Origin of the sequence: Pseudomonas flexibilis (assembly GCF_000802425.1) — a bacterium.
Lineage (GTDB): Bacteria > Pseudomonadota > Gammaproteobacteria > Pseudomonadales > Pseudomonadaceae > Serpens > Serpens flexibilis.
The window spans coordinates 110,040-165,480 of the sequence record NZ_JRUD01000016.1 but is presented as its reverse complement, the minus strand read 5'-3'; the positions used below and the strand labels follow the sequence as shown (position 1 = coordinate 165,480).

Annotated in this window: 53 protein-coding genes and 2 pseudogenes (1 of these 55 running past the window's edge); 18 read left to right on the top strand and 37 right to left on the bottom strand. The window is 65.9% G+C overall.

From position 1 onward, the window contains the following. The 5 genes from SF06_RS11810 to SF06_RS11790 all read right to left on the bottom strand — a co-directional run. Window positions 1-296: the start of an IS5 family transposase gene (locus tag SF06_RS11810; RefSeq protein WP_039561550.1), read on the bottom strand. Its footprint begins 685 nt before the window's first position; 296 of the gene's 981 nt are visible here — the first part of the coding sequence; the start codon lies at window positions 294-296; its stop codon lies off the left edge, out of view. Between the two features lie 230 nt (window positions 297-526). Further along, window positions 527-1,261: a pseudouridine synthase gene (locus tag SF06_RS11805; RefSeq protein ID WP_037008727.1), complete on the bottom strand. Its 735-nt coding sequence runs from the start codon at window positions 1,259-1,261 to the stop codon at window positions 527-529. Between the two features lie 51 nt (window positions 1,262-1,312). After that, on the bottom strand, window positions 1,313-2,002 hold the full coding sequence (locus SF06_RS11800; RefSeq protein WP_027590107.1) for an aspartate/glutamate racemase family protein: 690 nt from the start codon (window positions 2,000-2,002) through the stop codon (window positions 1,313-1,315). A 60-nt stretch (window positions 2,003-2,062) separates the two neighbouring features. After that, the gene (locus SF06_RS11795; protein ID WP_027590106.1) at window positions 2,063-2,557 is read right to left on the bottom strand and encodes a GNAT family N-acetyltransferase; all 495 of its coding nucleotides are present in this window, start codon (window positions 2,555-2,557) and stop codon (window positions 2,063-2,065) included. Window positions 2,558-2,716: 159 nt separating this feature from the next. After that, window positions 2,717-4,375 carry a HAMP domain-containing methyl-accepting chemotaxis protein gene (locus SF06_RS11790; protein ID WP_039561548.1) on the bottom strand — a complete coding sequence of 553 codons (1,659 nt, stop codon included), beginning with the start codon at window positions 4,373-4,375 and terminating at the stop codon, window positions 2,717-2,719. 204 nt (window positions 4,376-4,579) lie between these two features. On the opposite strand from SF06_RS11790, the gene SF06_RS11785 reads away from it, so the two are divergent. After that, a complete protein-coding gene (locus SF06_RS11785; RefSeq protein WP_027589857.1) occupies window positions 4,580-5,518 on the top strand; it encodes a DMT family transporter in 939 nt (312 codons plus the stop codon). A gap of 209 nt (window positions 5,519-5,727) precedes the next feature. Here the strand turns inward: SF06_RS11785 and SF06_RS11780 are convergent, their stop codons facing one another. Beyond that, window positions 5,728-7,116 carry a class II fumarate hydratase gene (locus SF06_RS11780; protein ID WP_039561547.1) on the bottom strand — a complete coding sequence of 463 codons (1,389 nt, stop codon included), beginning with the start codon at window positions 7,114-7,116 and terminating at the stop codon, window positions 5,728-5,730. Between the two features lie 184 nt (window positions 7,117-7,300). Here SF06_RS11780 and SF06_RS11775 point away from each other — a divergent pair, with 184 nt between their 5' ends. From SF06_RS11775 to SF06_RS11750, 6 genes are all read left to right on the top strand, one after another. Continuing rightward, complete coding sequence (locus SF06_RS11775; protein WP_027589855.1) at window positions 7,301-7,600, top strand: BolA family protein; 300 nt, start codon at window positions 7,301-7,303, stop codon at window positions 7,598-7,600. Window positions 7,601-7,684: 84 nt separating this feature from the next. Next, on the top strand, window positions 7,685-8,314 hold the full coding sequence (locus SF06_RS11770) for a DsbA family protein (RefSeq protein ID WP_027589854.1): 630 nt from the start codon (window positions 7,685-7,687) through the stop codon (window positions 8,312-8,314). Further along, entirely contained in the window at window positions 8,307-10,085 is a 1,779-nt protein-coding gene (locus tag SF06_RS11765; RefSeq protein ID WP_027589853.1) for an ABC transporter ATP-binding protein, read from the top strand. The genes SF06_RS11770 and SF06_RS11765 overlap by 8 nt, the downstream gene beginning before the upstream one ends. Window positions 10,086-10,446: 361 nt before the next feature. Continuing rightward, entirely contained in the window at window positions 10,447-11,631 is a 1,185-nt protein-coding gene (locus SF06_RS11760; RefSeq protein WP_027589852.1) for an acetate kinase, read from the top strand. A gap of 109 nt (window positions 11,632-11,740) precedes the next feature. Next, on the top strand, window positions 11,741-13,864 hold the full coding sequence (pta, locus tag SF06_RS11755; protein WP_027589851.1) for a phosphate acetyltransferase: 2,124 nt from the start codon (window positions 11,741-11,743) through the stop codon (window positions 13,862-13,864). A gap of 194 nt (window positions 13,865-14,058) precedes the next feature. Continuing rightward, complete coding sequence (locus SF06_RS11750) at window positions 14,059-14,340, top strand: hypothetical protein (RefSeq protein ID WP_139182045.1); 282 nt, start codon at window positions 14,059-14,061, stop codon at window positions 14,338-14,340. Window positions 14,341-14,361: 21 nt separating this feature from the next. On the opposite strand, the gene SF06_RS17760 is transcribed toward SF06_RS11750, so the two are convergent. The 3 genes from SF06_RS17760 to SF06_RS11735 all read right to left on the bottom strand — a co-directional run bounded on the left by SF06_RS17760 (window position 14,362) and on the right by SF06_RS11735 (window position 17,992). Further along, the gene (locus SF06_RS17760) at window positions 14,362-16,266 is read right to left on the bottom strand and encodes an acyltransferase family protein (RefSeq protein WP_051587361.1); all 1,905 of its coding nucleotides are present in this window, start codon (window positions 16,264-16,266) and stop codon (window positions 14,362-14,364) included. A gap of 17 nt (window positions 16,267-16,283) precedes the next feature. Then, window positions 16,284-17,132, bottom strand: coding sequence for a sialate O-acetylesterase (locus SF06_RS11740; RefSeq protein WP_027589849.1), 849 nt, complete (start codon window positions 17,130-17,132; stop codon window positions 16,284-16,286). 182 nt (window positions 17,133-17,314) lie between these two features. After that, window positions 17,315-17,992, bottom strand: coding sequence for a TorF family putative porin (locus tag SF06_RS11735; protein ID WP_027589848.1), 678 nt, complete (start codon window positions 17,990-17,992; stop codon window positions 17,315-17,317). 440 nt (window positions 17,993-18,432) lie between these two features. Here SF06_RS11735 and SF06_RS11730 point away from each other — a divergent pair, with 440 nt between their 5' ends. The 3 genes and pseudogenes from SF06_RS11730 (at window position 18,433) to SF06_RS19050 (ending at window position 21,978) form a co-directional block, all read left to right on the top strand. Further along, entirely contained in the window at window positions 18,433-19,833 is a 1,401-nt protein-coding gene (locus SF06_RS11730) for an amino acid permease (protein ID WP_039561544.1), read from the top strand. A gap of 192 nt (window positions 19,834-20,025) precedes the next feature. Continuing rightward, window positions 20,026-21,120 (top strand): annotated as a pseudogene (locus SF06_RS19055) (HAMP domain-containing protein); the annotation flags it as partial. After that, window positions 21,106-21,978, top strand: a complete 873-nt coding sequence (locus SF06_RS19050) for a methyl-accepting chemotaxis protein (RefSeq protein WP_413786125.1) — start codon at window positions 21,106-21,108, stop codon at window positions 21,976-21,978. The pseudogene SF06_RS19055 and the gene SF06_RS19050, both read left to right, overlap by 15 nt. Window positions 21,979-22,135: 157 nt before the next feature. Here SF06_RS19050 and SF06_RS11720 read toward each other — a convergent pair whose 3' ends face one another. After that, entirely contained in the window at window positions 22,136-23,173 is a 1,038-nt protein-coding gene (locus SF06_RS11720; protein ID WP_039561578.1) for a metal-dependent hydrolase, read from the bottom strand. 141 nt (window positions 23,174-23,314) lie between these two features. Between SF06_RS11720 and SF06_RS11715 the strand changes: the two genes are divergently transcribed. Next, the gene (locus SF06_RS11715; RefSeq protein ID WP_039561540.1) at window positions 23,315-24,640 is read left to right on the top strand and encodes a ferredoxin reductase family protein; all 1,326 of its coding nucleotides are present in this window, start codon (window positions 23,315-23,317) and stop codon (window positions 24,638-24,640) included. 1 nt (window position 24,641) lies between these two features. On the opposite strand, the gene SF06_RS11710 is transcribed toward SF06_RS11715, so the two are convergent. The 5 genes from SF06_RS11710 to SF06_RS11690 all read right to left on the bottom strand — a co-directional run bounded on the left by SF06_RS11710 (window position 24,642) and on the right by SF06_RS11690 (window position 28,219). Beyond that, entirely contained in the window at window positions 24,642-25,010 is a 369-nt protein-coding gene (locus SF06_RS11710) for a 4a-hydroxytetrahydrobiopterin dehydratase (protein WP_039561538.1), read from the bottom strand. Window positions 25,011-25,139: 129 nt separating this feature from the next. Next, window positions 25,140-26,456: a serine hydrolase domain-containing protein gene (locus tag SF06_RS11705; RefSeq protein WP_039561536.1), complete on the bottom strand. Its 1,317-nt coding sequence runs from the start codon at window positions 26,454-26,456 to the stop codon at window positions 25,140-25,142. Window positions 26,457-26,507: 51 nt separating this feature from the next. Beyond that, window positions 26,508-27,398 (bottom strand): radical SAM protein, encoded by an 891-nt coding sequence (locus SF06_RS11700; RefSeq protein ID WP_039561535.1) that lies wholly within the window; start codon window positions 27,396-27,398, stop codon window positions 26,508-26,510. Window positions 27,399-27,470: 72 nt separating this feature from the next. Then, the gene (locus SF06_RS11695) at window positions 27,471-27,938 is read right to left on the bottom strand and encodes a DUF411 domain-containing protein (protein ID WP_027589840.1); all 468 of its coding nucleotides are present in this window, start codon (window positions 27,936-27,938) and stop codon (window positions 27,471-27,473) included. A gap of 32 nt (window positions 27,939-27,970) precedes the next feature. Beyond that, a complete protein-coding gene (locus tag SF06_RS11690; RefSeq protein WP_027589839.1) occupies window positions 27,971-28,219 on the bottom strand; it encodes a heavy-metal-associated domain-containing protein in 249 nt (82 codons plus the stop codon). Here SF06_RS11690 and chrA point away from each other — a divergent pair. Both chrA and SF06_RS11680 read left to right on the top strand, forming a co-directional pair. Then, a complete protein-coding gene (gene chrA / locus SF06_RS11685) occupies window positions 28,188-29,609 on the top strand; it encodes a chromate efflux transporter (protein WP_437123620.1) in 1,422 nt (473 codons plus the stop codon). The genes SF06_RS11690 and chrA overlap by 32 nt on opposite strands. Before the next feature lie 44 nt (window positions 29,610-29,653). Next, window positions 29,654-31,168 (top strand): phospholipase D family protein, encoded by a 1,515-nt coding sequence (locus SF06_RS11680; protein WP_039561532.1) that lies wholly within the window; start codon window positions 29,654-29,656, stop codon window positions 31,166-31,168. Window positions 31,169-31,198: 30 nt separating this feature from the next. Here the strand turns inward: SF06_RS11680 and SF06_RS11675 are convergent, their stop codons facing one another. The 13 genes from SF06_RS11675 to ccoN (SF06_RS11615) all read right to left on the bottom strand — a co-directional run bounded on the left by SF06_RS11675 (window position 31,199) and on the right by ccoN (SF06_RS11615) (window position 43,287). Beyond that, window positions 31,199-31,915, bottom strand: coding sequence for a sulfite exporter TauE/SafE family protein (locus tag SF06_RS11675; protein ID WP_039561531.1), 717 nt, complete (start codon window positions 31,913-31,915; stop codon window positions 31,199-31,201). Beyond that, complete coding sequence (gene ccoS / locus SF06_RS11670; RefSeq protein ID WP_027589835.1) at window positions 31,908-32,120, bottom strand: cbb3-type cytochrome oxidase assembly protein CcoS; 213 nt, start codon at window positions 32,118-32,120, stop codon at window positions 31,908-31,910. Before ccoS ends, SF06_RS11675 begins: the two co-directional genes overlap by 8 nt. 23 nt (window positions 32,121-32,143) lie before the next feature. Continuing rightward, the gene (locus SF06_RS11665) at window positions 32,144-34,561 is read right to left on the bottom strand and encodes a heavy metal translocating P-type ATPase (protein WP_039561529.1); all 2,418 of its coding nucleotides are present in this window, start codon (window positions 34,559-34,561) and stop codon (window positions 32,144-32,146) included. A gap of 10 nt (window positions 34,562-34,571) precedes the next feature. Continuing rightward, window positions 34,572-35,069 (bottom strand): FixH family protein, encoded by a 498-nt coding sequence (locus SF06_RS11660; protein WP_027589833.1) that lies wholly within the window; start codon window positions 35,067-35,069, stop codon window positions 34,572-34,574. A 12-nt stretch (window positions 35,070-35,081) separates the two neighbouring features. Beyond that, the gene (ccoG, locus tag SF06_RS11655) at window positions 35,082-36,488 is read right to left on the bottom strand and encodes a cytochrome c oxidase accessory protein CcoG (RefSeq protein WP_027589832.1); all 1,407 of its coding nucleotides are present in this window, start codon (window positions 36,486-36,488) and stop codon (window positions 35,082-35,084) included. Window positions 36,489-36,620: 132 nt separating this feature from the next. Further along, entirely contained in the window at window positions 36,621-37,544 is a 924-nt protein-coding gene (gene ccoP, locus SF06_RS11650; protein ID WP_027589831.1) for a cytochrome-c oxidase, cbb3-type subunit III, read from the bottom strand. Then, window positions 37,541-37,729: a CcoQ/FixQ family Cbb3-type cytochrome c oxidase assembly chaperone gene (locus tag SF06_RS11645; RefSeq protein WP_027589830.1), complete on the bottom strand. Its 189-nt coding sequence runs from the start codon at window positions 37,727-37,729 to the stop codon at window positions 37,541-37,543. Before SF06_RS11645 ends, ccoP (SF06_RS11650) begins: the two co-directional genes overlap by 4 nt. 6 nt (window positions 37,730-37,735) lie before the next feature. Then, window positions 37,736-38,347 (bottom strand): cytochrome-c oxidase, cbb3-type subunit II, encoded by a 612-nt coding sequence (gene ccoO, locus SF06_RS11640; protein WP_039561526.1) that lies wholly within the window; start codon window positions 38,345-38,347, stop codon window positions 37,736-37,738. Further along, the gene (gene ccoN / locus SF06_RS11635; RefSeq protein ID WP_039561524.1) at window positions 38,347-39,786 is read right to left on the bottom strand and encodes a cytochrome-c oxidase, cbb3-type subunit I; all 1,440 of its coding nucleotides are present in this window, start codon (window positions 39,784-39,786) and stop codon (window positions 38,347-38,349) included. The genes ccoO (SF06_RS11640) and ccoN (SF06_RS11635) overlap by 1 nt, the downstream gene beginning before the upstream one ends. A 332-nt stretch (window positions 39,787-40,118) precedes the next feature. Further along, the gene (gene ccoP / locus SF06_RS11630) at window positions 40,119-41,054 is read right to left on the bottom strand and encodes a cytochrome-c oxidase, cbb3-type subunit III (RefSeq protein WP_039561523.1); all 936 of its coding nucleotides are present in this window, start codon (window positions 41,052-41,054) and stop codon (window positions 40,119-40,121) included. After that, a complete protein-coding gene (locus SF06_RS11625) occupies window positions 41,051-41,233 on the bottom strand; it encodes a CcoQ/FixQ family Cbb3-type cytochrome c oxidase assembly chaperone (RefSeq protein WP_027591501.1) in 183 nt (60 codons plus the stop codon). The genes ccoP (SF06_RS11630) and SF06_RS11625 overlap by 4 nt, the downstream gene beginning before the upstream one ends. A gap of 6 nt (window positions 41,234-41,239) precedes the next feature. Continuing rightward, window positions 41,240-41,848: a cytochrome-c oxidase, cbb3-type subunit II gene (ccoO, locus tag SF06_RS11620; RefSeq protein WP_039561521.1), complete on the bottom strand. Its 609-nt coding sequence runs from the start codon at window positions 41,846-41,848 to the stop codon at window positions 41,240-41,242. Then, window positions 41,848-43,287 (bottom strand): cytochrome-c oxidase, cbb3-type subunit I, encoded by a 1,440-nt coding sequence (gene ccoN / locus SF06_RS11615; RefSeq protein ID WP_039561520.1) that lies wholly within the window; start codon window positions 43,285-43,287, stop codon window positions 41,848-41,850. Before ccoN (SF06_RS11615) ends, ccoO (SF06_RS11620) begins: the two co-directional genes overlap by 1 nt. A 91-nt stretch (window positions 43,288-43,378) precedes the next feature. On the opposite strand from ccoN (SF06_RS11615), the gene SF06_RS11610 reads away from it, so the two are divergent. Further along, complete coding sequence (locus SF06_RS11610) at window positions 43,379-44,080, top strand: alpha/beta family hydrolase (RefSeq protein WP_139182043.1); 702 nt, start codon at window positions 43,379-43,381, stop codon at window positions 44,078-44,080. Here SF06_RS11610 and SF06_RS11605 read toward each other — a convergent pair. From SF06_RS11605 to SF06_RS18520, 4 genes and pseudogenes are all read right to left on the bottom strand, one after another. After that, on the bottom strand, window positions 44,077-45,201 hold the full coding sequence (locus SF06_RS11605; protein ID WP_437123621.1) for a methyl-accepting chemotaxis protein: 1,125 nt from the start codon (window positions 45,199-45,201) through the stop codon (window positions 44,077-44,079). The two genes, SF06_RS11610 and SF06_RS11605, sit on opposite strands and share 4 nt — an antisense overlap. Window positions 45,202-45,315: 114 nt before the next feature. Then, window positions 45,316-45,645 (bottom strand): annotated as a pseudogene (locus tag SF06_RS19045) (PAS domain-containing protein); the annotation flags it as partial. Window positions 45,646-45,781: 136 nt separating this feature from the next. Next, window positions 45,782-48,460 carry an aconitate hydratase AcnA gene (acnA, locus tag SF06_RS11600; RefSeq protein ID WP_027590103.1) on the bottom strand — a complete coding sequence of 893 codons (2,679 nt, stop codon included), beginning with the start codon at window positions 48,458-48,460 and terminating at the stop codon, window positions 45,782-45,784. A gap of 73 nt (window positions 48,461-48,533) precedes the next feature. Next, window positions 48,534-48,701 (bottom strand): hypothetical protein, encoded by a 168-nt coding sequence (locus SF06_RS18520; RefSeq protein ID WP_169745306.1) that lies wholly within the window; start codon window positions 48,699-48,701, stop codon window positions 48,534-48,536. A 68-nt stretch (window positions 48,702-48,769) separates the two neighbouring features. Here SF06_RS18520 and tusA point away from each other — a divergent pair, with 68 nt between their 5' ends. Continuing rightward, window positions 48,770-49,009, top strand: coding sequence for a sulfurtransferase TusA (tusA, locus tag SF06_RS11595; RefSeq protein ID WP_027590101.1), 240 nt, complete (start codon window positions 48,770-48,772; stop codon window positions 49,007-49,009). Between the two features lie 14 nt (window positions 49,010-49,023). Here tusA and SF06_RS11590 read toward each other — a convergent pair whose 3' ends face one another. Then, window positions 49,024-50,409, bottom strand: a complete 1,386-nt coding sequence (locus tag SF06_RS11590; RefSeq protein WP_039561513.1) for an MATE family efflux transporter — start codon at window positions 50,407-50,409, stop codon at window positions 49,024-49,026. A gap of 112 nt (window positions 50,410-50,521) precedes the next feature. On the opposite strand from SF06_RS11590, the gene pdxB reads away from it, so the two are divergent. Next, window positions 50,522-51,664 (top strand): 4-phosphoerythronate dehydrogenase PdxB, encoded by a 1,143-nt coding sequence (gene pdxB / locus SF06_RS11585; RefSeq protein ID WP_039561512.1) that lies wholly within the window; start codon window positions 50,522-50,524, stop codon window positions 51,662-51,664. A 3-nt stretch (window positions 51,665-51,667) separates the two neighbouring features. On the opposite strand, the gene SF06_RS18515 is transcribed toward pdxB, so the two are convergent. The 3 genes from SF06_RS18515 to SF06_RS11575 all read right to left on the bottom strand — a co-directional run bounded on the left by SF06_RS18515 (window position 51,668) and on the right by SF06_RS11575 (window position 52,846). Then, window positions 51,668-51,844, bottom strand: a complete 177-nt coding sequence (locus SF06_RS18515) for a PA1571 family protein (protein WP_169745305.1) — start codon at window positions 51,842-51,844, stop codon at window positions 51,668-51,670. 102 nt (window positions 51,845-51,946) lie between these two features. Further along, window positions 51,947-52,228, bottom strand: coding sequence for a pyrimidine/purine nucleoside phosphorylase (gene ppnP / locus SF06_RS11580; protein WP_027590098.1), 282 nt, complete (start codon window positions 52,226-52,228; stop codon window positions 51,947-51,949). A gap of 75 nt (window positions 52,229-52,303) precedes the next feature. Continuing rightward, a complete protein-coding gene (locus tag SF06_RS11575; RefSeq protein WP_039561511.1) occupies window positions 52,304-52,846 on the bottom strand; it encodes a 3'-5' exonuclease in 543 nt (180 codons plus the stop codon). A 158-nt stretch (window positions 52,847-53,004) separates the two neighbouring features. Between SF06_RS11575 and SF06_RS11570 the strand changes: the two genes are divergently transcribed. Then, window positions 53,005-53,256 carry a YkgJ family cysteine cluster protein gene (locus SF06_RS11570; protein ID WP_027590096.1) on the top strand — a complete coding sequence of 84 codons (252 nt, stop codon included), beginning with the start codon at window positions 53,005-53,007 and terminating at the stop codon, window positions 53,254-53,256. A gap of 28 nt (window positions 53,257-53,284) precedes the next feature. Next, window positions 53,285-53,896: an START domain-containing protein gene (locus SF06_RS11565; RefSeq protein ID WP_051587387.1), complete on the top strand. Its 612-nt coding sequence runs from the start codon at window positions 53,285-53,287 to the stop codon at window positions 53,894-53,896. A gap of 65 nt (window positions 53,897-53,961) precedes the next feature. Here SF06_RS11565 and gltA read toward each other — a convergent pair whose 3' ends face one another. After that, window positions 53,962-55,248 carry a citrate synthase gene (gltA, locus tag SF06_RS11560; protein WP_027590094.1) on the bottom strand — a complete coding sequence of 429 codons (1,287 nt, stop codon included), beginning with the start codon at window positions 55,246-55,248 and terminating at the stop codon, window positions 53,962-53,964. Between the last annotated feature and the right edge of the window lie 193 nt (window positions 55,249-55,441).

The following is a 55,441-nucleotide window of genomic DNA, read 5'->3' as shown; positions in this document are numbered from 1 at the left end:
TCGGGAATGCGCTCCAGGCTCAACCCGGCGAACTGGCGCAGGATGGTCGTCTCGTACAGCGCTTCCTCCATCGCCGGATCGCTGTAGCCAAACCAGTTCTGCATCAGGTGAATACGCAGCATGGCCAGCAGAGGATAGGCGGGCCGACCACCTTCGCCCTTGGGGTAATGCGACTCGATCAAGGCAATCAGTCCCTTCCACGGCACCACCTGATCCATCTCGATCAGGAACAGCTCTTTACGGGTCTGTTTGCGCTTGCCGGCGTACTCGGCGTCGGCGAAGGTCATCTGCTTCATGGAAGAACTCGGCTGGCGGGATTAACGGCGTATTTCACCAGATTCTGGAAGTGTTTTTCAGAGTGTCCTTATCGCTCGTTGTATTTGCCTCTGCGGCTGTCGCTCATGGCGGCGGCTGCCGGAAAGACAGCCCCCGGGACAATGCTGTCATGCGGGTTCCAAGCCATACCACTGTCATTAATCATCGGTAAACATGCACGCGCCCGGCGGCCAGGCCGTGGCTTGACCGCCTACGCAGCCGCACCTTCCTCGAATATCCCCCGCACCACCTGCTGAAAATCCTCACTCGGATCCGCCTGCAGGTGCATGGCTTCGCCCGTGACCGGGTGGGTGAAGTGCAGCTCCGTGGCGGCGAGCATCAGGCGGCTGTAGCCGAAGCGTTGGGCGAAGTAGTGGTTGTGCCGGGTGCGGCCGTAGTTGGTGTCGCCAATGATCGGGTGGCTGAGGTGCTGCATATGGCGGCGCAGCTGGTGTTTGCGGCCGGTCAGTGGGTGCAGCTGCAGCAGGCTGTAGCGGCTGGTGGGAAAGCCTTCGATCTCGACCTCCAACTGCGTGGTGGCCAGGCGGCTGTAGCGGGTCTGCGCGTCGCGCACGGGCTGGGGTTCGTCCTTGAGCCGCTTGTCCACGGCGTGTTCCTTGAGGGCGTGGTCGATCAGGCCGGACTCCGGCGGCCAGCCGCGTACCAGTGCCCGGTAGGTCTTGCGCACGGTGTTGGCCATCATGGCCTGGCCGAGCAGGCTGGCGGTGTGCGGGTCGCGGGCAAACAGCAGCAGGCCCGAAGTGGGGCGGTCCAGCCGGTGCACCGCGTAGACGTGCTCGCCGCCGTTCAGTTCGCGGGCGTATTGCAGGGCGAATTCGGTTTCGTGCTTGTCGATGGGGCTGCGGTGTACCAGCAGCCCGGCGGGCTTGTGCACCGCCAGCAGCCAGTCGTCCCGGTAAAGCTCGGTGAGCGGGTTGTCGGTCATGCGCGGGAAGTCGGCGGCGAAAGGGGCGGCGATGATACCGCCCCCTGTGCGTCAGTCCAGCGCCGCTTCTGCCGCCCGGCGCGCATGCAGGGCGGTGGTGTCGAACAGCGGCACGCGGGCATCCTCGCTGCCCACCAGCAGGGAGATTTCCGTGCAGCCGAGGATGATCGCTTCGGCGCCCTGTTCCACCAGCGCTGCCATGATGCGCCGGTACTCTTCCCGGGAGCTGCCGCGAATGTGTCCCAGGCAGAGCTCCTCGTAGATGACGCGGTGGATCACGGCGCGATCCGCCTCGTCGGGCGTCAGCACCTCGAGTCCGTGCTGCTGCAGGCGCTGGCGGTAGAAGTCCTGCTCCATGGTGAAGCGGGTGCCCAGCAGGCCGACCCTGGACAGCCCGGCGCGTTTGATGGCATCGGCGGTCGGGTCGGCGATGTGCAGCAGCGGAATGGAGACAGCCGCTTCGATATCCCCGGCGACCTTGTGCATGGTGTTGGTGCACAGCACCAGGAAATCCGCGCCGGCCCGTTCCAGCGCCCGGCCCGCATCGGCCAGCAGGGCGCCGGCCGTCGTCCAGTCGCCGGCCTGCTGCAGGCGCTCGATGTCGTGGAAATCCACGCTGTACAGCGCCAGCTTCGCCGAATGCAGCCCGCCCAGGCGCGCCTTGATGGTTTCGTTGATCTGCCGGTAGTAGGGAATCGTCGATTCCCAGCTCATGCCGCCGATAAGGCCGATGGTTTTCATGGGGGCATCCTGAACGTTGACTCAGGCTCGACTCTACCCGCTGGAGTCGGTGGCGGAGGATCAGTCGACCTGCGGCGCAATGTCGCGGGGCAGGCGCAGATGGACAAGCGCCACCGGCGCGCCGGCCTTGTCGCGGCGTTCCTCGATGGCGCTGGGCGTGAAGCCCAGCCGCGGGTAGAGCAACAGGCCGGCGGTATTGGCGTTGAAGCAGGACACCTTTACCTCGGTGGCGCGGTGCTTGTCGAAGGCCAAGGCGCACATGACCTTCATCAGGTACGAGGCCACACCACGCCGGCGCGCATCGGCGGCCACCATCACGTTGCCGATGGCGCAGATGCCGCCTTCGGCCCACTGGTAGAAGTTGGCGAAGGCCACCACCCGGCCGTCCAGTTCGACCACGGTCGAATCGCTGCGCTGCTCGATGGCGGCGCGCAGTTGCTCCGGCGTGAGGGGGAATTCGGCCCTGGGGAAGCAGTAGAACAGCTCCTCCGGCGTGCGGGGCAGGGCGCAGAGGGCGGACAGGTCGGCGTCGGTGACGGGGCGATGGGTCGGCATGCGGGTCAGACCTGAGACAGAGGAAGGGCAGACTAGCGGCCGGCCTGGACCGAGCTCAAGTGCGGTAGGGTGGTCAACGCATGCGTTGACCACCACGGCGGCCATGCCGTTGGCATGACCGCCCTACGGACTGCTGCTTTGCGGACCCGGGCTCGGCCTTTACAGCTTGAACTGCTGCACCAGGCCGTGCAGGTGCTTGGCCAGGGCGCTCAGTTCGCGGCTGGTTTCCACGTTCTGGCGCGAGGCGTCGCTGGTGTCCTCGGCGATCTCGCTGACGTTGGTGATGTTGCGGTTGATCTCCTCGGCCACCGAGCTCTGTTCCTCGGCCGCCGAGGCGATCATGGCGTTCATGTCGTTGATGGTCGCCACGGCGGCGGTGATCTGCTCCAGCACGCGACCGGCGTCGGCTACCTGCTCGCGCCCGGCCTCGGCCTTCTCGCAGCTCTTCTCCATGACCTCGACCGCACGGCGCGCGCCGCTCTGCACCTTCTCGATCATCGACTGGATCTCTTCGGTGGAGTGCTGGGTGCGCGAGGCCAGCGAGCGGACCTCGTCGGCCACCACGGCGAAGCCGCGACCCTGTTCGCCGGCGCGCGCCGCCTCGATGGCCGCGTTGAGGGCCAGCAGGTTGGTCTGGTCGGCGATACCGCGAATCACGTCCACCACCGAACTGATGGTGGCGCTGGCGTCTTCCAGCTCGCCGATCACCTTGGCGGCGTGCTCCACCTCGCGGGCCAGGCTGTCGATCACCTGGATGCTCTGGGTGACCACCTGCTGGCCATGCTCGGCTTCGCTGTCCGCCTTCTCGGCGGCGTGGGCGGCGCTGGCGGCGTTGCTGGCGACGTCCTGCACGGTGGCGGACATCTCGTGCATGGCGGTGGCCACCTGGTCGGTTTCCAGGTGCTGGCGATGGATGCCATCGCTGGTCTGGCGGCTGACCGCGGCGGTCTGCTCGGCGGCGGCGGCCAGTTGTTCCACGGCCTTGGACAGTTCCTTGAGGGTTTCCTGCACGTGGTCGGCCATCGTGTTGAAGGACGAGGCGATCTTGCCCAGCTCGTCACGGCCCCGGTAGGCGACGCGGTGCACCAGGTCGCCGTCGGCCAGACGCTTGCCGCCGCTCAGCAGGGCATCCACCGCCTGGCTGATGCCGCGCAGGGTGGCCCAGGCCAGGGCGATGACCAGCACCAGGGTGACCACCAGCACCAGGCTCAGCCAGAACAGCAGCGCCTCGAAATGGCGCTCGGCCGCGGTGTAGGCAGTCACCGCATGGATATGCAGGTTGTCGGAGAAGGCCTGCACCTTGTCGGAGGCCACCGCGAAGGTCGGTTGCAGCCTGTCCAGCAGCACGCCGTTGGCCTTCAGGTAATCACCGGCGCGCATCAGCTCCAGCACCGGCCGCACGCCTTGCTCCAGATAGAGGTTCAGGGTGCGCTGCATTTCCTGCGCCAGGGCGCGCTCCTGAGCGTCCAGGTTGTTGGCCAGCAGCGTTTGCAGCAGGGCCTGGATGTTGCGCTGGCTCTGCTCCACGGCGTTGAAGTGCATGCTCACGTCGTGGTTGTGCGCCTTCTCGTAGTCGCTTCCCGGCGCATGCTGCAGCGCCAGCAACAGTTGGGTGCGCGCATGGTGCATTTCATTGGTCATGCGGTTGAGCTGGTCGCTGGGCAGCAGGCCCTCGTAATACAGATGGGTCAGCTCGCGGTTACTGTCGCGCATGCCGGTCAGGGAGAAACCGACCATCAGCACCATCAGCAGGCAGAGCAGGGAAATCAAGGCCACCAGCCGGACCTTGAGGGAAAATTGAGTAAGCCAGGTTCGCACGTCGGGACGCCTCGATTCTTGATTAACGTTAAGTTAAGGCATTTTGCTATCCGTGACATGCTTCACGTCAAAAGGTCTAAGGCTTTGATTGCAAAAGGCGGCTAGGCGCTAGGGGGAATTTCGAAAGCGCACTAACGAATAGGGCGCCGGGTCACTAGAATGCACTCCCTCCCTTTCGTTCTCTGTTGTACGCCGAGGTCCTTCATGCACGTTTCTTCCGGTCGCTGGCTGTATGGCCTGTCCCTGGCGATGGTCACGGCCGTGCTCTGGGGTATTCTGCCGATCAAGCTCAAGCTGGTGCTGCAGACCATGGATCCGGTCACCGTCACCTGGTACCGCCTGTTCAGCTCCGGGCTGGTGCTACTGGTCTGGCTGGGCGCGCGCCGCCAGTTGCCGGCGTTTCGGCCACTGGGGCGCCGGGGCGGCATGCTGGTGGGACTCGCCATCGCCGGGCTGGTCAGCAACTACGTGCTGTACCTGATGGGGCTCAACCTGCTGAGCCCGGGTACCACGCAGCTGGTGATCCAGATCGCGCCCTTCCTGCTGCTGATCAGCAGCCTGTTCGTGTTCCGCGAGTCGTTCAGCGCCGGTCAGTTGCTCGGCCTGCTGGTGCTGCTGCTGGGCTTCGGGCTGTTCTTCAACCAGCGGCTCGGCGAGCTGCTGACTTCGCTGACCGACTACACCCTCGGCGTGCTCACCGTGCTGGCGGCGGCGGTGGTGTGGGTGGTGTATGGGCTGGCGCAGAAGCAGCTATTGAGTCAGTGGTCATCCTTCCAGGTGATGATGGTGATCTATCTGGGCTGCGCGCTGCTTCTGACGCCCTGGGCGTCGCCGGCCCAGGTGCTGGAACTGGATGCGCTGCAGTTCTGGCTGCTGGTCGCCTGCTGCCTGAACACGCTGATCGCTTACGGTGCCTTCGCCGAGGCGCTGGCCCACTGGGAAGCCTCCCGGGTCAGCGCGGCGCTGGCGCTGACGCCGCTGATCACCTTCGCTGGCGTGGCATTGGCGGCCATCTGGTGGCCCGCCCATGTCATTCCCGAACAGCTCAATCTGCTCGCCTATGGCGGCGCGCTGCTGGTGGTGGCGGGCTCGGCGGTGGCGGCGCTGGGGCACCGGCGGAGGAAGGCGCTCACAACCCCGTAGGGTGGCCAACGTTTTCCTTGTCCATCATCGCGCCGGCCCCGCGCGCCTGTGGCGCGTTGGCGGATCGGTGAAGCGCGATCCACCCTACGTCTGGGCCGCCCTGGAGGGTGGACAACGTTTTCCTTGTCCACCATCGCGCCGGGCCGGCGCGCGACTGTGGCGCGTTGTGAATCGGTGACGCGCGATCCACCCTACGTTTTCGTGTTTTCCTACTGTCCCGGCTCCAGCATCTGCTCCGGGCGCACCCAGGCGTCGAACTGTTCGTCGGTCAGGTGGCCAAGGGCGAGGGCGGCTTCGCGCAGGGTGATGCCCTCGGCGTAGGCCTTCTTGGCAATTTCCGCCGCCTTGTCGTAGCCGATGTGCGGGTTGAGGGCGGTCACCAGCATCAGTCCGCGTTCCAGGTGGGCGGCCATCTGCCGGGCATCCGGCTCCATGTCGGCCACGCATTGGCGGTTGAAGTTGCGGCAGCCATCGGCCAGCAGGCGGATGGATTGCAGCAGGCTGTGGATGATCACCGGCTTGAACACGTTCAGTTGCAGGTGCCCCTGGCTGGCGGCGAAGCCGATGGTCACGTCGTTGCCGAGTACCTGGCAGGCCAGCATCGACAGCGCCTCGCACTGGGTGGGGTTGACCTTGCCGGGCATGATCGAGCTGCCCGGCTCGTTGGCCGGCAGGCGTACCTCGGCGAAGCCGGCGCGCGGGCCGGAGCCGAGCAGGCGCAGATCGTTGGCCAGCTTCATCAGCGCCACGGCCAGGGTCTTCAGCGTGCCGGCCAGGGTCACCAGCGGCTCGTGGCCGGCCAGGGCGGCGAACTTGTTGGGGGCGCTGACGAAGGGCAGGCCGGACAGGGCCGCCAGCTCGGCGGCGATGGCGTCGGCGAAGCCCTTGGGGGCATTCAGGCCGGTGCCCACCGCGGTGCCGCCCTGGGCCAGTTCGCAGACGGCCGGCAGCGCAGCGCGAATGACCTGCTCGGCATGATCCAGCTGGGCGACGAAGGCCGACAGCTCCTGGCCGAAGGTGATCGGCGTGGCGTCCATCAGGTGCGTGCGCCCGGTCTTGACCAGTTGGGCGTGGCGCAGCGACTGCTCGGCGAGGCCGCCGCGCAGCTCGGCGATGGCCGGCAGCAGGTCCTGCTGCACGGCGCGCACGGCGGCCAGATGCATGGCGGTGGGAAAGCTGTCGTTGGAGCTCTGCGAGCGATTGACGTGGTCGTTGGGGTGCACCGGGCTCTTGCCGCCGCGCTGGCCGGTGGCGATCTCGTTGGCGCGACCGGCGATCACCTCGTTGACGTTCATATTGCTCTGCGTGCCGCTGCCGGTCTGCCAGACCACCAGCGGAAACTGGTCGTCGTGCTGGCCGTCCAGCACTTCGTCGGCGGCCTGTTCGATGAGTCGGGCGATGTCCGTGGGCAGGTCGCCAATGCGGCAGTTGACCCGTGCCGCCGCCTTCTTGATCAGCGCCAGGGCATGCACCACCGGCAGCGGCATGCGTTCCTGGCCAATGGCGAAGTTGATCAACGAGCGCTGGGTCTGCGCGCCCCAGTAGGCATCCGCCGGGACTTCCACGGCTCCCAGGCTGTCGGTTTCGGTACGGCTCATCGGGTGTCTCCCTTGTGATCATCAGGGGTTAGGCCGGCCCGGTGGGTGCGGGTTCCCCTGCGTGGCAGGTAGCCATTATGGCGTATTGGCGCAATGACCACACGGCGTGACGGGTTGAGCCGGACGGCGGCGAGGCGCAAAATCGTGCCCCGAACCCCCCGTCCCCTGTCGGCAGGTAACCCGAATGAACATGCGTGAGCGTATCCAGGCTGCGCTGGCGGCGCTGCAGCCCCAGCATCTGGAAGTCCTCGACGAGAGCCACATGCACCATCGTGGCGAGGAAAGCCACTTCAAGGTGGTGATGGTCAGTGAACAGTTCGCCGGCCTGAACGCGGTCAAGCGTCACCAGAAGGTGTACGGCGGCCTGGGCGAGCTGATGGGCCAGTTCCACGCGCTCGCATTGCACACCTACAGCCCCGACGAGTGGGCGGCTCAGGGCAGTGCGCCGGCCTCGCCGACCTGCCGGGGCGGCGGTCTGCACTAGTCACTACGCTGTCGGGGGTTGGCCCCCTTCGTTCTTTACTTTCCTCGAGCTGCCCCGGCAGCCCATCCGCGTCAGGAGACTCCAATGGCCCGGCTGGTCTATGTCATGGATCCCATGTGTTCATGGTGCTGGGGTTTCGCCCCGGTGGTGGAGGCGCTGGCCGGACAGGCTCGCCAGGCCGGCGTGGCGCTGCACCTGGTAGCGGGCGGCCTGCGCCGCGAATCCCGGGTGATGGATGAGCGGGGACGTGCCCGCATCCAGTCGCACTGGCAGGCGGTGCATGAAGCGACCGGCCAGCCCTTCGACCTGAGCGGCGGCCTGCCGGACAACCTTGTCTACGACACCGAACCGGCCTGCCGCGCACTGGTCACCGCGCGCAGCCTGGCCGACGGCTGCGCCAGCCGTTTGCTCGGGCTGATCCAGCGGGCCTTTTATGTCGAGCGCCAGGATGTGACCCGTCCCCGCGTGCTGGTCGAACTGGCCGAGCAGGCTGGCCTCGACCGCCAGGCCTTCGCCGAGGGCTTCGACAGCCAGGCGCAGCGCCAGGCCACCGAGGCGGACTTCGCCTGGGCGGAAAACCTGGGCATCGCCGGCTTTCCGACCCTGCTGGCCGAGCGCGATGGCACCTATGCGCTGCTGACCAACGGCTACCAGCCGCTGGATAGCCTGGCGCCGTTGCTCGATCGCTGGCTGGAGCGGGGCGTGCGTGGCTGACCGGCTGACCTGGGCCGATATCCGGCGCCTGGCGCTGGGGCACCGCAAGTCGCTGTTGCTGGCCAACCTGTTCGCCGTGCTCGGCACCCTGTGCAGCGTGCCGATTCCGCTGCTGCTGCCCTTGCTGGTCGACGAGGTGCTGCTCGGCCAGGGCGGCGCTGCCCTGCAGTTCATGGACCGCTGGCTGCCAAGCGGCTGGCAGGTGGCGGCCGGCTACATCGGCCTGATGCTGTTGTTCAGCCTGTCGCTGCGCCTGTTCGCCCTGGTGTTCAACGTGCTGCAGGCGCGGCTGTTCGCGCGGCTGTCCAAGGACATCGTCTACCGCCTGCGTGCCCGGCTGATCGAACGCCTCAAGCGCATCGCCCTCGGCGAATACGAAAGCCTCGGCGGCGGTACCGTCACCGCGCACCTGCTTACCGATCTGGACACCCTGGACAAGTTCGTCGGCGAAACCCTCAGCCGTTTCCTGGTGGCGCTGCTGACCCTGGCCGGCACCTCGGCGATCCTGTTGTGGATGCACTGGCAGCTGGCGCTGCTGATCCTGCTGTTCAACCCGCTGGTGATCTACGCCACCGTGCAGCTGGGCAAGCGCGTCAAGCAGCTGAAGAAACTGGAAAACGACAGCACTGCGCGCTTTGCCCAGGCGCTCAGCGAAACCCTGGATGCCATCCAGGAAATCCGCGCCAGCAACCGCCAGGGCTTCTTCCTCGGCCGGCTCGGCCTGGCAGCCCGCGAGGTGCGCGACCGGGCGGTGGCCACCCAGTGGAAGACCGACGCCTCCAACCGGGCCAGCGGCCTGCTGTTCCAGTTCGGCATCGATATCTTCCGCGCCGCCGCCATGCTCACCGTGCTGTTCTCGGACCTGTCCATCGGCCAGATGCTGGCGGTGTTCAGCTACCTGTGGTTCATGATCGGCCCGGTGGAGCAACTGCTCAGCCTGCAGTACGCCTTCTATGCCGCCGGCGGCGCGCTGGCGCGCATCAACCAACTGCTGGCGCGGGCCGACGAGCCCCACTATGCCGGAGGCCAGGACCCGTTCGCCGGACGGCGCACGGTGGGCATCGAGGTGCGCGGGCTGAGCTTTACCTACCGTGACGAGCCGGTGCTGGACCGTCTCGACCTGAGCATCGCCCCCGGTGAAAAGGTCGCCATCGTCGGTGCTTCCGGCGGCGGCAAGAGCACCCTGGTGCAGCTGCTGCTCGGCCTCTACACGCCGCAGGCGGGCAGCATCCGCTTCGGTGGCGTGGCGCTGGAGGACGTCGGCCTGGAGCGGGTGCGCGAGCACGTGGCCGTGGTGCTGCAGCATCCCTCGCTGTTCAACGACACAGTGCGCGCCAACCTGTGCATGGGCCGCGAGCGCAGCGACGCCGAGTGCTGGCGGGCGCTGGAGGTGGCGCAGCTGGCCGACACCGTGCGCCAGCTACCCGACGGGCTGGACAGCGTGGTCGGGCGTTCCGGCGTGCGCCTGTCCGGCGGTCAGCGCCAGCGCCTGGCCATTGCCCGCATGGTGCTGGCCGACCCGAAGGTGGTGATTCTCGACGAGGCCACTTCGGCCCTCGACGCGGCCACCGAGTACGCCCTGCACCAGGCGCTCGGGCGCTTCCTGGACGGGCGCACCACGCTGATCGTCGCCCACCGCCTGTCGGCGGTGAAACAGGCGGACCGGGTGCTGGTCTTCGACGGCGGGCGGATCGCCGAAGAGGGCGATCACCAGCGGCTGATCGCCGAGGGTGGGCTATACGCCAAGCTCTACGGCCATCTGCAGCACTGAGCCGTCGTGCGGCAACTGGCCGCAGGCGGCGCCGGTGAGCCGTTAAGCTGGATCAAGGCAGTCGCGCCGACTTTCCCCTAAAACAGCCTCAACGGGCCGCAAGCCGCGTTTCTGACGGGCTCGTGGCCGGTTGACCTGCGCGCGCAGCATTCACGTTCGTGGCTAACTGCTTGAAATTCCAAGCGGGCTGTGTGCGATTCAGCTTCGACTAAAGGGGAACTGCCTCACGGGGAGGTGCGTGACAAGATTCCGGCACACCCCTGATTCAGTCCAGGCTTCCACAAGAACGCCGGACGCCCCAAACCCATAAATCCAATTAGGCGTGGCCCTCGGGTCAGGTCGAATGAGTTCAGGAAGTCGTATGCCCGCCCGCAATATTCTGGTGATCAACTGCGGTAGTTCGTCGCTCAAGTTTGCCTTGGTCAATGAAAGCCAGGACACCTTCCCGCTGCAGGGTCTGGCCGAACGGCTCGGCAGCCCGGAAGCGGTCGTCCAGTGGCAGATCGGAGACACCAAGGAAACCCGTCAGATTCCGAACGGTGCCCACCGTGAGGCGCTGGAAGCGATCCTGCCGCTGGCCCAGGAAGTCGCCGGCGGGCAGCTGGACGGCATCGGCCACCGCGTGGTGCACGGCGGCGAAGACTTCACCGCCTCCTGCCTGATCGACGACGCCGTACTGGAAGGCATCCGCGCCAACGCCCAGCTGGCGCCGCTGCACAACCCGGCCAACCTGATCGGCATCGAAGCGGCCAGGGCGCTGTTCCCCGGCCTGCCGCAGGTGGTGGTGTTCGACACCGCGTTCCACCAGGCCATGCCCGATTACGCCTACCGGTACGCGGTGCCGGAGTTCCTCTACAAGGAACACGCGGTGCGTCGCTACGGCTTCCACGGCACCAGCCACCGTTTCGTCAGCAAGCGCGCCGCCGAGATGCTGCAACTGCCGGTGGATGACAGCTGCTGGCTGGTCGCCCACCTGGGCAACGGCTGCTCCACCTGCGCGGTGGTCAACGGTGAGAGCCGTGACACCAGCATGGGCCTGACGCCGCTGGAGGGCCTGGTGATGGGCACCCGCAGCGGTGACGTCGACCCGGCGCTGCACATCCATCTGACTCGCACCCTGGGCTGGACCATCGAGCAGGTGGACAACATGCTGACCCGCGAGAGCGGCCTGAAGGGCCTTTCCGGGCTGTCCAACGACATGCGCACCTTGCACGAGGCGCTGGAAAGCGGCCACGCCGGCGCCACCCTGGCCTTCGAAGTGTTCTGCTACCGCCTGGCCAAGTCGCTCGCCGGCATGGCCTGCGCCCTGCCGCAGGTCAACGGCCTGGTGTTCACCGGCGGTATCGGCGAAAACTCCGCCGCCGTGCGGGCCCGCACCATCGAGCACCTGAAGGTCTTCAACTTCGCGGTGGATGCCGAGGCCAACGCCCGGTGCACCCGGGGTGTCGCCGGCCAGATCCAGGCCGAAGGCAGCCCGCGCATCCTGGTGGTGCCGACCAACGAGGAGCGCCAGATCGCCCTCGATACCCTGGAACTGCTCGACTGATCGTCTGACGTGCCGACCGAAAACCCGATAGCCAGTGGCATCGGGTTTTCGTCATCTGGTCCACGCTTTTTTGCAGCAGAGGCATTTTCCTGCCTCCGAAGGAGACTCCATGCATACGCTGTTTCTCGCCCCCACCGGTTTTGGCGGCGGTCTCAACTCGATCAGCCTGGGGCTGGTCCGCACCCTGGAGAAGGCCGGCCTGAAGGTCGGTTACTTCAAGCCGATTTCCCAGCCATTCCCGGTCGACCAGGGCCGTGAACGCTCCTGCCTGCTGGTGGAGCGCACCCTGCAGCTGGAAGTGGCCGAGCCGATCAGCCTCGAGCAGGCCGAGCGCCAGCTGGCCAGCGGCGACGTGGATCTGCTGCTCGAGGACGTGGTCAGCCGCTTCCAGCAAGCCTCGGCCGGCAAGGACGTGGTGGTGGTCGAAGGCATGGTGCCGACCCGCGAGTCCAACTACACCCTGCGCCTGAACAGCCAGCTGGCCAAGAGCCTGGACGCCGAGGTGATCCTGGTCGCCGCCCAGGGCCGCGACAACCTGCAGCGCATGGCCGAGCGCATCGAGATCCAGGCCCAGCTGTTCGGTGGCATCAAGGAGCCCAAGCTGCTCGGTGTGATCCTCAACAAGGCCGAGGGCGAGCAGGGCCTGGCCGAGCGCCTCAAGGAATTTCTGCCGGCGCTGGGTGGCAAGGACTTCCGCCTGCTGGGCGCCATTCCCTTCAATGCCGAGCTGAACGCGCTGCGCACCCGCGACATCGCCGAGCTGATGGGCGCCAAGGTGCTCAACGCCGGCGAGGCGGAGCAGCGTCGCGTCACCGACATCGTGCTGTGTGCGCGCACTGTGCCGAACATCGTGCCGCTGCTGCAGAACGGCGTGCTGGTGGTCACTCCCGGCGACCGCGACGACGTGATCCTGGCCGCCAGCCTGGCCTCGCTCAAGGGCGTGAAGCTGGCCGGCCTGCTGCTGACCAGCGACTTCGCCCCGGATGCCCGCATCCTCGACCTGTGCCAGTCGGCACTGGACGGCGGCCTGCCGCTGCTCTGCGTGGCCAGCAATTCCTACGACACCGCCACCACGCTGCACGGCCTGAACCGCGAAACCCCGGCCGACGACATCGAGCGCGCCACCCGCGTCACCGAGTACATCGCCGCGCACCTGGACGCCGACTACCTGCGCGGCCATGTCAGCGCCCCGCGTGGCGAGATGCGCCTGTCGCCGCCGGCGTTCCGCTACCAGCTGGTCAAGCGCGCCCAGGACGCCAACAAGCGCATCGTGCTGCCCGAAGGCAGCGAGCCGCGCACCATCCGCGCCGCCGCTATCTGCCAGGAGCGCGGCATCGCCCGCTGCGTGCTGCTGGCCAAGCCTGACGAAGTCGCCCGCGTGGCGGCCGAGCAGGGCGTCAGGCTGCCGGCCGGTCTGGAGATCCTCGATCCGGACAGCATCCGCAGCCGTTACGTCGCGCCCATGGTCGAGATGCGCAAGAGCAAGGGCCTGACCCCGGAAATGGCCGACGAGCAGCTCAAGGACACCGTGGTGCTGGGCACCATGATGCTCGCCCTGGACGAAGTGGACGGCCTGGTTTCCGGCGCTATCCACACCACCGCCAACACCATTCGCCCGGCCCTGCAGCTGATCAAGACCGCACCCGGCTACAACCTGGTGTCCTCGGTGTTCTTCATGCTGCTGCCCGACCAGGTGCTGGTCTATGGCGACTGCGCGGTGAACCCGAACCCGACCGCCACCGAGCTGGCGGAAATCGCCCTGCAGAGCTCCGAGTCGGCCGTGGCCCTGGGCGTGCATCCGCGCGTGGCGATGATCAGCTACTCCACCGGCGATTCCGGCAGCGGCGCGGAAGTGGACAAGGTGCGCGAAGCCACCCGCATCGCCCGCGAGCGTGCCCCGGGCCTGCCGATCGACGGCCCGCTGCAGTACGACGCCGCCTCGGTGCTCAGCGTCGGCAAGTCCAAGGCGCCGAACAGCCCGGTCGCCGGCCAGGCCACCGTGTTCATCTTCCCGGACCTGAACACCGGCAACACCACCTACAAGGCGGTGCAGCGCAGCGCCTCGGTGATCAGCGTCGGTCCGATGCTGCAGGGACTGGCCAAGCCGGTGAACGACCTGTCGCGCGGCGCGCTGGTGGACGACATCGTCTTCACCATCGCCCTGACCGCCCTGCAGGCCGCCGCCCTGGATGCCCAGAAAGCCAAGGCCAAGGGCGAACTGATCGACGCCTGACGGTTTGCGACCTGACCAGCCCCGCTTCGGCGGGGCTTTTTTTTGCGTTAACGGGCGTGGCTTCGCGTGCTGCAAGGCAGCCGCACCGCCCTCGATAGACAAGGTGCCAGCCAGTGAGTAGCTTAAGGCCATCATTCAGGGATGGTTGTGCCGCGCATGGAAAGACTGCGGTGACCGTGTTCGAGGAGCAGTGCATGAACACCACGAAACTCAGTTCCCTCCTGTTCAAGGCTGGCGTAGTGGTAACCATGGTGGCGGTGGTCTGGTGGGGCCTGACCTACGGGCAGATGGCCGTGGACCTGGGCACCGGTTTCAACAAGGCGCTGACCTGCCTGTTTGCCAGCGGCGGCATGTGCGGCTTCACGGGCAGCCTCTCTGCGCTGGGCGGCGGAACGCCCTATGAGCCGCTGGTGTTCTGGCTGGGTGTCGCATTGCTGGCCGCCGGGCTCGTGCTGGGTTTCCTGCGCAAGCGCTGACTACCCACCCGGTCCGGGCTGTCACGGGAAGTACCGGTTGCTGATCTCTTCGGGCGAGGCGGTGGACAATACGTGCCGGGCCAGGCGCTCGGCGCCATACACCGAGAGGTGGTTGGAGTCCCGGTACCAGGGCGTGCCGTTGTCATCCAGGTGATTCAGCTGTAGCCCGGAGCGGGTGACCTCCCGGAACGGATCGATGAACTTGGTGCCCAGCCGGCGGCTGTAGCGCTCCAGGGTTTCGTTTTCCTCCCGGAAATCCGCCAGTGCGCGCACCTCGATGGGCCGGCTGCCCAGGCCGAACAGGCGCGCATGGTTGGCGACCTTGTCGATGTCCACGTTGAAGCGCGGCATGCTGCCCACCAGCAGGATGGGGCGTCCCAGGGATTGCAGGCGCTGCAGGTATTCGCCGATGGCCATGGCGTAGCGCGAGGCGGACACCTGGTTCAGGCTGCTCCAGGCCTGCACCAGGATGAAGCCGTCGTACTCCCGTTCATGCTCGAACACGTAGTTGTAGACGCTCAGGCACTTGCGCTCGCGGTCGTGCGGGCCGCAGCCGCCGCTGGCGGCCAGGTCGACGCGGATGCCCGCCGCGCGTCCCAGGGTGTCGTAGAACTTGAAGTAATGCTCGGCGTAGGAGTTGCCGATGATCAGGTAGCGGCGCAGGCTCTCCCGGTCGCCACCCGGGCAGCCAAGGCTGACGAAATCCGGACACTGCTGCTTGTCGATGGAGTTGAACGCCAGCCGGGCCGGCGCCGCGTCGGTATCCAGGCGAAAGGGCGCGCCGTGGCTCAGGAAGATTGCGCCGAACAGCAGCGCGCCCAGTGCGTTGGGTACTGCACAGAACCGCACGAAAGCCGGGCGGAACCCCAGCCGGGCATTCTTGATCGGCGTTTCGATGAAGCGGTAGGAGACCCAGGCCAGAGCAAAGGCTGCCGCCACGATGAGCAGCGCCTGGGCCGGCGCAATGCGAAAGCCGCCGTCGCCGAAGTCGAACAGGTAGCGGGTGAAGGACACCAGCGGCCAGTGCCACAGGTACAGCGAATAGGACAGCAGCCCGATGCCCACCAGAGGCTTGCAGGCCAGCAGCCGGTACACGGGCCCCTCGCGTCCGCCGGCGAGCAGGATGGCGGTGGCCAGGCAGGGAATCAGCGCCGTGAACGAGGGGAAGGGCAGGCTGGCGTCGTGCAGGACCAGGCTGGCCAGCAGCACCAGCAGGGCGGGCGCGGTAAGGCGAGCGTCCAGCGGCGGCAGGCGTCCTTCCGCCTTGAGCACCGCCAGGCCGGCGCCGATCAGCAGCTCGAAGGCGCGGGTGAACACGCTGTAGTAACTCCACTTGGCCAGGGTGCTGTCGCCCGACAGCCAGCTGGCGCCGGTTACCGACAGCAGCGCCAGTCCCAGCAGCACCGGCAGCAGCAGGCGCCGTCGCCTGGCCGGCTCGGGGAGCAGTGCGAACAGTCCGAACAGGATGACCGGCCAGATCAGATAGAACTGCTCTTCCACCGCCAGCGACCAGGTGTGCAGCAGCGGCCACTGCTCGGCGTCGGTGGAGAAATAGTCGCCCTGGCGCAGCGCGTAGTTGAGGTTGGACACGAAGAACAGTGACGAGAAGGCCGACACCGCGTACTTCTTGAAGTCGTAGGGCAGCATCACCAGGAAGGCCACCAGTGTCACGCCCGTGAGCATGAACAGGTAGGCCGGCAGGATGCGCTTGATGCGCCGGCGGTAGAACTCCGCCCAAGAGAACTGCCCGGTGGACATCTCATTGAGCAAGATCGAGGTGATCAGGAACCCGGAAATGACGAAGAAGATGTCCACGCCCAGGAAGCCACCCGGCAGCCAGCGGTGGTCGAGATGGAAGACGAACACGGCGAGCACGGCCAGCGCCCGCAGGCCGTCGATACTGGGGTTGTAAGCGTTGGCTGCCATGCGCTGAAGGCTCCTGGTCAGTTCTCCGATGCCTGGATCAGGCTCTGCACCCAGAGCGTCGCGGCGGCATCCAGTCCCTCCGCGGAGAAGTGACAGCGGTCCGGCAGCCGGTAGCGGGGCTCGATGAGGGTGTCGGTGTTGGGCCCGCGCAGCACGCCGGGCAGTTCGCGGATCAGTCGGTCCTGCACGGCCAGCAGCTGTGGGTCCACCGAATTGCCGCAGTAGGACGCCTGCGCCAGGTAGAGCGGGGCGGTGATGCCGTCACGCCGCAGCTGTTGTTCGAAGGTCAGGAACGCCCGGCGGTAGTCGCCGGCCTGGCGGTGCCGATGGTTGGCTTCGCCCTGGTGGACGAGAATCGCGTCCACACGCCCCAGTTGCTGTTGCAGGGCGGCGTATTCGTGCACCAGGTAGTCGTAGTAGGGCGGTCGGCTCAACTGCTCGAGGGTCTTGCCGTTGGCGCCGGCCAGGGCGAAGACCGCGCCGGCGTAGGCGGTCTGCTCCACCAGCCGATCGCCCACCCGTCCCCACACGCTGCCCTGCTGACCCTGCCCGCCCAGGGCGGGGTCCTCATAGCGATACAGCACGCCGTTGTGGAAATTCAGCACGTTGTGGCGCGGCACGTAGCCGATCTGCCCCGAATTGACCGAGTTGGACTGCCCGTAGGTCAGGAAGATGGCGTAGCCGGCGGTGTCCAGGCCGAGCACCGTGGCGCGGCCGCTGGCGTTGGAAAAGCGCGAGGCATCCTGCACCAGCAGACCCTTGAAGCGGTACAGCTGCGGGCTGTTGAACACGAAGAACAGGGCAACGGCGTTGGTTGCCAGCAGCAGGCCGATGATGGCCAGGTAGCGGGGATGGGCGCTGCGCATATCGGCGTTCCGTGCGGTCGGGCGCCACGACACGGCTGCGCTTTCGGGATCAGGTTGTCTGATCGTCGGGGAGGGGAAAAGTTTGGCCGGAAGCGGGCAACAGGGGAGTGGCCAAACAAAAGCGCCGCCCCGGAGGGCGGCGCTTGTCTAGATATCCGGCCCGCGAGGGCGGGATAGCAGGCTTACAGGCTCTTGGAGATGGAGAAGATGAAGTGGTCGTCGTTGCCATCGATATCGTTGCTGGCGTAGGTCAGGCCCAGGTCCAGGCCAGCCAGGGTCTTGCTGACGCCCAGGCTCCAGTCGACGTAGTCGTCGCCGGCTTCTTCGTTGTCGTCGAACTTGGTCTGGCCGACCGAGGCGGACAGGCCGAAACCGGCCGGCAGTTCCAGATCGTAACCGACGTAGTAATACAGCTGTTCGGTAGCGTCGGTACGGTACTTCACACCGACGGTGGCACCGTAGGCACTGAGGCTACCCAGGTACTCCACGTCATCTTCCCAACCCGTGCGCGGGTAGGTGTAGGTGGCCACGGAGACATCGAAGGACACATCTTCGGTGAGGTTGCCGCCGTAACCGAGGTAGTAATCGATCTCGACGCCAGCGCCCTTCTCCTGCATGTCATCCATGCTGGAGCCCCACATGCCGATGTACAGGCCGCTTTCGTGGGCGATATCCAGGCTGCCCTGGATAGTGCCGGCGCCGCCATTCAACGAGGTGCCACGGGACACGTAGTCAGTAACGAATGTGGCGGTCATGCCCACATCGAACTTGCCCACCGGGCTGTCGACGGACTCCGCGAAGGCCGCACCGCTCATGACTGCCGAAGCTACTGCAACTGCGAGGGAAAGTTTCTTAAGCATGCTCTTGCTCCATGTCGCTTAGTTATTTGAGGGTGGGCCCCTCGATTTATAAAACCAGTGGCTATTGGTCTTATTTCAACCGGGACTAAGCATATCCCTTGCCAAGTTCGAAAAAAACCGTGCAAACCCGGGATTCAGAGCCTCCTTTGACGAATTCGATGTTTTCGACTAGCCCAGTGCTGCTCTTTTTTGGTGCGCGATCTTGCGCTCAAAGCGCGACGATCATGGCGTTAAGCCACGGCTGGCGTGGGCTGGCTGGATTGGGCAGTTGCGGTGCATGCGGTCGAGAGGCGGCAGGTTGCCGAGGCGCGGGGTTCATGCAACCCGGACCGGCGAGACGGTCCGGTGGACGCCAGCGGTGTACAATGCGCGCCGTTTTTCGTCGAACCCGTCCGCATCCGTGCGCGGACGGCGCTCCGGACCTGCCCACAAGGACACTTATGAGCCACGACACACTGCACGCCGGGCCGCTTACGCGTGGTCTGAAGAACCGCCACATCCAGTTGATCGCCCTGGGTGGCGCCATCGGCACTGGCCTGTTCCTGGGCTCGGCGGGCGTCATGAAAAGCGCCGGTCCCTCGATGATCCTCGGCTATGCCATCGGCGGTTTCATCGCCTTCCTGATCATGCGCCAGCTGGGCGAGATGATCGTCCAGGAGCCCGTGGCCGGCTCTTTCAGCCACTTCGCCCACAAGTACTGGGGCGGCTATGCGGGCTTCCTGTCCGGCTGGAACTACTGGGTGCTGTACGTGCTGGTGGGCATGGCCGAGCTGACGGCGGTGGGCAAGTACGTGCAGTTCTGGTGGCCGGAAATTCCCACCTGGGCCACGGCCGCGGCCTTCTTCGTGCTGATCAACCTGATCAACCTCAGCAATGTGAAGGCGTTCGGCGAGGCCGAGTTCTGGTTCGCCATCATCAAGGTGGTGGCCATCCTGGCCATGATTGGCCTGGGCATCTATCTGCTGGTCACCGGTCTGGGCGGTGAGCAGGCGTCCATCACCAACCTGTGGGCCCACGGCGGCTTCTTCCCCAACGGGGTGACGGGTCTGGTGATGATGATGGCCATCATCATGTTCTCCTTCGGCGGTCTGGAACTGGTGGGCATCACCGCCGCCGAAGCCGCGGAGCCGCGCAAGGTGATTCCCAAGGCCATCAACCAGGTGGTCTACCGCATCCTGATCTTCTACATCGGCGCGCTCACCGTGCTGCTGGCCCTCTATCCGTGGGACAGCCTGGTGGCCGAACTCAATGCGGCTGGCGATCCCTACAGCGCCAGCCCCTTCGTGCGCATCTTCTCGCTGATCGGCAGCGACACTGCCGCCCACGTGCTCAATTTCGTGGTGCTTACCGCAGCGCTGTCGGTCTACAACAGCGGCGTGTACTGCAACAGCCGCATGCTCTACGGTCTGGCCGAACAGGGTGATGCGCCGCGTGCCCTGATGAAGGTGAACCGTCGGGGTGTGCCGGTGCTGGCCATTGGTGTTTCCGCGCTGGTGACGCTGCTGTGCGTGCTGGTCAACTACCTGGTGCCGCAGAACGCCCTGGAAATGCTCATGTCCCTGGTGGTCGCCACCCTGGTGATCAACTGGGCGATGATCAGCCTCGCACACCTGAAGTTCCGCAAGGCCATGCTGGCCCAAGGCGTGGTCACGCACTTCAAGGCGCTCTGGTCGCCCCTGGGCAACTACCTCTGCCTGGCCTTCGTGGTGTTCATCCTCGGCATCCTGCTGCTGATTCCGGGCATCCGGGTCTCGGTATACGTGATTCCCTTCTGGTTGCTGCTGATGTGGGTCGCCTACCGCGTGCGCCTGAAGGCGGGTGACCCGCCGTCACAGCGCTGATCTGCTGCTTTAGCGGGCGCCTCCGGGCGCCCGCTTTGTTTGAAGTCCTGCCTTTTTGCAGGGTTTTTCCCTTCCATTTCCCGTTTTTTTGCTCGCCAGCCCTAAAGTCTGCGGTTTTGAAGTCGATTAGTTGGCGTCAACTTTTGCTGGTGGCTTGGGCCGCCCGCGAAATCGCTACGGGAGCGAGAAAACATGAATGGCATAGGAAGTGTTCTGGCGAACATGGGGGTCGGCCGCAAGCTGCGGATCGGCTTCGGCCTGATCATGCTGCTGACGCTGGCAGTGGCCGGTACCGGCTACTACGCCCTGAACGCCGTCCAGGAACGGGCCAGCCAGATGCAGGCGATCGCCGCTATCGAGCGCGCGGTGGTAGAGGCGTATGCCGCTGAGATCGATTACGAGTCGAATCGCAAGGACCAGGCGCTGCGCAAGGTGCGTGACAGCCTGGCGTCTGCGGCCACGCAGAGCGAGGCGTTGGCGGGAAAACTGGAGGGCGAGGCCCGCCAGCGCATCCTGGCGATTGGTGACGACGCGCGTGCGTTCGTTGTGCAGTTCGACGCGGTCGTAGAGAACTTCAAGGCCGCCGTCCTCCAGCGCCAGCGCATGGAGGAAGCCGCTAACGAGGCCCGTGACGAATTCAGCCAGATCGAACTGGAAATGTACGATGCGGTTCGCGAACTGCGCCTGCTGGGTGACCGACTCAGGGGCAGCGATCCGCTGACCCTGGCGGAGACGGCCTCGGGCCTGAACCAGCGCATGATGGACCTGCGCCTGGCGGAGTTGCGCTACATCCACTTCTTCCGCGAGGAGTTTCTGCAGAACTGGCAGGACCTGTACGCCGAGCAGCAGCGGATCTCAAACAACCTGATCCACTGGCTGGACGATGAGCGCAAGGAAGGTCTGCGTACGGGGCTGCGGTCGCTGGAGCTCTATCGCCAGGCCTTCGAGGAGTTCCGGCAGGCCCGTGACACGCGCCTTGCCAGCAGCGAAGAGATGGGCCGCATCGCCGCCCAGGCGGTCGCCCGGGCTCAGCAAGCGGCAGCCAGCGCCGCGCAGGCGATGGACGCACAGATCACCCGCGTGGCCTTGTTGCTGGCGGGCTTCACGCTGGCCGCGCTGGTGCTGGCCGCGGTGGCCGGTGTGCTGATCACCCGCTCCATCCTGCAGCCGTTGCGGCAGACCGTGGAGATCGCCCGGCGTGTGGCCGAGGGCGACCTGCGTTACGAGAGCAGCGGGAGCCGTCGCGATGAGCTGGGGCAACTGCAAAGCAGCATGGCCAGCATGACGGCCAGCCTGCGTACCCTCGTGGGGCACATCGAGGACGGCGTGCAGCAGATCGCCAGTTCGTCCGAGGAGCTGGCAGCCGTGACCACCCAGACGAGCACCGGCATGCAGTCCCAGCGCCAGGAAACCGAGCAGGCGGCCACCGCCATGCACCAGATGGCCCTGACCGTGCAGGAGGTGGCGCGCAACGCGGAGCAGGCTTCGCAGGCCGCCCATGAGGCGGATAGCGAGGCCCGCCAGGGCAATCAGGTGGTGCAGCGGGCGGTCGGCCAGATCGGCGACATGGCCCGCGAGGTGGAGGAGACCGCGACCGTCATCCAGAGCCTGCAGGCCGAAAGCGGGCGAATCGGCAGTGTGCTGGAGGTGATCCGCGCGGTCGCCGAGCAGACCAATCTGCTGGCGCTCAACGCCGCCATCGAGGCGGCCCGTGCGGGTGAGCAGGGTCGCGGCTTCGCCGTGGTGGCCGATGAGGTGCGCGCGCTGGCGCTGCGCACCCACGACTCCACCGAAGAGATCGAAACCTTGATCGCCAGCCTCCAGGAGATGTCCGACAAGGCGGTGACGCGCATGGAAAGCAGCCGGCGCCTGACCCAGGACACTGTCGAGCTGGCGGGAGCGGCGGGTGGCGCCCTGCAGCGGATTGCCCAGGCGGTGGCCAACATCGAACAGATGAACCAGCAGATCGCCGCCTCCGCCGAAGAGCAGAGCGCCGCCGCCGAAACCATCAGCCAGAACATGGTGCGCGTGCGCGACATCGGCGTGCAGACCGCTGCCGCCGGCGAGCAGACCGCCGCCTCCAGCAACGAACTGGCCCGCCTGGGCGTCGAACTGCGCGAGCTGGTGGCGCAGTTCAAGCGCTGAGAGAACGCGCGCGGACGTGGCCAACGGCGTTCTGGCCACCTTCGCCCGGCGCGGCGCGCCTTGCTGCGCGTTGGTGGATCGGTGAAGCGCGATCCACCCTACGGGTCTTGCGCCCCCAGACCAGGAAGCACGCCACCGGCGGGTCTTGCGCTGAGCATCAGCGCTCCAGCTCGGCCGCCCATTCGCCCAGCGGCACCGGGGTGTGGGGTTGCCAGATGCGGGTCAGCAGTTGGCCGAGTCGTTCGGCATCGCCCCGCAAGCTGGATTGCCGTTCGACCCAGCGGATGGGCTGCCAGTCGCCGTCACGCCATTCGGCGAGGGCGAAGCGGAACGGGTGGTAGCCGGTCATGCCCAGACGCAGGTCAGTCACCACCAGCTGGTCATCGATGCGGTCGTAGCGCAGCACCCCCTGGGTGAACCACTCCAGGCGCGCGTGCTGGGGCGAGTCCTGCAGGTGGGTACGCCAGGCGGTGCCGCGCGGCAGGGGCTGCAGGTGGGGCGGCTGCCGGTCGAACCAGCCGACCAGCGCTTCGTGATATTGCTCGCCATCGAGCACCAGCACCCGCCAGAGCAGCGCATTGAATGGCGTCGGCGTGCTGAACAGGCGTTCGGGGGTGATGCCCTGCCGGTCGAGCGCGTGTAGCACTCGGCTTTCGGCCATCTGCTTGCCGGCCAGGGTGAAGGCGAGATACAGGCTCGACAACCCCAGCGCCCAGTAATGCCAGCGCTGGCGGCCTTCGGCGAAGCCGGAAATGCCGGTGACCAGCACCGCGGCCAGCAGCGGCAGGGTGTACAGCGGGTCGATGATGAAGATGCTCGACCAGGCCACGGGTGGAGTGTCCAGCGGCCAGAACAATTGCGTGCCGTAGCTGGTGAAGCTGTCCAGCAGCGTATGGGTGGTGAGCACCAGCCAGACAGTGAAGAACAGCCGGGTGCCGGAGTACCCCGGGTGGGGTTGCCAGCGTCGCGCCAGCCAGGCGATCAGCAGCGCCGCGCCGGTGAGCACGAACAGCGAGTGGCTGAAGCCACGGTGATAGGTCATCCGGGCCACGGCGTCGCCGTAGTCAATGACCACATCCAGATCCGGCAGGGTGCCGAGCATCGCGCCGTACAGCAGCGCCTTGCGGCCTTGCCAGCGACCGAGCAAGGCAGCCTGCACGCCGGCGCCGAGTACGGCCTGGGTAATCGAATCCATGGAAGCGCCCATAACGAAGGGTGCATTACTTTACCACCGCCTTGTCGTCGGGAATTTCATCTCCCTTTGACTTTCGACAGGTCCTGGCCCCGGCCTGGGGGGTAGCCTCGGCAGGTGGTGTGTTCAACCCGGAATTCCAAGATGAAAGTTATCCAGCGCACCTACTGGGTGCTGTTCGCGGTCATCAGCCTGCTCTGGTGGTTGGCTGATGATGTCCTCGCTGCGCGCGGTTTTTTTCCGCTGCGCTCTTCGTTGGTCAACTTCTCAGGACTGCTGGCCATGGGCGCCATGAGCCTGGCCATGTTGCTGGCGGTGCGCCCGGCGCTGCTCGAGCGGCGGCTGGGTGGCCTGGACAAGGTCTACCGGCTGCACAAATGGCTGGGGATCAGCGCGCTGGTGCTGAGTGCCATCCATTGGGGCTGGGCGCAGATACCCAAGTGGCTGGTGGGCTGGGGGCTGCTGGAGAAGCCGGCGCGCAAGGGCCTGGGCGCACCGCAGGAAGGCATCCTCGGCTGGTTCCATAGCCAGCGCGGCCTGGCCGAGAGCATCGGCGAGTGGGCCTTCTACGCGGCGGTGGTGCTGATCGTGCTGGCGCTGGTCAAGCGTTTCCCGTACCGCTACTTCTTCAAGACCCACCGGTTGCTGGCACTGGTCTACCTGCTGCTGGCCTTCCACGGCCTGGTGCTGATGAAGCCGGAATACTGGGCGACGCCGCTTGCTCCGTTGTTCGCCCTGTTCATGCTGCTGGGCTGTATCGCCGCAGTGGTGTCGCTGACCCGGCGCATCGGCCTTCGGCGGCGGGTGCTGGGCGAAGTGGTGGAGCTGGAGCGCCATCCGGACAACCGGGTGCTGCGTGTGACCCTGCGCCTGCAGGACCGCTGGCCAGGTCACGAGGCCGGACAATTCGCCTTTGTCACCTTCGATCCGCAGGAAGGCCCGCATCCCTTCACCATCTCCTCGGCGTGGCGTGAAGACGGCCTGCTGACCTTCCTCATCAAAGCCATCGGCGATTACACCGCTGCCTTGCCGCAGCGCTTGAAGCTGGGTGACCAGGCGGTGGTGGAAGGCCCCTATGGTCGCTTCGATTTCCAGGGGCGCAAGGCGGCGCAGATCTGGATCGGGGGGGGTATCGGCATCACCCCGTTCATCGCGCGTCTGCAGTGGCTGGCTCGGCAGCGGCGCGAACAGGCGGTGGATCTGTTCTATTGCACCAGCGAACCGGACGAAGCCTTTATCGCCCGGCTGCGCCTGCTGGCCCGCCAGGCAGGTGTGCGTCTGCACCTGCTGGTGTCCCAGCGTGACGGCCGGCTGACCCCCGAACGCCTCTGCGAGGAGGTGCCCGGGTGGCGAGACGCGGACGTGTGGTTCTGCGGCCCGCTGGCGTTCGGACAGAACCTGCGGCAGGGGCTGGCGGAACGCGGCATGGCGGTCGAGGACTTCCACCACGAGCTGTTCGACATGCGCTGATTCAGGCCAGTACGTCGCGCAGGCCCGCGCTGTGGCGGGCCAGCTCCTCGGTACGCGCCGCCATGATGAAGTCGTTGCGGTGCAGGCCGCCGATCTTGTGGGTCCACCAGGTCACGGTGACCTTGCCCCATTCGGTGAGCAGCGCAGGGTGATGGCCCTCGGCCTCGGCGATCTCGCCAACGGCCTGGGTAAACGCCAGGGCCTGCTGGAAGTTCTGGAAACGGAAGACTTTCTCCAGCTGCATCACACCGTTGCGATCCTGGATGCCCCAGTCCGGCAGTTGCTGGAGGAGGGCCGCCCGCTCGGCATCGGTAACCTGTGGGGCATCGGCGCGACAGGCTTCGCAGTGGGCTTTGCTCAGGTCGGACATGCGGGGCAGCTCCTTGTCTCGGCCGGACGGCGGCCATGGGTGAACGAGAGGTGGCGAGGGCGCACAGCTCATGGACCATGGGCAGTGTGCGCCCGTTCCCCCCGGCACCCAGGGTGTCGATACGCGGTGTCAGCGGCTCATGAGGTGCCTGGCCAGGGCCGCGTAGGCGGGCAGCGAGGTGGGGTCGCTGGCGGCGTTGGCCGCCACCGGATGGCTGGCAAAGCGGGCGATCACCATCTCCGCCGCCGGGTCGATATACAGCGCCTGGCCGTACACGCCCCGGGCCATGAAAGCGCCGTTGGGGTTGTGCGTGACCCACCACATGTTGCGGTAGCTCCAGCCCTGCAGCAGGTCGTAGCCGGCCTTGGCGAAGTCCTCGCGGCTCGCCCCGGCGCGGATGTCGTCCACCACGGCCTGGGGGATGACCTGCTGGCCGTTGTGGCGGCCACCGTTGCGCATCAGTTCGCCGAAGCGGGCGAGATCGCGCAGGCCGGCATTCATGCCGCCGCCGGCGAAGGGGGTGCCGGAGGCATCGACCGAGATATAGGCGTCCTGCTCCGCGCCCAGTCGGCTCCAGATGCGCTCCGACAGCAGCTGCGCCACCGAGCGGCCGCTGACCCGGGCGATGATCCAGCCCAGCGCGTCGGCATTGGCCGTGCGGTAGTGGAAGGCTTCGCCATGCCGCCCCTCCGGGCGCACGGTCTGCAGGAATTCGTAGTAGGAGCGTGGCCCCTGGTAGCCCTCGGGTTTGGGCAGCGGGTTGCCGGCTGCGGCATGCGCCCACACTTCGGCGTTGGGGTCGGCGTAGTCCTCGCTGAAGCGGATGCCGGTGGTCATGTCCATCACCTGGCGCACCGTGGCGTCGCCGAAGGCGGAGCGGGCCAGCTCGGGGACGTAGTCGGCCACCTTGCGCTGCGGGTCCAGCGTGCCCTCGGCTACCAGCAGCGCGGCCAGGGTGCCGGTGAAGGTCTTGGTGATCGACATGGCGCCATGCTGTCCGGCCGGGGTGAGCACGCCAAAGTAGCGTTCGTAGACCACCCGGCCCTTGTGCAGCACGAGTATGCCGTCGGTGTAGTTGGCCAGCAGGGAGTCGGCCCAGGTCATCGGCTGCTCACTGCCCAGCGGCAGGAAGGTCAGCGCATCGATGTCAGTGCGCAGGGCGCGTTCGAGCGGGGCCGGTGCGTCGAGCCCGCGGGAGATATTCATCGTCGGCATCAGTTGCCGGAAGTTCGACACGCTCCAGCGCAGCTGCGGAAAGCGGAAATAGCTGCCGTCGTCGAAACGCACCTGGCGTTCCGGCGGCGGTGGCGAGCCGACCATCCAGCCCAGGCGGGCGGGGTCGCTGGCGATGGCATCGGGATACGGCTCGGCGGCGCTGGCGGGGCCGGACAGCAGGGCGCAGGCCAGGCCGGCGTAAAGCATCTTGAAAGGGATTGGCGCAGGCATATCGAACTTCCGGGCGTGGCTGGTGGCGGCAGTGTAGCCGAGTGCGCCTGCCTACAGCCCGCGCAACCACTCCGGACGCAGGCCCGCCTGATCGGGCTGGCGGATGGCGTGGCGCACCTGTTCCAGCAGGCGCGCCTTGTCGGCGCCGAGGGTGCCCTTGAGGACCAGGTAATTGGAGGCGTGGTCGCTGCGGAACAGGGTGTCCTTCAGCTCCAGGGCGTCGAGCAGGCGCTCGGTCTCCTCGAACAGCTCGCGCGGGTTCAGCGGCGTGAAGTCGGGGAAGCTCGCGAGGAAGCGCTCCATGCCCTGCGGGAAACTGACCACCAGGGTGGCCAGGAACTCCGGCTGGGTGGCGTTGATCAGTCGGGCGGAGTTGAGGGCGTGCTGGCGGCTGAGGCTGCGGCCGCCCAGCCCGTTGAGCAGCATCACCGAGCGCTGGATGCCGGCTTCGCCGGCCTTCAGCAGTGCGTCCCGGGTGCTTTCGTGGGTCTCGCCCTTGTTGACACGGGCCAGCACCTCGTCATCGCCGGATTCGGCCCCGACATAGATCATGGCCAGACCGGCTGCGCGCAGCGCCGCGAGCTCCGCCACCGACTTGCGCTTGAGATTGCGCGGCAGGCAATAGGCCGTCACCCGCTCGACCGTTGGCAGGTGGGTACGAATGGCCTCCAGGATGCGCAGCAGGCGGTGGGTCGGCAGTACCAGGGCATCGCCGTCGGCGAGGAACACGCGCTGGGCGATCAGGGATTCGCCGCAGCGGCGGATCTCCTCCAGCACCTCCTGCTCGTCACGGGCGCGGAATTTCTTCTGCGGCGCCGTGTACATCTCGCAGTAGGTGCATTGGTTCCAGGAGCAGCCATTGGTTACCGGCAGGATCAGCGAGTGGGCCTCGCTGGGCGGACGGAACACCGGCTCGATGTAATGGATGGGAAAGCGCTGCATCGTCGTGTCGCACGAAGAGGAGAGGGTGCGCAGCTTAGCGCCTGCGCACCCGAAGCGAAACGCAGGACCCGGTCAATTGCCCGGGTAGCGGGCGACCACTTCCTCGCGGCCATTGCGGGCCAGGCCGATGACCTCGTAGGCGTCCTGGCGGCCGCCCATTTCCATGCCCGGCGAGCCGATCGGCATGCCGGGGACGGCCAGGCCGCGCAGGTCGGGGCGCTTGCGCAGCTCCAGCACCTGCTCGGCCGGCACATGGCCTTCCACGAAGCGGCCGTCGATCAGCGCGGTGTGGCAGGAGGCGAGGCGCGGGGGCACGCCATGCTTCATCTTCACCGCCACCATGTCGGGCTCGACGTGGTCGCGTACCGTGAAACCGTTGTCCTCGAGGTGGGCGATCCAGTCCTTGCAGCAGCCGCAGTTGGCGTCGCGATGGACGTCGATGACCAGTTGATCGACCACGGCCTCCTCCTGACAACCGCCAAGGAGCAGCAGGGTGGTCAGGGCGCCGAGGCGCAGGCTACGGGAGAAGCGTTGACGCATGGAAAAATCCCCGATTAAACGAAATGGATAGATCAGCCGCAGCAGCCGCCACAGCAGCTGCCGCCGCTCTTGCGGCCGCCGGCCAGGCGGGCCGGATAACCGGCATCGTCGAGCGCGGCGATCAGCGCGGCGCTGTCTGCGTCACCGGTGATGCGTACGCGACCACCGGCCAGATCGACCTCGACGTTCTGCACCCCGGCCAGCGGGCGCAGGGCCTCGTCGACGTGCTTGGCGCAGTTGCCGCAGGTCATGCCTTCAACCATCAGTTCGATAGCAGTCATGGAAAATACCTCAAAGTGCAATGCCGGGGCGTTATCCTCGTCCTTGCCACCGTGGCAAGGTCAAGCGCCGGCGGGTGGGGAAGTGCTGCGTAGTCTGCTGCCGCCCGCCGGTTTTGGGCATGATCTCCATCAAGTCGCCGCGCTGGCCTATGATGCCGCCGTCTTACAAGGGAGCCTGTCGATGCAGTCGAGCGAAACGGCCCGGTCCGATACCTGGTGGACCGTGTTCAAGGTGTTTCTGCGCCTGGGGCTCACCTCCTTCGGCGGTCCGGTTGCTCATCTGGGCTACTTTCATGCCGAGTTCGTGCGGCGGCGTCAGTGGTTGAGCGAACGCGGTTACGCCGACCTGGTCGCCCTCTGCCAGTTCCTGCCCGGTCCGGCCAGCAGCCAGGTGGGCATCGCCGTCGGGCTGGCGCGGGCGGGATATCGCGGGGCGCTGGCCGCCTGGGCGGGCTTCACCCTGCCTTCGGCGCTGCTGCTGATCCTGTTTGCCCTGGGCCTGGCGGCGTGGGGCAGTGTGCTGCCGAGCGGGCTGTTGCACGGGCTCAAGGTGGTGGCGGTGGCGGTGGTGGCCCAGGCGGTGTGGGGCATGGCGCGGGTGTTCTGCACGGACCGCGTGCGCCTGGCGCTGATGCTCGGCGCGGCGGTGGTGCTGTTGCTGTGGTCCTCGGCGCTTGGGCAGGTCACGGTGATTCTGCTGGCGGGGCTGCTCGGCCTGCTGCTGTTCAAGCCCGATTCGGCCGAGGCGCATCAACCGCTGGGCATTCTGGTTAGCCGGCGCACGGCGGTTTTCCTGCTCGCATTGTTCTTCGTGCTGCTGCTGGCGCTGCCGCTGCTGGCGCAGCTGTGGCCGCTGCCCTGGCTGCAGCGCGTCGATGCCTTCTACCGGGCCGGCGCGCTGGTGTTCGGTGGTGGTCATGTGGTGCTGCCACTGCTGCAGGCCGAGGTGGTCGGCAGCGGCTGGGTGGGCAGCGAGGCCTTTCTGGCCGGCTATGGTGCCACCCAGGCGGTGCCCGGTCCGCTGTTCACCTTTGCGGCATTTCTGGGCGCGGCCATGGAGCAGCCGCCGACCGGCTGGCTGGGCGGGTTGCTGTGTCTGGTGGCGGTGTTTGCGCCGTCCTTCCTGCTGGTGATCGGCGCATTGCCGTTCTGGGAGCGCCTGCGCGCCAACCGGCATACCGGGGCGGCGCTGCAGGGGGTGAACGCCGCCGTGGTCGGCGTGCTGCTGGCGGCGCTCTACGATCCGGTCTGGACCAGCGCCATCCTCGGCCCGGCCGACCTGGCTCTGGCGCTGGCGGCCTTGCTGGCGCTGATGGTGTGGAAACTGCCGCCCTGGCTGCTGGTGCTGGGCTGCGGCCTGGCCGGTTGGGCACTGGAGGTACTGCTGTGAACAAACAGGTGGGAACCGCATGGCGCCGCGGGTGGTTGCCGGGCATGTGCGCCCTGCTGCTCTGCGGGTGTGGCGGCCTGCCGACCCTGGAGACGCGTACCGCGTCACAGGCGCTGGGCGAAGAGGAATCGGCTGGCACTGCGCTGGGCCGGGCGCTGGCCCCGGAACTGGCGGCCCATCCCGGACTGAACGGCATCTGGACGCTGCCCGACGCCCAGGACGCCTTCGCCGCCCGGGTGCTGCTGGCCCGCACTGCCCAGCGCACCCTCGACGTGCAGTATTACATCTGGCGTCAGGACATGACCGGCACGCTGCTGTTCGAGGCGCTGCACGAGGCGGCCGAACGGGGTGTGCGGGTGCGCCTGCTGCTGGACGACAACAACACCCGCGGCCTGGATGCGGCCCTGGCGGCTCTGGATGCGCACCCCAACATGGAGGTGCGGCTGTTCAATCCGTATGTGCAGCGCAAGGTACGGCTATTGGGCTTGCTGACCGATTTTTCACGCGCCAACCGGCGCATGCACAACAAGTCGTTCACCGCCGACAACCAGGCGACGGTCCTCGGCGGGCGCAACGTCGGCGACGAATATTTCGGTGCTACCGACGGGGTGCTGTTCGCCGATCTCGACGTACTGGCCGTCGGACCGGTGGTCAAGGCGGTGTCGGACGATTTCGACCGCTACTGGGCCAGCGATTCCAGCTACCCGGTGGCTGGCTTGCTGCCCGCCGTGGATCCCACGCATCTGCGCGAGCTGGTCGAGCAGGCGTCGCTGATCGAGCGCGATCCGGCCGCTGCGATGTATGTCGAGGCGGTGCGCAACAGTGACTTCATCCGCCGGCTGTTCGAGCAACGCCTGGACCTGGAATGGGTGCCGGTGCGGCTGGTCAGCGACGACCCGGCCAAGGGGCTCGGCCTGGCGCCGCGCGAGGCGCTCTTGCCGCACCAGTTGAAGGAAATCCTCGGTACGCCCCAGCAGCATCTTCAGCTGGTGTCGCCTTATTTCGTTCCGACCCGCAGTGGCGTGGAGGCGTTTGCGGCGATGGCGGCGCAGGGCATCGATGTGCGGGTGCTGACCAACTCGCTGGATGCCACCGACGTGGCGCCGGTGCACGCCGGCTACGCCAAATGGCGCAAGGCGCTGTTGCAGGCCGGCGTGGAGCTGTACGAGATGCGTCGTACTGCCCCGGACCACGAGCCGCCGCCGAAAGGCGGGCCCTTCGGTAGCTCAGGCTCCAGCCTGCATGCCAAGACCTTTGCGGTGGACGGGCAGCGGCTGTTTGTCGGTTCGTTCAACTTCGATCCGCGCTCAAGCCACCTCAACACCGAGCTGGGTCTGGTGATCGATAGTCCACGTCTGGCGGAGCAGATCCGTTCGGCCTTCGAACAGGCGGTGCCCGCCAATGCCTACCGGGTCCGGCTCGACGAGGCGGGACGGCTGTACTGGCAGGAGCAGGCGGGGCCGCAACAGCGGGTCTATACCCGGGAGCCGAACAGCGGCCTGCTCAAGCGTGCCGCAGTGCGGGTGCTGTCCTGGCTGCCGATCGACTGGCTGTTGTAGGTGCGGTAGGACCGCAACTGTCGTGTCGCCCTACCGGGCCGGCGCGTGCTGCTGATGCTGGCCGCCATGGCCCATCAGCCAGTCCTGGTGCGGTCCGGGCAGGGTCCACAGGCCAAACAGGATGACCAGCAGGCCGCCGGCGATGCGCACGCCACGGCGGCGCAGCAGCGCAGTGATGCGCTCGGCGGCCAGGCCGGTGGCCAGCAGTACCGGCCAGGTGCCCAGGCCGAAGGCAAACATCAGCAGCGCGCTATCCAGGGCATCGCCCTGGCTGGCCGCCCATAGCAGCGTGCTGTACACCAGCCCGCAGGGCAGCCAGCCCCACAGGGCGCCCAGCGCCAGCGCCTGCGGCAGGCCGTGCACCGGCATGAAGCGCCGGGTCAGCGGCTGGATGAAGCGCCAGAGGCCCTTGCCCAGCGCCTCGATACGCGTCAGCCCGCTCCACCAGCTGGCCAGGTACAGGCCCATGGCGACCAGCAGCAGCGCGGCGACGACGCGTAAGGCCGTGGCCGCCGGACTGTTGGCCAGCGCCCAACCGCCCAGGCCGAGCAGCAGGCCGGCGGCGGCGTAGCTGAGGATGCGACCGAGGTTGTAGCCCAGCAGCAGTTGCAAGCGGCGGCCACGCTGTTCCGGCGGGATGGCCAGGGTCAGCGCGCCCATCAGGCCGCCACACATGCCCAGGCAGTGTCCACCGCCCAGCAGGCCGAGGATGAACGCGGAAATCAGTTGCGGCGCGAGTTCAGGCACTGGGCTTGTCCTGGTCCTTGCCGGCATCCTGATCCGCCTTCTCGACCCCGGCCTTGTGGTTGGGATCGTCGTCGTCGAAAAGGATGCTGTGGGCCGGGCTGTCGAGGTCGTCGTACTGGCCGCTGTTGACGGCCCAGAAGAACAGCCAGATGGCCAGGCCGACCACGATGACGGCCACGGGAATCATGTAGTACAGGGCGGCCATGGGATACCTCCGGTAGAGAGCACTCAGTGGGCAGCTTCGGCAGGCAGGCGGGCCAGGCGCAGGGCGTTGACCACCACCAGCAGCGAGCTGATGGACATGCCCAGCGCGGCCCACGCCGGCGTGACCCAGCCGACGGCGGCGAAGGGCAGGATAAGGCCGTTGTACAGCATTGCCCAGCTGAGGTTCTCGATGATGATCCGCCGGGTGCGGCGCGCCACGGGTAGGGCGCGGGTCAGGCTGTCCAGGCGGTTGGACAGCAGCACCGCGTCGGCGCTGGTCTTGGCCAGGTCGGTGGCCGAGCCCATGGCCACGCTGATGTCGGCAGCGGCCAGCACCGGCACGTCGTTCACCCCATCACCCAGCATCAGCACCTTGCGGCCTTCGGCATGCAGCTGTTTGAGCACGGCGAGCTTATCGTCCGGCGTCAAGCCGCCACGGGCGTCCTCGATGCCGAGCTGGCGGGCGATCTCGCCGACCATCGGCGAGCTGTCGCCGGACAGCAGCAGGATGCGCCAGCCGCGGGCGCGGCAAGCGTCCAGCAGGGCCGGAGCATCGTCGCGCAGGCGATCATCCAGCACCAGCCAGGCCAGCGGGCCCTGTTCGTCACCGAGCAGCAGCCACTGGCCGTGGTCGCCAGGAATCGCCGGCGCGGGCTGGCCGGCGAGGGCGCTGACGAAATCCGGCTGGCCGATGCGCAGGCGGCGCTGTTCGACCACGCCTTCCAGGCCCAGGCCGGGGTGGCTGTCGACCTGCTCGGCGGCCTGGGCGGCGCGGCCGAAAGCTTTGGCGATGGGGTGTTCGGAGCGGTTCTCCAGGGCGGCGGCCAGCGCCAGGCACTGGTCGGCATCCAGCTCGCGCAGCGGGTGGATGCCGCGCAGGGTCAGGCGCCCCTCGGTCAGCGTACCGGTCTTGTCGAAGATCACCGTGTCGATCTGGTTCAGCCCTTCCAGCACGTGGCCCCGGGTGAGCAGCAGACCGAGCTTGTGCAGGCTGCCGGTGGCGGCGGTGAGGGCGGTCGGCGTGGCCAGCGAAAGGGCGCACGGGCAGGTGGCGACCAGCAGGGCCAGCACGATCCAGAAGGCCCGGTCACTGTCGATCTGCCACCAGACCAGGCCGACCACGGCGGCCGCCAGCAGCACGCCGATCAGGAACCAGTGGGCGACCTGGTCGGCCAGTTCGGCCAGGCGCGGCTTCTCGCTCTGCGCGCGCTCCAGCAGGCGCACGATGGCGGACAGCCGAGTGTCGTCGCCTAGCGCCTGCACTTCGACGGTCAGCGGGCCTTCGACGTTCAGGGTGCCGGCGGTGACACTGTCGCCGACGCCGCGCGGCTGCGGCAGGTATTCGCCGGTGAGCAGGGATTCGTCAACGCTCGACTGGCCGCTGAGGATGCGTCCGTCGGCGGGCAGCAGAGCGCCGGGTTGTACCAGCACGCGGTCGCCGATGCGCAGCTCGCTGAGCAGGATGCGCTGCGACTGATCCTGTTCATCCAGGCGCAGGCAGGACGCCGGCAGCAGGTTGACCAGTTGCGCGGTGGCCGCCGCCGTGCGCTCGCGGGCGCGGCGTTCCAGGTAGCGGCCGGCGAGCAGGAACAGGGCGAACATGCCCACGGCATCGAAATAGAGTTCGCCTTCGCCGGTCAGCGTCGACCAGATGCCGGCCAGGTAGGCGCCGCCGATGGCCAGCGATACCGAGACATCCATGGTCAGGTGCCGCGTGCGCAGGTCGCGCAGCGCGCCACGGAAGAACTGGCCGCAGCAGTAGAAGACAATCGGGGTGGTGAGGATCAGCGCGGTCCAGCGCAGGATCACATGGAAGCTGTGCGACAGGTCGAGGTTGAACTCCGGCCAGGTGGCCATGGTGGCCATCATCACCTGGAACCACAGCAGGCCGGCCACGCCGATCTGCTTGAGGGCGCGGCGGTTTTCCTCGGCCAGCGTCTCGGCCGCGCGGTCGGGACGGTAGGGGTGGGCCGCGTAGCCGATGCGCCGCAGGCTCTGCAGCAGTTCGCTGAGCGGCACCTGGCTGTCGGACCAGCGTACCTGCAGGCGATGGTTGGAGAGGTTCAGGCGCGCCTCGGCCACCGCCGGCAGGCCGCGCAGGTGTTTCTCGATCAGCCAGCCGCAGGCGGCGCAGCTGATGCCTTCGACCAGCAGGGTGGTTTCCGCCAGCTCGCCTTCGTGCTGCACGAAGGGCTGCTGCACCTCGGCGCGGTCGTAGAGCGCCAGTTCGTCGGTGAGCACCTGGGGCAGCGCTTCGGGGTTGGCCGAGGGTTCGCTGCGGTGGCGGTAGTAGCTCTCCAGGCCGCCGCCAACGATGGCTTCGGCCACCGCCTGGCAGCCCGGACAGCAGAATTCGCGGCTTTCGCCCAGCACGGGCGCGACAAAGCGGCTGCCGGCGGGAACCGGCAAGCCGCAGTGGAAGCAGGGAACGGGACTGCTCATCGGGGCGGAATCAGTTTTCCAGCGTGAGCGGTTGTCCCGGGATCACTTCCTTCTCCACATACAGGCGCCAGGGTTGGCCACCTTCCTGACCCAGCAGCTCGACGAAGCGGCGGCCGGACACGCTGTCCTGCAGGAAGCCCTGGTAGAGGCCGTCACCCTTCGGTTGCAGGATGACGCGGCGATCCTTTTCGGCCTGGGTCGGCGAGATCAGGTTCAGTTCCAGCTGCTGCGGGTTGCTGAAGCCCACCAGCTGCAGGTTGGCGGTACCGGTCTCGTCGTCCAGGGTCAGGGTGGCCGAGAGGTTCAGCTTCTTGGCCAGCTTTTCACGCTCCAGCGAGGCATTGATGCCCTTGCCGACGTCGTAGTAGTTGGCCACCACCGGGACGTCGGGGTTCATCGTCGCGAAGGTCAGCAGGCCGAGACCCAGAACCACGGCGAACGCCAGGATGGCAATGACGAACCAGGCCCAGAACTCCTGGTACCAACGACTTTCGGTTTTCGACTGCATGCGGAACCTTACTTAGCGAATGGTCGGGCCGATGAAACGGCTCTCGGCCTCGTTGTGGATGGTCTGATCGTCCGTTGCCTTGACGCGGAAGACGATGTTGTTGGTGCTGGACGGCAGCTTCTCCGGTTCGATGGACAGCTCGGCGGGGATGGACAGCACCTCTCCGGCGGCCACCTGCACTTGCTGGCGACCCTCGAACGCCAGGCCCGGCAGGCCGTCGACTTCGATCACGAAGGATTTGTCGACCTGCGCCTTGTTCATGATCTTCAGGGTGTAGACGTTCTCGATGTTGCCTTCCTCGTTCTCGCGGTACAGCACGCGGTCCTTGAGGACGTCGATCTGCACCAGCGGGCGGGCGGTGAGCGCCCAGGAGAACAGGCCCATCATGACCAGCAGTGCCACGGCATAGCCGACCAGGCGCGGACGCAGCAGATGCGTCTTCTGCCCGGACAGGTTGTGCTCGGTGGTGTAACTGATCAGGCCACGCGGGTAGCCCATCTTGTCCATGATGCTGTCGCAGGCGTCGATGCAGGCCGCGCAACTGATGCACTCGATCTGCAGGCCGTTGCGGATGTCGATGCCGGTCGGGCAGACCTGCACGCATACCGTGCAATCGATGCAGTCACCCAGGCCCTGGGCCTGATAATCGGCGCCCTTCTTGCGCGGACCACGCTTTTCGCCACGGTTGGCGTCGTAGGAAACGATCAGCGTGTCCTTGTCGAACATCACGCTCTGGAAGCGGGCGTAGGGGCACATGTAGATACACACCTGCTCGCGCAGGAAGCCGGCGCTGCCGTAGGTGGCCAGGGTGAAGAAGCCGATCCAGAAGGCGGCCCAGCCGTCGACGTTGAGGCTGAGCAGATCGGGAACCAGTTGGCGGATCGGGGTGAAGTAGCCGACGAAGGTGATGGCCACCAGCACGGCGACGGCCACCCAGATGGCGTGCTTGGCCACCTTGCGCAGCAGCTTGTTGGCGCTCATCGGCGCCTTGTCCAGCTTCATGCGCTGGTTGCGGTCGCCCTCGGTGACCTTTTCCGCCCACATGTACACCCAGGTGAACACGCTCTGCGGGCAGGTGTAGCCGCACCAGACGCGGCCGGCGAACACGGTGATGAAGAACAGGCCGAAGGCACAGATGATCAGCAGCCACGACAGCAGCATGAAGTCCTGGGGCCAGAAGGTGGCACCGAAGACGTGGAACTTGCGCTCGGGCAGGTCCCACCAGACGGCCTGACGACCATCCCAGTTCAGCCAGACCGTGCCGAAGAACAGAATGAAGAGGAACGCACCGCCGAAGCGGCGGATGTTGCGGAACACGCCGGTGAACGCTCGGGTGTAGATCTTCTCGCGTTTGGCGTAGAGGTCGACGTTTTCACCTTTGGCGGGTGTCACGTCACGAACGGGGATCTGCTCACTCATCATCAGGTACCACTTTGCGGGGTGGGGCTCCAGCCGATGCGTTGTCGGATGGAATCATTTGGCCTGCTGCCAATGGTACGCCTGATGTATGCGCTTTCGGTGCGACCCCGGGTCGCACCGAAAGTATTTTTCTTATTGAGCGTCAGCAGCTTGCTGCGACAGGCTGTACACGTAGGCGGCCAGCAGGTGCACCTTGTCATTGCCCAGGAAGGCTTCCTGGGCGGGCATCTGGCCGTTACGACCGTGACGGATGCTCTGCTGGACCTGGGCGAAGCTGGAACCGTACAACCATACGCGGTCGGTCAGGTTCGGAGCGCCCATGGCCTGCAAGCCCTTGCCGTCGGGGCCGTGACATACTGCGCAATTGGTCTGGTAGATCTTTTGACCTGCGGCAAGGTCCACGGCGATTCCTTCCGGCTGCTTCAGGTCGGCCAGGCTGCGCACGTAGGCGGCGGCGTTCTTGACGCCTTCTTCGCCGATCACGTCTTTCCAGGCCGGCATTGCGGCCTGGCGGCCGTGCAGGATGGTGGTCTTGATGGTTTCCGGATCACCACCGTACAGCCAGTCGTTGTCGGTGAGATTCGGGAAGCCATAGGAGCCCTTGGCGTCGGAGCCATGGCACACCGAGCAGTTGGAGGCGAACAGGCGGCTGCCCATCTTCAGGGCCTGCTCGTCCTGGGCGACTTCCTCCAGCGGCATGGCGGCGTACTTGGCGAACAGCGGGCCGTATTGCTCGTCGGCCTTGGCCATTTCCTTCTTCCACTGGTTCACGCCGGTCCAGCCATCTTCATAGCCGGGCAGGATGCCCTTGTAGTTGCCCAGGCCCGGGTAGAGCACCAGATAGCCCAGGGCGAAGATGATGGTGGCCACGAACAGCATGAACCACCAGCGCGGCAGCGGGTTGTCGTACTCTTCGATGCCATCGTAGCTGTGGCCGGTGGTTTCCTCGACGTTGTCGGGGCGCTGGCCCTTGCGGGTGGCGAACAGCAGCCAGGTCAGCGCGGCGATGGTGCCGAGGCTGAGGATGCTGATGTACCAACTCCAGAAACTGGTCATTCTTTGTTACTCCGGGAAGCTTCTTCGTCGCGCTTCTTGGGTTCGGACTCTTCGTCGGCGAAGGGCAGGTTGGCCGCTTCGTCGAAGCTCTTCCTGCGCTTGCTGTTGTAAGCCCAGAGAACCACGCCGATGAAGGCGATGAAGACGACCAGGGTGCCCAGGCCGCGAATGAGTCCGATATCCATAGTGCGTTACCGTTTGTTCGAGAGGGAGGTGCCGAGCACTTGCAGGTAGGCCACCAGGGCGTCCATTTCGGTCTTGCCCTTCACGGCTGCCTTGGCGCCTGCGATGTCCTCGTCGGTGTACGGCACACCCAGGGTGCGCAGTGCTTCCATCTTGGTGGCGGTGTCCTTGCCATCGAGACGGTTCTCCACCAGCCAGGGGTAGGAGGGCATCTTCGATTCGGGCACGACGTTGCGCGGGTTGTACAGGTGGGCACGGTGCCAGTCGTCGGAGTAACGACCGCCGACGCGGGCCAGGTCCGGACCGGTACGCTTGGAACCCCACAGGAACGGATGGTCCCAGACGCTTTCGCCGGCGACGGAGTAGTGGCCGTAGCGCTCGGTTTCCGCGCGGAACGGACGGATCATCTGGGAGTGGCAGCCGACGCAGCCTTCCTTGATGTAGATGTCACGACCTTCCAGCTGCAGGGCAGTGTAGGGCTTCATGCCTTCCACCGGCTCGTTGACCACGTCCTGGAAGAACAGCGGGACGATCTGGGTCAGGCCGCCGATGGCCACGGCAATGATCATGAACAGGGTCAGCAGACCGATGTTCTTCTCGAGTTTCTCATGGCTTTTCATCAGTGGGCTCCTTGGACCGTGAACTTCCCGGCCGCTTCGACTTCTTCAGGCTTGGCTGCGCGCACGGTCTGCCAGGTGTTGTAGGCCATCAGCAGCATACCGGCGACGAAGAACGCACCGCCCAGGGCGCGAATCATGAAGCCGGGGTGGCTGGCTTCCAGCGCTTCGACGAAGGAGTAGGTCAGGGTGCCGTCCTGGTTCACGGCGCGCCACATCAGGCCCTGGGTAATGCCGTTCACCCACATGGAGGCGATGTACAGCACGGTGCCGATGGTGGCCAGCCAGAAGTGGGTGTTGATCAGGGCGATGCTGTGCATCTGCTCGCGACCGAACACTTTCGGAATCAGGTGGTACAGGGAGCCGATGGAGATCATTGCCACCCAGCCAAGGGCGCCGGCGTGTACGTGACCGATGGTCCAGTCGGTGTAGTGCGACAGGGCGTTCACGGTCTTGATGGCCATCATCGGGCCTTCGAAGGTGGACATGCCGTAGAAGGCCAGGGAAACCACCAGGAAGCGCAGGATCGGGTCGGTGCGCAGCTTATGCCAGGCGCCGGAGAGGGTCATCATGCCGTTGATCATGCCGCCCCAGCTCGGAGCCAGCAGGATGACGGACATCACCATGCCGAGGGACTGGGCCCAGTCCGGCAGCGCGGTGTAGTGCAGGTGGTGCGGACCGGCCCAGATGTACAGGGTGATCAGCGCCCAGAAGTGCACGATGGACAGGCGGTAGGAGTAGACCGGACGGCCAGCCTGCTTCGGTACGAAGTAGTACATCATGCCGAGGAAGCCGGTGGTCAGGAAGAAGCCCACGGCGTTGTGGCCATACCACCACTGCACCATCGCGTCGGTGGCGCCGGAGTAGATGGAGTAGGACTTGAACCAGGTGACCGGGATTTCCAGGTTGTTGACGATGTGCAGCATCGCCGTGACCAGGATGAAGCCGCCGTAGAACCAGTTACCCACATAGATGTGCTTGCTCTGGCGCTTCATGATGGTGCCGAAGAACACGATCGCGTAGGACACCCAGACGATGGCCAGCAGAATGTCGATCGGCCACTCCAGCTCGGCGTATTCCTTGGAGCTGGTGAAGCCCTGCGGCAGGGTGATCACAGCCAGGACGATGACCGCTTGCCAGCCCCAGAAGGTGAAGGCGGCCAGGCCGTCGGAGATCAGACGGGTCTGGCAGGTGCGCTGGACCACGTAATAAGAAGTGGCGAACAGGGCGCAGCCACCGAATGCGAAGATCACTGCGTTGGTGTGCAGCGGACGCAGGCGGCCGAAACTCGTCCAGGGAAGGTCGAGGTTGAGTTCGGGCCACACCAGTTGCGCGGCGATGAACACACCTAGACCCATTCCTATGACCCCCCAGACCACCGTCATGATGGCGAACTGGCGGACCACCTTATAGTTATAAGCACTTTGGATTGCTGTACTCATTTGTAGGGGTTCCACGGTTAGAAGGCGCACAAGGCAAAAAACGGCGGCAGTATGGAGAAACCGGAAGGTCAATGCAAACGCGCCACCCTTTTGGCGGGGCTCGCAGAGGCCGGAAAATCAAGGGCTTACAGCGATGGTCGGAGTGTCGGAAGCGTGCGCGACGAACGGCGGAAAGCTGGAAGACCTCGGCTGCCTTCTTAGGCACGGCCAAGCGATGCGTGAAAAGGGTAACCGAATGGAGCGGGGGGCGGGGAAGGGCAGGTGTGCGGTGCGACATTCGGCCGCACGAAGGCGGCCGAATGTTTGTTACAGATCAAGGTCGGTGGCGGCGCTTATTTGCTGGCCACTTGCGCTTGCTTGGACAGGCTGTACACGTAGGCCGCCAGCAGGTGCACCTTGTCGTTGCCCAGGTAGGGTTCCTGGGCCGGCATGACGCCGGTACGACCATGGCGGATGGTCTGCTGCAGCTGGGCCAGGCTGGTGCCGTAGATCCAGCCGGCCGGGTGGGTCAGGTCGGGTGCGCCGAGCATGGCCATACCCTTGCCTTCCGGACCGTGGCAAGCCACGCAGGTGGTGGCGAACGCCTGCTTGCCGGCTTCCAGGTCAACCTGGGTGCCTTCCGGCAGCTTCAGGCCAGCCAGTTCCTGGCGCACATAGGCGGCCACGTTCTTCACGCCATCTTCGCCGATCACCGCGCCCCAGGCCGGCATCACGCCGGTGCGGCCGTGCAGGATGGAGGCCTTGATGGTCTCGGCATCGCCGCCCCAGCGCCAGTCGCTGTCGGCCAGGTTGGGGAAGCCCATCGAGCCCTTGGCATCGGAGCCGTGGCAGATGGAGCAGTAGGTGGCGAACATGCGGCTGCCCATTTTCAGGGCCTGCTCGTCCTGAGCGACTTCCTTCAGCGGCATGGCCGCATACTTGGCGAAGATCGGCCCGTACTGCTGGTCGGCACGCTGCATTTCGCGTTCCCACTGGCCAACGCTGGTCCAGCCATTTTCATAGCCGGGCAGGATGCCCTTCCAGTTCCCCAGGCCCGGATAGAGGGCCAGGTAAACGGCGCCGAAGACGATGGTGCCCACGAACAGCAGGAACCACCAGCGCGGCAGCGGGTTGTCGTATTCCTCGATGCCATCGAAGGAATGGCCCATCGTTTGATCAGTAATGCCCTTGGACTGTTCACTTTTGCGTGTCGCAAAAATCAGCCACAGCAGCGCCACTAGGGAGCCGAGGGTGAGCAGGGTGATATACCAGCTCCAGAAAGAAGTCATTCTTGGTTACTCCTAGAGACTTGCTGGTTGTGCAGGCCTTGCGGGTCATCGGCGAAGGGCAGCAGCGCGGCTTCGTCGAAGCTGCCGCGACGCTTGCTGTTATAGGCCCAGAGGACCACGCCGATGAAGGCGACGAAGACCACCAGGGTGCCCAAGCCGCGAATTAGCCCGATTTCCATGCACCGTTACCGTTTGTTGGTGAGCGAGGTGCCAAGCACTTGCAGGTAGGCGACCACGGCGTCCATCTCGGTCTTGCCCTTGACGGCGTCGCGTGCGGTGGCGATGTCGTCGGCGGTATAGGGCACGCCGAGGGTACGCAGCGCCTGCAGCTTCTTGGCGGTGTCCTTGCCGTCCAGGGTGTTCTCTACCAGCCAGGGGTAGGCGGGCATGATCGACTCGGGCACGACGTTGCGCGGGTTGTACAGGTGGGCACGGTGCCAGTCGTCGGAGTAACGACCGCCGACGCGGGCCAGGTCCGGACCGGTACGCTTGGAGCCCCACAGGAACGGGTGGTCCCAGACGCTTTCGCCGGCGACGGAGTAGTGGCCGTAGCGCTCGGTTTCTGCGCGGAACGGGCGGATCATCTGCGAATGGCAGACGTTGCAACCTTCGCGGATGTAGATGTCACGGCCTTCGACCTGCAGGGCGGTGTAGGGCTTCATGCCGTCCACCGGCTCGTTGACCACGTCCTGGAAGAACAGCGGCACGATCTGCGTCAGACCGCCGATTGCGACGGCGATGACCATGAAGATGGACAGCAGGCCGACGTTCTTCTCGAGAATTTCGTGTTTCATCAGTGGGCTCCTTCAACCGCATACTTCGCGGCGGCTTCCATCTCTTCAGGCTTGGCGGCGCGCACGGTTTTCCAGGTGTTGTAGGCCATCAGCAGCATGCCGGCGAAGAAGATGGCGCCCCCGATGGTCCGCACGACGAAACCGGGGTGGCTGGCCACCAGGGTTTCGGCGAAGGAGTAGGTCAGGGTGCCGTCGGTGTTCACGGCGCGCCACATCAGGCCCTGGGCGATGCCGTTCACCCACATCGAGGCGATGTAGAGCACGGTGCCGATGGTGGCCATCCAGAAGTGGGTGTTGATCAGCGCGATGCTGTGCATCTCTTCGCGACCGAACACCTTCGGGATCAGGTGGTACAGGGAGCCGATGGAGACCATCGCAACCCAGCCGAGGGCGCCGGCGTGTACGTGACCGATGGTCCAGTCGGTGTAGTGCGACAGGGCGTTCACGGTCTTGATCGACATCATCGGGCCTTCGAAGGTGGACATGCCGTAGAAGGCCAGGGAAACCACCAGGAAGCGCAGGATCGGGTCGGTGCGCAGCTTATGCCAGGCGCCGGAGAGGGTCATCATGCCGTTGATCATGCCGCCCCAGCTCGGAGCCAGCAGAATCAGGGACATCACCATGCCGAGGGACTGGGCCCAGTCCGGCAGCGCGGTGTAGTGCAGGTGGTGCGGACCGGCCCAGATGTACAGGGTGATCAGCGCCCAGAAGTGCACGATGGACAGGCGATAGGAGTAGACCGGACGGCCAGCCTGCTTCGGTACGAAGTAGTACATCATGCCGAGGAAGGCGGTGGTCAGGAAGAAGCCCACGGCGTTGTGGCCATACCACCACTGCACCATTGCGTCGGTGGCGCCGGAGTACAGGGAGTAGGACTTGGTCCAGGTGACCGGCATCTCCAGGTTGTTGACGATGTGCAGCATCGCCACAACGATGATGAACGCGCCGAAGAACCAGTTACCGACGTACAGGTGTTTGACGTTGCGCTTCAGCAGGGTGCCGAAGAACACGATGCCGTAAACGACCCAGACCACGGCGATCAGGATGTCGATCGGCCATTCCAGTTCGGCGTACTCCTTGCCGCCGGTCCAGCCCAGGGGCAGGGAGATCGCGGCGAGCAGGATCACCAGCTGCCAGCCCCAGAAGGTGAACGCGGCCAGCTTGGGTGCGAACAGGGTGGTCTGGCAGGTGCGTTGCACGGTGTAGTAGGAGGTGGCGAACAGGGCGCAGCCACCGAATGCGAAGATCACTGCGTTGGTGTGCAGTGGGCGCAGGCGGCCGAAACTTGTCCAGGGGAGGTCGAGGTTCAGGGCGGGCCAAGCCAATTGGGCGGCGATCAGGACGCCGACAAGCATCCCGACGATGCCCCACACCACCGTCATGATGGCAAATTGGCGGACCACCTTGTAGTTATAGGCGGTACTGGTTGCTGTGTTCATGTATGGGCTTCCATCCACGGTTTTGGGCAGAGTGCTGCGTCTGCCATCTCCTGGAGGCCAGGAATCGACGGGTTTTGCAGCGGAGTGAAGGATGGTGAAACGCTATTGCCAGCATATTGACCCGGATCAATGTCCTCTCGGACCCGCCCGGGCGGCGGACGAAGCGGCATGGTTATGGACGAGACCGGCCGGGAGTCCACGTGCGACGCTGATCCTGGCCCATGGCGCGGGGGCGCCTATGGACAGCCCGTTCATGGAGGAGATCGCCCAGAGGCTAGGGGCGTGCGGGATTGCCGTGGTGCGTTTCGAGTTCCCCTACATGGCTGCGCGGCGCCTCGGTGGTACACGTCGCCCGCCGGATCCCCAGGCGCGTTTGCTGGACGCTTGGCGCGCGGTGCACGCCCAGGTGCGGCAACAGGTCACGGGGCCATTGGCCATCGGTGGCAAGTCCATGGGTGGGCGCATGGCTAGTCTGCTGGCTGATGAGTTGCGGGTCGACGCGCTGGTGTGCCTGGGCTATCCGTTCCATCCCGCAGGCAAGCCGGAGAAGACCCGCGTCGAGCACCTGGCGGAACTGCGTACGCCGACCCTCATCCTGCAAGGCGAGCGGGATGCGTTGGGATCACGGCCGGAGGTTGAAACCTATCGATTGTCGGCGAGCATCCGCCTGGACTGGCTGGCCGCCGCCGACCATGATCTGAAACCGCTCAAAAGCTCAGGCTTCACCCAGGCGCAGCATCTGCAGCACTGCGCCGAGGTGATCGCGGCTTTATTGTCGGGCAACTCCCGCTAGCGGTTGAAGCGCTCCACCAGGGCATGCTGGCCGCGCGCCGTGGCGGTCAGCTCCTTGCTCAGTTGCGCGGTGCCGGCCGCTTCGCCGGCGGTGCGCTCCGCCAGCAGGGCGATGGTGTCGATGTTGCGGTTGATTTCACCGGCGGTGGTGCTCTGTTGCTCCGCGGCGGTGGCGATCTGCCCGGCCATGTCGGCGATGCGGTGCACGGCTTCGCCGATGCCGGCCAGGGCGCGATCCGCATTCAGTACCTGGGCGACGCTGTCGTCGGCCTGGCGGCGACTGTCTTCCATGGCCTGCACGGCCTCTTCGGCGGTGCGCTGCAGCGTGGCGATCAGCTGGTGGATCTGTTCTGTGGAATCCGCGGTGCGCCTGGCCAGCAGGCGTACCTCGTCGGCCACCACCGCGAAGCCGCGGCCCATTTCGCCGGCGCGCGCCGCTTCGATGGCGGCGTTCAAGGCCAGCAGGTTGGTCTGGTCGGTGATGCCCTTGATGACATCCACCACGCCGCCGATTTCGCTGCTGTCCTGGGCCAGGCGCGCCACGGTGGCGCTGGAATGGCCGGCGGCCTGCGACAGCTGTTCGATGGCGCGGCTGGCCTGCTCGGCGATCAGGCGTCCCTGGTCGGCCAGCGCCTTGGCGTTGCGGGTGGCCTCGGCGGTCTGCCCGATGTGGCTGGCCACCTCGTGGGTGGCGCTGCTGAGCAGGCGGATCGATTCGGCGACACGCTCGGTTTCCCTCAGTTGGTTCTGCAGGCCGCTGGAGCTGTTCTGCGCCAACTGGTCGGCCTGGCTGGCCTGGCGGGTCAGCTGCTCTGCCGTGTCCTGCAGGCGGGTCAGGCAGGTCTGCAAATGCAGATGCTGGCTGATCATGGCCATTTCCAGCTGCGAGCTGATACCCAGGCCATCGGTGTACATGCGGGCGATCAGCGGATCGGCGATGCCCTGGCTCTTGGCCACACCCAGCAGGCGGCGCGGGCCGCGGGTCTGCCAGTAGAGACCGGCCAGCCCCAGGGGAATGCTCAGCAGGGCGGCCAGGGCAAAGCCCCAGCCGCTGTTCAGCCAGGCGCCGACGGCGAAGCCGATCTGGCTGACCAGGATGAACGGCAGCCAGTTGAGCAGCACCGGTAGCCAGCGGGCCCGGCGAGGTACTGCCGGCTTGCCGCCGTTGATGCGTCGGTACAGGGCTTCGGCGCGGCGAATCTGCTCGCCACTCGGCTTGCTGCGCACGGACTCGTAGCCGACCACCTTGCCGTTTTCCAGGATCGGCACCACGTAGGCGTTCACCCAGTAGTGGTCGCCGGTCTTGCAGCGGTTTTTGACGATGCCCATCCACGGGCGCCCCGACTTGAGGGTTTGCCACATGTGCGCAAACACCGCCGGCGGCACATCCGGGTGGCGTACCAGGTTGTGCGGCGCGCGCTGCAGCTCCTCGCGGTTGAAGCCGCTGATCTGCACAAAGGCATCGTTGCAGTAGGTGATCTGACCTTTCAGGTCAGTGGTGGAAATCAGTCGCTGCTCGGCCGGGAAGGTGCGTTCGCGCTGAGTGACAGGCAAATTCTTGCGCATTCTGGGATCCATGCGGTGACGTAGTGTCCACCGGGGAAAGTCATGACATGAGTAAATCGGCTGACGCCAAAAAAACATAAATGAATAAGTGTGCGCCAGAGTTCCTGACACTTCATTCATTCGGAATTGATCCTGGTCATGGACTTCCGAGGCGTTCGCGGAGAACGAAGTGCAGAATGCCGCCGTGCATGAAGTAATCCACTTCGTTCTGGGTGTCGATGCGACAAAGGACGGGGAAGCTGTCCTGCGAGCCGTCGCGGCGGGTGACGTCCACCGTCAGTTGTTGGCGGGGCGCCAGCGAGGCGGACAGACCCCGGATGTTCAGCACTTCATCACCGGTCAGGCCCAGGCTGTGGCGATTCTGGCCGGCCATGAACTGCAGGGCCAGCACGCCCATGCCGATCAGGTTGGAACGATGAATGCGCTCGAAGCTTTCCGCGATCACCGCCTTGATGCCCAGCAGGTTGGTGCCCTTGGCCGCCCAGTCGCGGGAGGAGCCGGTGCCGTACTCTTGCCCGGCAATCACCACCAGTGGCACGCCTTCGCGCTGGTAGCGCATGGCCGCGTCGTAGATGGAGAGCTTCTCGCCGCCCGGATGATGCAGGGTGTAGCCGCCTTCCTCGCCCGCCAGCATCTCGTTGCGGATGCGGATGTTGGCAAAGGTGCCGCGCATCATCACTTCGTGATTGCCGCGCCGCGAGCCGTAGGAGTTGAAGTCCCGGGGCGCGATGCCCAGCGATTGCAGGTAGAGGCCGGCCGGCGAGGTGGCCTTGATGTTCCCGGCGGGGGAGATGTGGTCGGTGGTGATCGAGTCGCCAAACAGCGCCAGGATGCGCGCGCCGAGGATGTCCGCCGGTGGCTCCAGAGGCTGGTCGATGCGCTTGAAATAGGGCGGGTGCTGCACGTAGCTGGAGTGCGGGTCCCAGGCATAGGTGTCGCCGCTGGCCAGCGGCATGCTGCGCCAGGCCTCGTCGCCGCTGAACACGTCGGCATATTCGCGGCGGAACATCTCGCCTTCGACGGCGCCCACGGCGGCGGCCACTTCTGCGTTGCTGGGCCACAGGTCGCGCAGGTACACCGGCTGGCCCTGCGGGTCGTGGCCCAGTGGTTCGCTCAGCAGGTCGATGCGCGTGGTTCCGGCCAGAGCGAAGGCCACCACCAGCGGCGGCGAAGCCAGCCAGTTGGCCTTGACCTGGGGATGTACGCGGCCTTCGAAGTTGCGGTTGCCGGAAAGCACCGAGCAGACGATCAGGTCCTGGTCGGTGATGCACTGGGCAATGGGGTCCGGCAGCGGGCCCGAGTTGCCGATGCAGGTGGTGCAGCCATATCCGACCAGGTAGAACCCCAGTCGCTCCAGATAGGGCGTGAAGCCGGCCTTTTCCAGGTAGTCGGTCACCACCTTGGAGCCGGGCGCCAGCGAGGACTTCACCCAGGGCTTGCGCTGCAGGCCACGCTCCACCGCCTTCTTGGCCAGCAGTCCGGCGGCCATCAGCACGCTGGGATTGGAGGTGTTGGTGCAAGACGTGATGGCGGCAATGACCACCGCCCCGTGACGCAAGCCGAAAGACTCTCCCGGCACCGGAAATTCGCTCTGCATCTGCGCGCTCCGGCCGCTGGTTTCCAGCAGCAGATCGAAGCTGGCGCGCATGTCCGGAAGGTTGACGCGATCCTGCGGCCGTTTCGGGCCGGCCAGCGAGGGCTGCACGCTGTCCAGATCGAGGTGCAGGGCTTCGCTGAACTCGGGCTCGGGGCTGGCACTGTCGCGCCACAGGCCCTGGGCCCGACAGTAGGCCTCCACCAGGGCGATGCGCGACGCATCGCGACCGGTCAGGCGCAGGTAGTCGAGGGTGATCCTGTCCACCGGGAAGAAGCCGCAGGTGGCGCCATATTCCGGCGCCATGTTGCTGATGGTCGCGCGGTCGGCCAGCGGCAGGGCGTCCAGCCCGGGACCGTAGAACTCCACGAACTTGCCGACCACGCCATGCTTGCGCAGCATCTGGGTGACGGTGAGCACCAGGTCGGTGGCGGTCACCCCTTCGCGCAACCGACCGGTGAGCCTCACGCCCACCACCTCCGGAATCAGCATGGACACCGGTTGGCCGAGCATCGCCGCCTCGGCTTCGATGCCGCCCACGCCCCAGCCGAGCACGCCGAGGCCGTTGATCATGGTGGTGTGCGAATCGGTGCCCACCAGACTGTCGGGGAAGGCCAGCATACGACCGTCATCGGTCTCGCTGCGCACGACATCGGCCAGGTACTCGAGGTTGACCTGGTGGCAGATGCCGGTGCCCGGCGGCACCACGCGGAAGTTGGCGAATGCCTGCTGACCCCAGCGCAGGAAGGCATAGCGTTCGGCGTTGCGCTGCATCTCGATGGCCACGTTGTCGGCAAACGCGCTCGGATCGGCGAAACGGTCGACCATCACCGAGTGGTCGATGACCAGGTCCACGGGGATCTGCGGGTTGATCTGCCGGGGATCGCCGCCCGCCCTGGCCGTGGCGTCGCGCATGGCGGCCAGGTCGACCACCGCCGGCACGCCGGTGAAGTCCTGCATCAGCACCCGTGCCGGCCGGTACTGGATCTCGTGCTCCGAGCGGCGCTCGCGAAGCCAGTCGGCGATGGCCTGGCAGTCCTCCCGGCGTACCGTCCGGCCATCCTCCCAGCGCAGCAGATTCTCCAGCAGCACCTTGAGCGAGAGCGGCAGGCGTGCGATATCACCCAGGCTGTTCCCGGCCTCCGGCAGGCTGTAGTAGTGATACGTGTGCTTGCCGACCTGCAGGGTGCGGCAACAATTCAGGCTGTCCAGGGCTGGCATGGTGTGATCCTTGGAAGTCGTGCCACGGGTTCTGCTCTGGACCGACCGGGCGGGCCAAGGGTTCCCGCGCGGCTCACGAGCGCGGCGGTGTGGGCGGCATGGGTGCTGCCCAGTAGGTCTGCTTGTGGCCGCGGGCCTGGTAGTCGCGAGCCAGGTGTTCGGCCTCGGCCCGGGTCAGGCGTTCGCGCACCAGGCATTCGTTACCGTTGTCATCCAGACGCTTGACGCACCAGTCGCGCATGACGTTCCTCCGGCTGGGCGTAATGCCCGCTTTGCGCCACAATAGCCGCCTGTTTCCGGAGTATCACGATGTCCCTGCAACCCGACGCGATTCTCGACGCCAGCGGGCTGAACTGCCCCGAACCGGTGATGATGCTGCACAACAAGGTGCGCGACCTGCAGGCCGGCGGCCTGCTGCAGGTCATTGCCACCGATCCCTCGACCCGTCGTGACATCCCCAAGTTCTGCGTGTTTCTTGGCCATGAGCTGGTCGAGCAGCGCGAGGATGCCGGCCAGTTCCTCTACTGGATCCGCAAGAAGGCCGATTGAGCTGCCGACACGGGCTATTCCTGTGTCGGTGCCATCCGGTGGATCGCGCGGCCTGCGCGCACATGCAGTCGCCAGCCGAGCATCAGCGCCGCGCAGCTCAGGCCGACGATCAGGCCCTGCCATAGGCCTGCCGGGCCGCTGGGGGCGCCGAGCAGGTCGGTGAGCCCCAGCAGGTAGCCCACCGTCAGACCGATGCCCCAGTAGCTGGGCAGGGTGATCAGCATCACCGCCCGAGTGTCCTGATAACCACGCAAGGCGCCAGCGGCGGAAACCTGTATGCCGTCGGAAAACTGGAAGAGCGCGGCATAGATCAGCAGGGTGCTGGCCAGGGCGACCACCGCCGGGTCCGGCGAGTAGAACCCGGCAATCTGCTCGCGAAATACCATCATCAGCATGGCCGAGAAGCAGGCGTAGCTCAGTGCCACGCCGATCCCCAGGGCCGCGGCGAAGCGTGCGTCGCGTGGCGCGTTGCGGCCCAGGGCCTGGCCCACGCGCACGGTGACCGCCATGCCCAGGGACAGGGGCACCATGAACACCAGCGACGAGATGCTGAGGGCGATCTGATGGCCGGCCACCACGGTGTCACCGAGGCTGCCGATCAGCAGGGCGATGACCGAGAAGATGCTCGACTCGGCAAAGATGGCGATTCCGATCGGCACGCCCACCGCCAGCAGTGCTCGGATCAGTGGCCAGCGTGGGCGCTCGAAATGCTTGAACAGTTCGCTGAAGCGGTAGATGGGCGAGCGGTTGACCCAGGTGAGCATGGCCGCCAGCATGGCGATCATCACCAGCCCGGTAGCCCAGCCGCAGCCCACGCCGCCCAGGGCGGGCAAGCCCAGCTTGCCGTGGATGAGCACATAGTTGAGCGGGATGTTAACCAGCAGGCCCAGCAGGCCGATGATCATGCTCGGCAATGTGTGGCTCAGGGCGTCGCTGTAGCAGCGCAGCACCTGGTAGACGGCGGCGGCGGGAAAGCCGAACGCTACCCCCTGCAGATAGCCGAGGGTGGGCTCGATCAATCCGGGGTCGACCTGCATGGCATTCAGCACGGGCCTGGCCTGGGTCAGTAGAAATGCGAACAGCAGGCCAATCGCCAATCCCAGCCAGAGCGCCTGGCGCACCAGCGGCCCGATTTCTGCCAGCTTGCCGGCGCCGAAGCGATGGGCCACCTTCGGGGTGGTTGCCATCAGGATGCCGGTCATCAGCAGGTAGAGGGGAATCCAGACGGAGTTGCCCAAGGCCACGGCCGCCAGGTCGGCGGCGCTGACCCGGCCAGCCATCACGGCATCGACGGCGCCCATGGCGGTATGCGCCACCTGGGCGATGATGATGGGAGTAGCGAGGGCGAGCAGTGCGCTCAGTTCGTGCCCGACGCGGGAAACGCGGTTCATATGGCTCATGGGACGGCGACAGGTAAAAGGCGGGGATTCTACGCCGCGCACCCAGGCGAAGAAAGGGTAGGGGTCGCAAGGGCAAAGGACTAAACTGGCGCCCCCTCCGAGGAGTCCGAGCATGCGCATTCTTGCCGACGAAAACATACCCCTGGTCGAAGCCTTCTTCGCCGAATTCGGCGAGATCCGCCGTCAGCCGGGGCGCGCGTTCAGCGCTGATGCCCTGGCCGAAGCCGATGTGCTGCTGGTGCGCTCGGTGACCCGGGTGGATGCCGCCTTGCTGCAGGGTAGCCCGGTGCGCTTCGTCGGCACCTGCACCATAGGCACCGACCACTTCGACCTCGATCATCTGGCCGCCGCCAACATTGCGTGGGCTAGCGCGCCGGGCTGCAATGCCCGTGGAGTGGTGGATTACGTGCTGGGCAGCCTGCTGGCGCTGGCCGAAGTGGCGGGCTCGCCACTGCGGGAGCGCTGCTACGGAGTGGTGGGCGCCGGCCAGGTGGGTGCGCGGCTGGTGGAGGTGTTGCGCGGGCTGGGTTGTCGGGTGCTGGTCTGCGACCCGCCGCGCGCGGAGCGCGAGGGTGGCGATTATGTCGATCTGGACGAGTTGCTGGCGCAGTGCGATGTAATCAGTCTGCATACACCGCTCACCTCGGCAGGCCGGTGGCCGACGCGCCATCTGCTGAATGCCGAGCGGTTGGCCCGGCTGCGTCCCGGCAGTTGGCTGATCAATGCCAGCCGCGGCGCGGTGGTGGACAACCAGGCCCTGCATGCGCTGCTCCTGCAGCGGCCCGATGTCGAGGCGGTGCTGGATGTCTGGGAGGGTGAGCCGCTCGTGGATGTGGCACTGGCCGAGCGATGCCGGATCGCCACCCCCCACATCGCGGGCTACAGCCTGGAAGGCAAGGCGCGCGGCACTGCACAGATCTACCGCGCGCTCTGCGCACACCTGGGCATGCTGGCGCCGCTGGAGCTGGAGGCGCTATTGCCCGAGCCCTGGCTATCGCAATTGACCCTGCACGCCGGTGCGGACCCCGACTGGGCGCTGTCTGCCCTGTGTCGGGCCGTCTACGATCCGCGGCGCGACTCCGCCGATTTTCGGCGCAGCTTGAGAGGCGACGAGGACATGCGTCGCGCCGGCTTCGACGCGCTGCGCAAGCATTATCCGCCACGCCGGGAAATCGATGGCCTCAGGGTCGAGTTGCTGGGCCAGGCCCCGCAACTGGCTGCGCTGGTTCGTGCGCTGGGGGCCAGGCTGGTCTGAGCCTCACCCCTGGGTGGGCTCATCCTCATCGGGCTCCTGATCGAGGGCGCGGCAGGCCTGCTGGATCATGGCTTCGGTGATGGGTACTTCGCGTCCCTGCTCATCGATCACTGCACACGCAAAGCAGTCGGCGGGGAGGTGGGTGGGTACAGGCTGGGTGGCGTTGTTGTTCAGGTTCATGTGTCCATCTCCTGGTCGCTGGATTCCATAGCTTGTTCAATCTAGATGAAATCCAGATGACGACCAGGGCGGTCGGACGGGATACCGCCCGCCCACGAGACTTTAGTAGTACTCGCAGAGGTAGGCGGTATCCACGGCGACCTTTAGCTGGAACTTGCTGTTGGCCGGTACGCTGAACTGGCTGCCGGCCTCGAAGGTTTCCCAGGCTTCACTGCCTGGCAGGCGCACAGTGAGGGCGCCGGCCACGACCTTCATGATTTCCTTCTGGCTGGTGCCAAACTCGTACTCGCCGGGTGCCATCACGCCGACGGTGGCAGGGCATTCGGCCTGTTCGAAGGCGATGGATTTGACCTTGCCGTCGAAGTATTCGTTGACCTTGAACATGGGGCGTTTCCTATACGGAAAAAAGGGCGCGCCAGTATGCCGAAGCGTCCGATCGGCGTCACCGGGTTCCCGTGTTTAATGCGGCAGGGCCAGGGGTAGCAGGCGTGCGGCGTTGCGTGCGTCTTCCAGGGCGCGGTGCTGGCGGCCCTGGAAATGCATGCCGGCCAGCATCAGGGCCATGTTCAGGCCGACCGGGCGGGTCAGCTGTCGACTGCTGGCGAAGGACTGCTTGAGGTTCAGGTGGGGAAACTGCTGAAGGCGGCTTTGCAGGCCTTGCGCCTGCCATTCCTGCTCGAGCTGGCGGCGGTCGTAGTCGCCCCAACTGGCCCAGCCAGCCAGGCGGGAGCCTTGGGCCAGCAGCCAGCTTTCGAAGGCCGGCCAGAGTTGCGCGAGGGTCCGGGCGCTGTCGATCTGCTGCTGGCCGATATGCGTGAGGTCCTTGCAGAAGCTCGTCAGGCAGGGGCGCCGCAGCGGTCGGACATAGCGCTGGAAATGGGCGACTTCGTGGCCCACGCTGGTGGCGAGGGTGGCGCCGATCTCGATGATCTCCATGTCTCGCAGTGGCCAGCCACCTTCATCCGTGGTGGCTTCCAGGTCGATAACCAGCCAATGTCGCATACGTCCTCCATCGGGCTGGCCGGAGTATGGCGGTGTCGGTCCCGGTCGGCAAATCGACCAAGGGTGGGGCTGATCGGCTGGATGCAATGCCTGTGACAACGGATGGGCTGGCAGTAAAATCGCGGCCCCCTCTGTTCGAGTGTCGAGTAGTCATCGTCATGAAATGCCGTGCAGGTTGCGGCGCTTGCTGCATAGCCCCCTCCATCAGCTCGTTCATTCCCGGCATGCCGCGTGGCAAGAAGGCCGGTGAGCGATGTATTCACCTGAGCGAGGCAGGCCTCTGCGCGCTGTTCGGAAAGCCGGAGCGGCCACGCGTGTGTTCGGCCTTCGAGGCTGACGAGGCATTCTGCGGGGAAACCGCCGAGCAGGCGATTCAGCTTCTGGGCTGGCTGGAGCAGTCCACTGCCTGAGCCCCCCACAACGAAAAGGAGAGAAATCATGCTCGTGTCTACGTGCAGGCCCCTGATGCTGGGGTTGTCCCTGGTGTTGTTCGGTGGCGCGGTGAGCGCTCAGGATTGGGAGCTGGTGAAGGACGAGCAGGGGATCAGGGTCTACCTGGCTGCGGTGCCTGGTTCTGCCTACAAGGCCTATCGAGGCGAGACGGTCATTCGGGCAAGCATGGCCCGGATTCGTGCACTGCAGGAAGACGTTCAGGGTTCCTGTGCGTGGATCCATCAATGCAAGGCGCAGCAAATGATCCGGCGGGAAGGCAGCAAAGCCTGGACGCACACCTATTTCAGCACGCCCTGGCCGGTTACCCCGCGTGATTCCGTGATCGAGGTGACCACCGAGGAGGAGGGCGGTACTCTGGTGCGCCATCTAAAAGGCGTGCCAGACATGCTCCCGGAAGAAAAGGGCTATGTGCGTGTGACCCGTGTCGAGGGTTACTGGCGTTTGGAGCCGTTGGACGGTGGGCTGGTGAAGGTGACGTATCAGCTGTATAGCGAGCCGGGTGGCAGCGTGCCCTCCTGGCTTGCCAATAGTTTCGTGATCGATGCCCCGTTCAACACGCTCAACGGGTTGCGCAGTCTGGCGGAAAGCGCTCGTTAAAGGGTGGGGTGCCGAAAACAGAAAAGGCTGCCCATGGGCAGCCTTTTCTTTTGGCGTCCGAGCGATCAGCCGCGCTGGTTCAGCGGAGCGAAGTCGCGACGCTCGTGGCCAGTGTAGAGCTGGCGCGGGCGACCGATCTTCTGGCCGCTTTCGATCATTTCCTTCCAGTGCGAGATCCAGCCCACGGTACGGGACATGGCGAAGATCACTGTGAACATGCTGGTCGGAATGCCGATGGCCTTCAGGATGATGCCGGAGTAGAAGTCCACGTTCGGGTACAGGTTGCGCTCGGCGAAGTAGGGGTCCTTCAGCGCAATCTCTTCCAGCTTCATCGCCAGTTCCAGCTGCGGGTCATTGATACCCAGCTCGCCCAGAACCTCGTCGCAGGTCTGCTTCATGACCTTGGCGCGCGGGTCGAAGTTCTTGTACACGCGGTGGCCGAAGCCCATCAGCTTGAACGGATCGTTCTTGTCCTTGGCCTTGGCCAGGAACTTGTCGATGTTCGAAACGTCGCCAATCTCGTCCAGCATGGTCAGCACGGCTTCGTTGGCGCCGCCGTGGGCCGGTCCCCACAGGGCAGCGATGCCGGCAGCGATACAGGCGAACGGGTTGGCGCCCGTGGAGCCAGCCAGACGAACGGTGGAAGTCGAGGCGTTCTGCTCGTGGTCCGCATGCAGGATGAAGATGCGGTCCATGGCCTTGGCCAGCACCGGGCTGATCGGTTTGATCTCGGCCGGGGTGTTGAACATCATGTGCAGGAAGTTTTCCGCGTAGTTCAGGTCGTTACGCGGATACATGATCGGCTGGCCGATCGAATACTTGTACGCCATGGCCGCGATGGTCGGCATCTTGGCGATCAGGCGGTGTGCGGAAATCTCGCGGTGCTGCGGATTGTTGATGTCCAGCGAGTCGTGGTAGAACGCCGACAGGGCGCCAACGATGCCGCACATCACGGCCATCGGGTGAGCGTCGCGACGGAAGCCGTTCAGGAAGGACTTCAGCTGCTCGTGAACGATGGTGTGGTTCTTGATGGTGTTGACGAATTTGGCCTTCTGCTCGGCATTCGGCAGCTCGCCGTTGAGCAGCAGGTAGGCGGTTTCCAGGTAATCGGACTTTTCCGCCAGTTGTTCGATCGGATAGCCGCGGTGCAGCAGGACGCCCTTGTCGCCGTCGATATAGGTGATCTTCGACTCGCAGGAAGCGGTGGACATGAAACCGGGATCGAAAGTGAATTTGCCCGTGGCTGTCAGGCTGCGGACGTCGATGACGTCGGGCCCGATGGTACCGCTTAGGACGGGCAGTTCTACGGGGGCGGCGCCCTCGATGATCAACTGCGCTTTTTTGTCAGCCATGAGTGGCCTCCTGGTTATGCTTGGAATCATCAGCAGCCCCCCATGCAGGGCCGGCATCACTATAGAGCGATAAACTTGAATGTCAATTTGCGTAACCCCTGAAAAATGAAGGGGTTCCGGCGTCTTTCATGGGGGCAGGGTGGACTTTTTACGGCATTCTTTTGGGGCTAGCCATTCGCCTTTAGTGGCGGCG

Coding starts and splice junctions, on each gene's coding strand:
- SF06_RS11780 (WP_039561547.1), bottom strand. CDS start 7,116: ATGAGCCGTACCGAAACCGACAGCCTGGGAGCCGTGGAAGTCCCGGCG.
- SF06_RS11700 (WP_039561535.1), bottom strand. CDS start 27,398: ATGCAGCGCTTTCCCATCCATTACATCGAGCCGGTGTTCCGTCCGCCC.
- SF06_RS11735 (WP_027589848.1), bottom strand. CDS start 17,992: ATGCTTAAGAAACTTTCCCTCGCAGTTGCAGTAGCTTCGGCAGTCATG.
- SF06_RS11660 (WP_027589833.1), bottom strand. CDS start 35,069: ATGCAGTCGAAAACCGAAAGTCGTTGGTACCAGGAGTTCTGGGCCTGG.
- SF06_RS11785 (WP_027589857.1), top strand. CDS start 4,580: ATGCACGTTTCTTCCGGTCGCTGGCTGTATGGCCTGTCCCTGGCGATG.
- ccoN (WP_039561524.1), bottom strand. CDS start 39,786: ATGAGTACAGCAATCCAAAGTGCTTATAACTATAAGGTGGTCCGCCAG.
- SF06_RS18520 (WP_169745306.1), bottom strand. CDS start 48,701: ATGCGCGACTGGTGCGTCAAGCGTCTGGATGACAACGGTAACGAATGC.
- ccoS (WP_027589835.1), bottom strand. CDS start 32,120: ATGGCCGCCCTGTACTACATGATTCCCGTGGCCGTCATCGTGGTCGGC.
- tusA (WP_027590101.1), top strand. CDS start 48,770: ATGTCCCTGCAACCCGACGCGATTCTCGACGCCAGCGGGCTGAACTGC.
- SF06_RS18515 (WP_169745305.1), bottom strand. CDS start 51,844: ATGAACCTGAACAACAACGCCACCCAGCCTGTACCCACCCACCTCCCC.
- SF06_RS19050 (WP_413786125.1), top strand. CDS start 21,106: ATGGCCAGCATGACGGCCAGCCTGCGTACCCTCGTGGGGCACATCGAG.
- ccoO (WP_039561521.1), bottom strand. CDS start 41,848: ATGAAACACGAAATTCTCGAGAAGAACGTCGGCCTGCTGTCCATCTTC.
- ccoN (WP_039561520.1), bottom strand. CDS start 43,287: ATGAACACAGCAACCAGTACCGCCTATAACTACAAGGTGGTCCGCCAA.
- SF06_RS11795 (WP_027590106.1), bottom strand. CDS start 2,557: ATGCCGACCCATCGCCCCGTCACCGACGCCGACCTGTCCGCCCTCTGC.
- ccoP (WP_039561523.1), bottom strand. CDS start 41,054: ATGACTTCTTTCTGGAGCTGGTATATCACCCTGCTCACCCTCGGCTCC.
- SF06_RS11710 (WP_039561538.1), bottom strand. CDS start 25,010: ATGTCCGACCTGAGCAAAGCCCACTGCGAAGCCTGTCGCGCCGATGCC.
- SF06_RS11805 (WP_037008727.1), bottom strand. CDS start 1,261: ATGACCGACAACCCGCTCACCGAGCTTTACCGGGACGACTGGCTGCTG.
- SF06_RS11760 (WP_027589852.1), top strand. CDS start 10,447: ATGCCCGCCCGCAATATTCTGGTGATCAACTGCGGTAGTTCGTCGCTC.
- SF06_RS11610 (WP_139182043.1), top strand. CDS start 43,379: ATGGTGAAACGCTATTGCCAGCATATTGACCCGGATCAATGTCCTCTC.
- SF06_RS11680 (WP_039561532.1), top strand. CDS start 29,654: ATGTGCGCCCTGCTGCTCTGCGGGTGTGGCGGCCTGCCGACCCTGGAG.
- ppnP (WP_027590098.1), bottom strand. CDS start 52,228: ATGTTCAAGGTCAACGAATACTTCGACGGCAAGGTCAAATCCATCGCC.
- SF06_RS11590 (WP_039561513.1), bottom strand. CDS start 50,409: ATGAGCCATATGAACCGCGTTTCCCGCGTCGGGCACGAACTGAGCGCA.
- gltA (WP_027590094.1), bottom strand. CDS start 55,248: ATGGCTGACAAAAAAGCGCAGTTGATCATCGAGGGCGCCGCCCCCGTA.
- SF06_RS11715 (WP_039561540.1), top strand. CDS start 23,315: ATGAAAGTTATCCAGCGCACCTACTGGGTGCTGTTCGCGGTCATCAGC.
- SF06_RS11665 (WP_039561529.1), bottom strand. CDS start 34,561: ATGAGCAGTCCCGTTCCCTGCTTCCACTGCGGCTTGCCGGTTCCCGCC.
- SF06_RS17760 (WP_051587361.1), bottom strand. CDS start 16,266: ATGGCAGCCAACGCTTACAACCCCAGTATCGACGGCCTGCGGGCGCTG.
- SF06_RS11565 (WP_051587387.1), top strand. CDS start 53,285: ATGCTCGTGTCTACGTGCAGGCCCCTGATGCTGGGGTTGTCCCTGGTG.
- SF06_RS11625 (WP_027591501.1), bottom strand. CDS start 41,233: ATGGAAATCGGGCTAATTCGCGGCTTGGGCACCCTGGTGGTCTTCGTC.
- SF06_RS11570 (WP_027590096.1), top strand. CDS start 53,005: ATGAAATGCCGTGCAGGTTGCGGCGCTTGCTGCATAGCCCCCTCCATC.
- SF06_RS11690 (WP_027589839.1), bottom strand. CDS start 28,219: ATGACTGCTATCGAACTGATGGTTGAAGGCATGACCTGCGGCAACTGC.
- SF06_RS11775 (WP_027589855.1), top strand. CDS start 7,301: ATGAACATGCGTGAGCGTATCCAGGCTGCGCTGGCGGCGCTGCAGCCC.
- SF06_RS11575 (WP_039561511.1), bottom strand. CDS start 52,846: ATGCGACATTGGCTGGTTATCGACCTGGAAGCCACCACGGATGAAGGT.
- SF06_RS11695 (WP_027589840.1), bottom strand. CDS start 27,938: ATGCGTCAACGCTTCTCCCGTAGCCTGCGCCTCGGCGCCCTGACCACC.
- SF06_RS11750 (WP_139182045.1), top strand. CDS start 14,059: ATGAACACCACGAAACTCAGTTCCCTCCTGTTCAAGGCTGGCGTAGTG.
- pta (WP_027589851.1), top strand. CDS start 11,741: ATGCATACGCTGTTTCTCGCCCCCACCGGTTTTGGCGGCGGTCTCAAC.
- ccoP (WP_027589831.1), bottom strand. CDS start 37,544: ATGACCAGTTTCTGGAGTTGGTACATCAGCATCCTCAGCCTCGGCACC.
- ccoG (WP_027589832.1), bottom strand. CDS start 36,488: ATGAGTGAGCAGATCCCCGTTCGTGACGTGACACCCGCCAAAGGTGAA.
- ccoO (WP_039561526.1), bottom strand. CDS start 38,347: ATGAAAAGCCATGAGAAACTCGAGAAGAACATCGGTCTGCTGACCCTG.
- SF06_RS11800 (WP_027590107.1), bottom strand. CDS start 2,002: ATGAAAACCATCGGCCTTATCGGCGGCATGAGCTGGGAATCGACGATT.
- SF06_RS11720 (WP_039561578.1), bottom strand. CDS start 23,173: ATGGATTCGATTACCCAGGCCGTACTCGGCGCCGGCGTGCAGGCTGCC.
- acnA (WP_027590103.1), bottom strand. CDS start 48,460: ATGCCAGCCCTGGACAGCCTGAATTGTTGCCGCACCCTGCAGGTCGGC.
- pdxB (WP_039561512.1), top strand. CDS start 50,522: ATGCGCATTCTTGCCGACGAAAACATACCCCTGGTCGAAGCCTTCTTC.
- SF06_RS11705 (WP_039561536.1), bottom strand. CDS start 26,456: ATGCCTGCGCCAATCCCTTTCAAGATGCTTTACGCCGGCCTGGCCTGC.
- SF06_RS11730 (WP_039561544.1), top strand. CDS start 18,433: ATGAGCCACGACACACTGCACGCCGGGCCGCTTACGCGTGGTCTGAAG.
- SF06_RS11770 (WP_027589854.1), top strand. CDS start 7,685: ATGGCCCGGCTGGTCTATGTCATGGATCCCATGTGTTCATGGTGCTGG.
- SF06_RS11645 (WP_027589830.1), bottom strand. CDS start 37,729: ATGGATATCGGACTCATTCGCGGCCTGGGCACCCTGGTCGTCTTCATC.
- SF06_RS11740 (WP_027589849.1), bottom strand. CDS start 17,132: ATGCGCAGCGCCCATCCCCGCTACCTGGCCATCATCGGCCTGCTGCTG.
- chrA (WP_437123620.1), top strand. CDS start 28,188: ATGCCTTCAACCATCAGTTCGATAGCAGTCATGGAAAATACCTCAAAG.